Below are 57,671 nucleotides of genomic sequence, written 5' to 3'. Positions count from 1 at the left end.
AAAATTATTATCGTGGATGAACCCACTGCCGGTTTAGATCCTGAAGAACGTAACCGTTTCAATACTTTACTAAACGACATCAGCCAGGACGTCATCGTTATCCTGTCGACCCACCTGGTAGAAGATGTCAGAAATCTCTGCTCAGAAATGGCTGTGATGAACCATGGACAGATCCTGCGAAAAGGAAATCCCGGAAAATTAATGGCAGCACTGGAAAACAGAATCTGGTCAAAACCCATTGATAAAAATGATCTTGAAACTTATGATTCCAGCTATGAGATCATCAGCAGGCAACTGATAGAAAGAGAGCTTCAGATCACTGTTTTTTCTGAAGAGTCACCTGAAGATTTCAGCCCCGTAACTCCCTTACTTGAGCATGTTTACTTTCATACGCTAACCCAAAAACCTTAGTCATGAACAGCCTTTTTTTATTTGAAGCCAAGCGCAATATCAAGCACTGGCTTACCTACCTTATTGCCTTACTTTTGGTTTTTACTGGTATTTTCTGTGGTAATCAGTTTAATCTTTCGGTAGGAGAAGGAATATATCTCAATTCGCCTTATACAATTGGATTCATGTCCGGAATGCTCAGTCTTTCTATTATTTTCTTTGCTACTGTTTATGCATTACAGCTGATTTTTAAAGATTGGGATACCCAATTCGACCTTCTCCTCTTTTCTTTTCCTATATCAAAATCCACCTATCTTAAGGGTAAATTTCTGACTTACTTTTTACAGACTTTTTTAAGTTTCTGCTTCTTGATGGCCGGTTTCCTTGCAGGCCAGATGATGCGTACGGGAAGTGAAATGCACAACGAGTTCAATATAGGTTACTATCTATATCCATTATTTATCTTCGGATTTATCAACAGTCTTCTGGTTTGCAGTTTTCTGTTTTTGATATCTCTTACCCTCCGGAAAAAATTGATCGTTGTCATTGGCGGACTGTTTCTCTACGTATTTTATATGATTGTTTTGCTGTTTTCCAATTCACCATTTATGGCCGGAAGCATTCCTCAGTCTTTGGAAGCGCAGCAAATTTCTGCATGGCTGGATCCGTTTGGGCTCTCCTCTTACTTTCTGGAAGCCCGGACCTTTACTGTTCATCAGAAAAATACGCAGGTAGTATCTTTTAAAGGATATTTACTCGTCAACAGGCTTTTATTTCTTATCATATCCATCGGTTTTCTATTTCTTAGCCTCAGGGTATTTTCTTTTTCAAAAATTTCTAAGCACAAGACAAAGAAGGCGGCCAAAGAAGTGGATTCTTCCCATAAGACATTAGCCTTACAATATTCTGCCATTCTGCCCACTTTTGGGAAAACAGCTTCTATTAAAGCTACCCTCTCCTTTGCCCGGATTGATCTTATTTATCTGTTCAAAAGTATCACCGTTCCGGCTGTATCCATCCTTTTATTATTTTTTGTCGGGATGGAAATGTATGCCGAAATAGAGAAAGGGATCCGTCTTCCCCAAAAATATGCCGGTTCCGGGCTTATGGCCACTACCATTTCAGAAAACTTTCCGCTGTTCGGGTTGCTTATTTCTGCCTATTTTATTAATGATCTTTACTGGAGAAGCCGCTCCTCATGGTTCTTTTTGATTGAAAACAATACTTTTTACTCCAAAAATAAGCTGCTGGGGCATTTTCTCTCCATTAGTTTACTGTTAGTTTTCTTTACAGGAATTTTGATCATTCAGGGAATCATTTTCCAGGCTGCCTATCAGTATTTCCATATCGACTGGAATGCTTATCTGCCGGTCTTTCTTTTCAATACGGTTCCGCTGATTATTTTTTCCGTTCTTATCCTGTTGATCAATGACAGCATCAGGAATAGATTTATAGCGCTGGGAGTATCTGTTCTTGCGGTTTTTATATTGGCAGGTCCTGTTTCCGGAAAAATACTGTCTTACCCTCTTTTCAGAATATTTTCAGACTTTAAAGGTACTTACAGTGATTTCAATGGCTATGGAATTTATCAATTAGCTTTTGCACAAAGGCTTTTATTCGGAATGGGTGTGATGGCTACAGTGTGGATGCTCAATCAGTGGATTACATTGAAAAAAATAACACTCAGCCAGGCAGTTTTCACTTCTATTGTACTGTTCTCGGGAATATATGCCGGGACTTATTTTACGAAGGGTTATCTTCCCAAAGAGGACGAGAAAGAAATTTCAAACTCGGTACAGTATGAAAAAAGTTTCAGGAAATACGAAAATCTCCCACAACCTGACATTACGGATATTACTACGGAAATCCAGCTCTATCCTTCAGAAAATTCATATCAGATCATTGGGAAGTATAAGCTTAAAAACCAAACTGACCAGCCTGTCAGCAAAGTTTTGATTAATTTTAATCATGATTTAAAACTGGAAAATGCAGTTTTAAAATCAGGCTCTGAAGCCATGAAGATCACTGAAAACACTACGGAAATACAATTAAGACAGCCCATGCAGCCTGATGAAACGGCGGTTCTTGATTTTAAATTATCTTACCATTGGGTTCCAGTCAACGGTCACCAGTCCTTTAATGCTATCATAGAAAACGGTTCATTTATGAGGGTCAGCAGGTATTTCCCGTCGGTGGGCTATCAGAAAGATAAAGAAATTGAAGATCCGAAAATACGGCAGGATAACCAGCTTGGAAAACTGGCCACACTGAAAAATCCTGAAGTTCCCGGAGTCTCCAAAAAAGATTTTATCAATCTTGACATGACTGTTTCTACTGATAAACATCAAATCGCTATAGGAACCGGTGATCTGGTAAAGAAATGGACAAAATCAGGCCGTCATTATTTTCAGTATAAAGCAGAAAATATACCTTTCAGATTTGCTGTTTCTTCTGCAGAATACAAGGTGAAAAGTATTCATTGCAAAGGAATTACAATCAATATTTTTTATCATCCGAAGCATGTTGAAAATGTAGATCACCTGCTGGAAAATACTAAAATCACTTTGGATTACTGTCAGCAGAATTTTGGAAAATATCCTTTTAAAACTATCAATTTTGCGGAAATTTCTTCTTTTACCAGAGGTTTTGCTGCTACAGCCTATCCATCTGTTGTTTTTATGCCTGAAGATATGGTTTTTCACGCCAATATTCATGCTGATCAGAATCAGGATGTCATCAATGAACTTGCAGGACACGAGCTTTCCCATTTATGGTGGGGAAACAGCCAGATTAATCCTGATGACAGAAAAGGCGCTGTAATGCTCACTGAAACCCTTGCCATGTACACCGAAATGATGCTCTACAAAAAAATGCATGGCAAAGCAGAGATGATGAAAAGAATAGAGGTCCATCAGCAGATCTATGATAATGAAAAAGGACTGTCTGAGAATATCCCCATCTATAAAGCCACCGGAGATGCAACTCATGTTTCCTATTCTAAAGGAGCTGTTGCCATGGTAAAACTAAGTGATCTGATAGGTGAAGAAAAAGTAAATACAGCCTTGCGAAACTTTTTAAAAAATAACAGTTATCCTAAAAAGCCTACTTCACTGGATCTTATCAATGAGTTTTATAAAGTTGCCCCTAATGAACATTCTAAAAAACAGATTGATACATTATTTAAAGCTATATAAAAGAAAAACAGTACGCTAAATTTTCTTTCATAATATATTTTACCCGTCCCTGGTGATGCTCTGAAACAAAGAACAGGAATCTAATGGTTGGGTTGGGATACGCAAAGACGCAAGAGTAGAGGATAATAGACTGTTTTAAGGCGCAAGGATTTTATCTTCGATAAAATTGAATACCGTTACAAATTATTTATTTGTGCATTCAATACAGCATATTTGCTGTAAATCCTGATGTTCTTCCAACTTAAAAATTTGCAGCATACATTATTTGCATAATTTCAGTAAACATAACAAGTATAACAATGCTTATACAAAACAAAAGATCCCTCAAATTGAGGAATCTTTTTATATCTAAGAATAATATCTTAAGCTTCTGTTGAAGGAGCCTGGTTTTCTGCAGGTGCATCACCTTGTGGTCTTCCTTGTCCTTCTGGTCTTGGTCTTCCTTCCGGTCTTCCTTGCCCCTCAGGTCTACCTTGTCCTTCCGGTCTTGGTTTACCCTCTGGTCTTGGAGGTCTTGGTAAAAGAACTTTACGGGAAAGTTTCATTTTCTTACGGTCATCATAACCCATAAATTTCACTTCCACTTCATCTCCTTCTGCATATGGAACTTTATCTAAACGAGCCCATTCGATTTCAGAAATGTGAAGAAGACCTTCTGTACCTTTAGCAATAGCCACGAAAGCACCGAAGTCCATTACTTTTACTACTTTACCGTTGTATACTTCACCTACAACCGGTACGAAAGTAATTTCGTTGATCTTAGCCACAGCAGCATTGATTTTCTCTCTGTCTGTTCCTGCAATCTCGATACGTCCGATTTCTCCTACTTCTTCAATAGCGATAACAGTATCGGTATCTTTCTGCATCTGCTGAATAATTTTTCCTCCAGGCCCGATTACAGCACCAATGAAGTCTTTAGAGATCTCCATTACCACCATTTTCGGAGCGTGAGGTTTCACATCTGCTCTTGGCTCAGAAATAGTTTCAGTGATTTTATTTAAGATATGTAATCTTCCGTCTTTAGCCTGCATCAAAGCTTTTTCCATGATATCCATAGAAAGACCCTGAATTTTGATATCCATCTGACAAGCAGTGATACCGTCTGCAGTACCTGTTACTTTGAAGTCCATATCTCCCAGGTGATCTTCATCTCCTAAGATATCAGAAAGTACAGTAAATTTACCTGATTTTGCATCTGTGATCAATCCCATTGCGATACCGGAAACAGGTTTTGTAATCTTTACCCCTGCATCCATTAGTGCCAATGTTCCTGCACAAACTGTTGCCATTGAAGACGAACCGTTTGATTCTAAGATATCAGAAACAATTCTGATGGTATATGGATTTTCTTCAGGAATAACTGCCTGTAATGCTCTTTGAGCAAGGTTACCGTGTCCTACCTCTCTTCTTGAAGTTCCTCTTAAAGGTCTTGCTTCACCTGTAGAGAATGGAGGGAAGTTATAATGTAAAAAGAATTTTTCGTCGTGTTGCGAGATTACGCTGTCTACCATGTTTGCATCTTTTACAGAACCTAACGTTACTGCTGTTAAAGACTGAGTTTCACCTCTTGTAAACACTGCAGAACCGTGAGCCCCCGGAAGGTAGTCAATTTCTGACCATATCGGACGGATCGTCTGAGGATCACGACCGTCAAGACGGATATTGTCTTCAAGGATCATCTGACGCATTGCTTCTTTCTCTACGTCATGATAATATACCTTTACGAAAGGAGTTACTCTTTCTAATTCTTCTGCATCCTCTGCATATTGAGCCAGGAATTCTTCACGAACCGCTTTGAATTTTTCTCCTCTCTCTTCTTTTCCAGATGGCGTTCTAGCCACCTCATATACTTTATCATAAGTTTCTTTCCAAACTTTTTCACGAATTTCTTCATCGTGATTTTCGTGAGAATATTCTCTTTTTGGAAAAGCTTTTCCTACTTTTTCTGCTAATCTTTCCTGAGCTTCAATTTGCTTTTTAATTTCAGCATGACCAAAATTAATAGCTTCTAACATTTCCTGCTCAGAAATTTCCTTCATCTCCCCTTCTACCATTACGATTGAGTCTTTAGTAGCTCCAACCATGATATCCAGCTCAGAACTCTTCAGTTCTTCATAACTTGGGTTGATAGAAAGTTTTCCGTCGAATCTTACCACTCTTACTTCAGACATAGGCCCGTTGAAAGGAATATCAGTAATAGCAATAGCTGCAGAAGCTGCTAAACCAGCTAAATCATCAGGAATAGTTTTTCCATCATAAGAAATTAAGGAAATCATTACCTGAACTTCAGCATGGAAATCTTCAGGAAAAAGCGGACGTAGCACTCTGTCTACCAAACGCATTGTTAAAATTTCCTGATCTGAAGGTCTTGCTTCTCTACGGAAGAAATTTCCAGGAATTCTTCCACCTGCATAGAATTTTTCTCTATAATCTACTGTTAATGGTAAAAAATCTACACCAGGATTTGCTTCTTTATTAGCTACAACAGTTGCTAAAAGCATTGTTCCGCCCATTTTTACTACCACAGATCCATCAGCCTGCTTAGCCAGTTTCCCTGTTTCAATAGTGATTTCTCTGCCGTCAGCAAGAGTAATCAGCTCTGTAAACGCTTGAGGTATACTCATAAATTTGTCTTCTTAATACTCCGTATTGAGTATGAATTAATATTTAAACTCTTTAAATTTTCGTCTGCAAAGGTACTATATAATAATGAAATATTAAATTTTCAAATGAATAAATAACACGTCAAGTCTTGACGTTGTGACTCATTACATTTGCTTCAGACTTAAAATTCCTTCGGGAATCTTGGTCTATTTATATTAACTTTAAAAACAAAATTATGATTTTTACTGATGAATTTTTCTCGGCAAGTGATTCTAATACTGCCAACTTAGTAAGGTTAGTGGACAGCCATACCAATGAAGATGTTAATTTCAAACGCATCACCTCATGGATAGATGGGACTGCAATGGATGACACCAAAGTAGACCATATCATCTATAGAAAGAAAATGGATAGTGGAGGAAGTCCTTTTTATTATGTAAGAACCGATGTAACAGCAGGAGATCTGGATGTAAGAATATTTGGAGTTAAAGCTGATGATATCAATGATGACACCTCTGCATTACAGGCAGCCTTCAATACGGCATGCAAATTGGGACTTAATATTCTACTTCCTGCCGGAATCATGAAAACAACACAGGGGCTTCTTTTAGATTTTTCATGGCAGGGAACAGTTAAGAACCGCATCCAGATCATTGGGAAAGGATTAGGCAATTCGGTTATTAAAAATTACGGACCTACCTCTGTTGCATTATTCATTAAAGGGCCTGCAGATCCTTCTAGGCCGCCTTATTTTTCTGTCAGCGACCTTACCATCACTAAACCAACAGGAGAAACCAGATATGGAGTTGGGTTACTAATTCATGATTTCATTGGGGCAGAGGTTAACAATATTGAGATTTCAAATTATGATATTGGTTTCCAATTAGTTAATGTCTGCAATGCCCAGATTTCTTTTTTGGTTTCTAAATCCTGTAATTATGGTATGTACAATGAGAGAACGATAAATCCTTTAGGATTTACCTATCCTAATCTGCTTAATTTCCGTAATTGCTCTTTTTTAGGCAATGTTAAGTTTGGAGCTGTCATTATTGCTGGGCACGCTGTGAAATTTGATTCCTGTGGTTTTGAAGGTAATTTCGGAGTAGGTCTCCAATTTACATTTGCTGGTTATAATGGCCGGGAAGCCCTAAGTTTAATTAATAATTACTTTGAAGGCAACGCCAACCACGATATCTATTTTGAGACTTCTTCAATGACTGCTTTATCATTAATTTCCAATACGTTTACTAAAAATATTGCAGGCAGAGCCAGTGATGTGGTCGTAAATAACTTATCTAATGATCAGGTATATATGAGTTCGTTAAGTAATGCTTTTGGCTATTATGTCAACTCTAACCCAGAAATTCCTTCCTATGTTCCATCTGCATCTTCCAAAAACATTTTATATATGGGAGATCCGTCAAAGTTCCATTTACTGAATAATGATATGCATCAGTCAAGTTTAGAAAGCTAATTGATCCTTTATCAATCATAGTAAACAGCCTCTTTTGGGGCTGTTTTTTTATTTTATTTAGTATTTTTTAATTTTTTATTGTCCCAAAAAAAGAAAATAGTATTTTTATCGTTCCAAAAGTATACATCTGATTATAAAAAATAGTAAAATCATTGCAGAAACATAGGCTGATCCCTATATTTGCCCTACTTCACAAAAATTAAAATGCTGTAGGCAAAAACAAGGAGCAATCCTTTCCGAAATGACAGAGCTTCAAAGCTCTTTCTATATTAAATAAATGTTTATGAATAATAAAGAAGTACAACTACAAAGCAGGAATTATACGGTTCCGTTGGTTACCATCACCCTGCTGTTTTTTATGTGGGGATTCATTACCTGTATGAATGACATCCTGATCCCCTATCTGAAACAACTTTTCAAACTTACCTTTTTCGAATCCATGCTGGTACAGTTCTGTTTCTTCGGAGCTTACTTTATCGGATCTCTGATTTATTTTCTGATTTCTATCTACAAAGGAGATCCCATTAATAAAGCAGGATATAAAAAAGGAATTCTATTCGGTATTTTCCTTGCAGCTTTCGGGTGTATATTATTTTATCCGGCGGCTACTTTTTCTTATTATCCTTTGTTTTTGGGGGCTTTATTCATCCTGGGATTAGGATTTACGGTATTACAGATCACGGCCAATGCGTATGTTTCTTTACTGGGTAGTGAAGAGTCGGCATCCAGCCGTCTGAATATGACCCAGGCATTCAATGCCTTCGGGACAACAATTGCTCCGGTTTTGGGAGGACACCTGATATTTGAATTTTTCTCTGCAGCGGATGGTTCGTTCAGTGCAGTGGCAACCAGAATTCCTTATCTGATCTTTGCAGGTATTCTTTTACTTGTTGCTTTACTTATTTCTAGAGTGAAATTACCTTCTTTCCAGACCCAGGAGGAAGAGATTGAAAAAGGACTGGGGGCTCTTCAGTTTAACCATTTGAAATTTGGAGTTTTTGCCATGTTCTGCTATGTAGGAGGTGAAGTGGCTGTAGGAAGTTTTATCATCAGCTTTTTGGAGCAGCCTCAGATTATGGGCTTTAATGAGATCATCAGTAAAAATTATCTCTCTCTTTATTGGGGAGGTGCCATGATTGGCCGTTTTCTTGGAGCTATTTCTTTAAACCAATCCTTAAGCCAGGGGAAAAAAGCAATTTATATGCTAGGGGCAGCAGGAGCTGTTTTCCTTGTTATTTTCAGTATTGTAGATCTTAGTTTTTCTCAGATCAGTTTTTTCCTTGTATTTATCGTACTTAATTTTATAGCTTTCTTTATTGGTAAATCAGCTCCGGCAAGAACACTGTCTATTTTTGCGGCCATCAACGTAATATTGCTTATTTCCGCCATGGTAAATCATGGTGAAATGGCTATGTACAGTATCTTAGGAATTGGTATTTTCAACTCAATTATGTTCTCCAATATCTATACACTGGCTATTTCCGGATTAGGAAAATATACCAGTCAGGGTTCATCTCTTGTTGTAATGGCCATCTTAGGAGGTGCTATTGTTCCTATTTTCCAGGGATATCTTGCAGATCAGTTTGGGGTGCAGCATTCATTTATTATTCCTGTATTCTGTTATCTGGTAATCCTCATTTTTGGTGCTTATTGTACTAAATTTTTAGGACATGTAGAAACAGCTGAAGCTAAATCCGGTCATTAAGAAATAATTGTTTTCAACTATAAAAGCGAAATATCTCAGGGTATTTCGCTTTATTTTTGGCTCAATTTCAACATATAACGTTCTCCAGAAAAAGGACACCTACCTTATATATTTTATTTCCATGAAAATACAGTTAAAGCTATATCCTTAAATGAACTAAGAAAAACTGTGGAGATTTCTGCAGAATAACAAACAGGCTGTTGAATAACTATTTAAATTAAGTTTTTGAGTGTAGTTTTAACCATCCCATCAAAAATTCTTTGATTTTTTGCCACCCCTCCATATCATGTTCTCATTGTATTATTCCTCATAATATCCATTAAAATCGCAGATTTTGAAAAACTTAAGTGTACTCCTGTACATAAAGCTTGTCACTTAAAATAAACTAAAGTGTTCAAAAAAATTTTGTGTCTTTTGTGGTTAAAAGTTTAGCAAAATAATAATTTAACGTTTGTCATTTCGGAGGAATCTAAATAACGCTAAAAAAAATAAGTTGTGAAGATTCCTCCGGAATGACAAACAGACTGCTGAACCGCTTTAGGATATTTACTACAAAAATAAAGGATTTTCAAAATTTTAAGTGTACTTAACAACAGTTTTCATTATAACTTAAACTAAGTGTTCAAAAAAATTTTGTGTCTTTTGTGGTAATTCGGAGATAAAAACAACAAAAAAGCAACCCCTTTCGAGATTGCTTTTATTTGTAAATCTTTACAGATTACTTTCTTAAACCTAGTTCAGCAATGATAGCTCTGTATCTTGTAATATCTTTTTTCTTAAGATAATCCAATAAGCTTTTTCTTTTACCTACCAATTTCACCAAAGATCTTTCCGTATTGAAGTCATGACGATTAGCCTTCAAATGCTGAGATAAGTGGTTAATTCTGAATGTAAAAAGAGCTACCTGTCCTTCAGCGCTTCCTGTGTCTTGTGCAGATTTTCCATGTTTTGCGAAAATTTCTGCTTTTTTTTCTGTTGTTAAGTACATTCCAATATTGTTTAATGATTATTATGTAACGGGTGCAAAATTACGACTATTTTTTGATTCTGCAAACATTATTGATTTCATAAATCAAATTTGATAGAAAAAAATGTTAAAAATTTCTTAATAAATTATATGGAATCCAACGAAAAGGCAGTAATTTTGCATTCGAATTACAAATGAGAAAAATTATATTTTTTACAACGGTTGCTACTTTCTTGTTAATCGGCATTACTTCAGTACAGGCACAGAAAAATGCTGATGATAAAATAAAGAAAGTTCTTTACTTCAATCCCGAGGTAGAGCCTGATATTGATGAAATAAAAGAGCCTACCAATAATGCCTTCTTCGATGTTGTTTCTGACAGTTTCAGCGGAAGAAGAAATAAAATGCTCAGAGCAGAGGTTCAGGTTCCTTTTGATAGTATCGATAAACAGACGATCATGGATTATTGCGTGAATAATGACGCAGATTTTGCCATTGTTTCTAAGGTAAGGTATTTCAAAGTGGGTATTGGAAAATATGTTTTCTCTAATCAGGTTGTGGTAAGCATGAAACTTTTTGCATCTGATGGAAATCTGGTGACGGAGAGTGATTATGATACCTACCGGAAAAACATGCGTCTGTTGGGATCTAGTGTAAATTCTGTAAAAATAGGAACGGAAGGTGCTATAAGAGATATTCTTAAGAAACTGAGAAAGCTGAAACCGAATGAAACAGAGCTTTAATATAGCAGTAGAAATAAAATTCCTGTAAGCACATCATTGATTGCCTATTTCATACTGCTTACTTATCAAAATTTTTCCATTCTCCGATCTTTTCCCAGCATCAGGAGCAAATTTCAACAATATATGCAGACCCCTAATTTCAAGAGGGTCTTTTTTACGCATAAATTAAAAAAATCCAACAACACACTGGTTACCAGTAAAATATTTTCACCATTAGATGAATAATTTAAAAATTTTTACTATTTTAGTCTGACATAAAATCTAAATCATATGAAAAATTTAAAAAAACTTAGTAGAGAAGCCGCTAAGCAGATTAACGGCGGAGCTATCAGAAGATGTAGCAATACGGTACCTTGTACTGTGGGATGGTGTTGTGACGGTGTTTGTACTCCCATTATGTGTCCTATCGAATAGTATTCAGCACATTAAAATCTAACCTGCATGAAAAATCTAAAAAAAATTAGCAGAGAAGCCGCCAAGAAGATTAACGGCGGATCCATTGAAAGATGCAGCGAACACAACCCATGTTCTGTAGGATCATGTTGTAACGGTATCTGCTCACCACACATCTGTATAGAGTTTTAAAAACATCATTTGAATCCCCATTCAATGAAACTGTTTTTTGGCACCTGTTTACGGGTGCCTTTTTATTTATAAATGTAAAATATAAAACAAAATGCTGATTTTCAGCAAAATATTTTCACTAAACAATGAATAATTAGAAAAAAAATATTATTTTAGTTACACAATTAAACTAAATCATATGAAAAATTTAAAGAAACTCAGTAGAGAAGCTACAAAGCAAATCAAAGGTGGAGGTCTAAAAAAATGTACAGAACACTCACAATGCATTTTTGGGATGTGTTGCAAAGGAGTTTGTATGGAACATATATGTTTTGAAGATTAAAAGTATCTTTCACTTTAATTATTAAATCAATAACCATGAAAACTTCAAATTTCAAAAAACTGAACAGACAGGAACAAAAAGAGATCAGTGGCAGTGGAATCATCAAAAAATGCAGCGAGAGCTCACAATGTGATCCGTTTCAATGTTGTATGGGTGGCGTTTGCCTGTTTTCGCCTACTCCGGAATGTGAACCAATTTGATTCAACAATATTGAAATTTAAAATTTAATTTTTTGAACATCTGCCCCGGCAGGTGTTTTTTTATGAAGCTCTATTTTAACAAGGTTCCCAACACCTCTGTTTTAAATAAAAATCTTGATAATAATTATTTCAGGAACAGTTATAATAATAAACGAGATACGAAAAAACTATTGTAAAAGGATATCTCCTGTCATGTTCTTTTTGTTCTCATCTCATAGCTAAATTTTAATAAATCCTTAATTTTCCCAGTTTATGGCTCAGTCTTAAAAATTTGAATTATTTTTGCATATCCAAAAAAATTCACGTTTTGAACTCTAGATACCAACTTATTTTCAATCCCGCCGATATAGCCGAAACTCTCAGCGAACTTCCAGCTGACGAGAGGTTACTCGCGTTTTTGAAGGTTCCAAAGGAGTACAAAGCAGAGGTTTTCTCCCATCTAGACCCTAATTTTCAAGAGGAAACCATCAGAAGTATTGGAAGTGATGAAGTTTCTGAAATCCTGAATGCGATGACTCCCGATGACAGGACTGCCCTTTTTGAGGACTTTCCGGATGAGCTTATCAAGTATTCTATCAATCACCTTAATCCGCAGGAAAGGAGAATTGCATTGAAGCTTCTGGGTTATAATTCTGATTCTATCGCCCGTCTGATGACCCCTTACTACATTCAAATCCGTAAGGAATGGACCGTAAAGCGATGTCTTCAGCAGATCAAAAAAGTGGGAAAAAAGGTAGAAACCATGAACTACCTGTATGTAGTGGATGAAAGAAACCGCCTGATAGATGACCTTGCTATCGGAACCCTCCTTCTTGCAGAAGAAGATACATTGGTTTCTGATATTACAGATAATCATTTTGTAGCCATTATGACAACTATTTCGAAGGAAGACGCAGTCACTTACTTCGAGAAGTATGACCGTGACGCTCTTCCCATCATTACGGAAGCCGGCGTATTGGTTGGCATTGTAACGATTGATGATATTCTTGACCAAATTGAGCAGCAAAATACCGAGGATATCCAGAAATTTGGAGGATTGGATGCATTAGATCTTCCCTACATCCAGACTTCATGGACAGAAATGATCAAAAAAAGAGCTACATGGCTGATTATTCTTTTCGTTTCAGAAATGTTAACAGCTTCAGCAATGGGATATTTTGATAAAGAAATTGAAAAAGCTGTTGTTCTTGCCTTATTTGTTCCGTTGATTATCTCCAGTGGTGGAAACTCCGGATCTCAGGCTGCTACCCTGATTATCCGTGCTATGGCACTTCAGGAAATCGGATTGAAAGACTGGTGGTATGTCATGAAAAAGGAAATTATTTCCGGGATTTGCCTGGGGCTTATTCTGGGGGTTATCGGTTTTGTAAGGATTATGCTTTGGCAGAAACTTGGACTTTTCAACTATGGTGAGTATTGGGCTTATGTAGGATTAAGTGTATCTGTTTCTCTAATCGCCATTGTATTATGGGGAACTTTATCCGGTTCTATGATTCCATTTGTCTTAAAAAAGTTAAACCTGGACCCTGCGACTTCCTCCGCTCCTTTTGTAGCAACATTGGTAGATGTTACGGGGCTTATCATTTATTTTACTGTAGCAGGACTTTTCTTAACCGGAAAACTTTTGTAATTTTAGGCATCATCTAACATGCCCATATGAAAATTGTTTCTCTCGTACCCTCTATTACGGAGGCTTTATTTGACTTAGGACTCACTGAAAATGAAATTATCGGAAGGACAAAATTCTGCATTCATCCTCAGGATAAAGTAAAAAACGTATCGATAATTGGTGGCACCAAAAACATCAATATTGATAAAATAAAAGCTTTGCAGCCGGATCTTATCCTTGCCAACAAAGAGGAAAACATCAAAGAACAGGTGGAAGCTTTAATGGTTGATTTCAAAGTAATCGTAACCAATGTTGAAACTATTGAAGACAATTACTACCTCCTGAAAAATCTTGGAAAAATCCTGCATAAAGAAGAAAGAGCGCAGCTTTTTAATCTTAAGATCTACGACATCCTCAATCAGTCAAAGCTTGAAAATACTGTAAAAGCAGCTTATCTCATCTGGAAAAATCCATATATGACCGTTGGTTCCGATACTTTTATTCATAAAATTCTATCAGAAATAGGTTTTGAAAATATTTTCAAAGATAAAACCCGGTACCCTGAGATTACAGCCGAAGATCTTGCTGAAGCTGATGTCATTATGCTTTCTTCCGAGCCATTTCCGTTTAAAGAAAAGCATATTGAGGAATTAAAAATAATTTATCCGGATAAAAAGATAATGATTGTCGATGGTGAAGCATTTTCATGGTATGGGACTCATATTGCAAAGTGCGAAAATTACTTTAAAGAGCTTCTGGCAGAGATACACCTGATGCAAATCTGATTTTTTTTACCACAAAAGCTTTTAAATACTTAAGCTATAAGCTTTACGTATAAGAAAGTATACTTAAGTTTTTCAAAATCTGCGATTTTAATATCAGAAATTACAGTATCAATACCTACTTTTTATCTTAAAGTTATTCAACAGTTTGTTTGTCATTCCGTAAGAATCTCTACATCGTATTTTTCTTTACATCATTTAGATTCCTGCGGAATGGCAAAGATTACGCTTTAGCCACAAATTAAAGATTTGATGTCACCAAAAGACACAATTTTTTTTAACATTTAAGTTTATTTTAAGTGACAAAATTTGCGTAGAGAAAAGTATACTCAATTATTTGTAAATATCTGATTTCAATATTATAATGGTAAACAATACAATGAGGGACGTAATATTTCCCCTCCTCCGGAGGGGTGGCGAAAATTCAAAGAATTTTTGACGGGATGGTTAAAACTACACTCTTTTATCCTAAAGTTATTCAACAGCCTGTTTGCAATGATCAGGCTTACGAAATACTGTAGCTTCCAGCATTTTGACCACAAAAAAACTCCAACTATAAAAAGCTGGAGTCTGTATTTTAGTATGAATTGATTTTCAATTACAAAATCTTGGAAACTTCATGACAAAGCCACTCTAATAATTCGCGGTCTTCAGCAGTGAAAGGATCAATTGTATGGGAATCAATATCAATCTGACCAACGTTTTTTCTGTCTTTAAATATAGGAACGACAATTTCTGCTTTGGTATCGATTGAACAGCTTAAATAATTGCTTTCTTCCTGAACATCAGGAACTACAAATGTTTCATTGGAAAGTGCTACCTGACCGCAAATTCCTTTTCCGTAAGGAATAATGGTATGATCTGTAGGAGCTCCCACATAAGGGCCTAAAATCAGCTCGTCTTTATCTCCATTTTTAAAATAGAACCCTGTCCAGTTAAAATAAGAGATTTCCTGATCCAACAGGTGACAAACTTTCTGAAGCTTTTCTTCTGTATTATGTTTAGGACTTTCAAGAATTGAGGAAAGTCTTTTCTTTAGTTCTGACATTTTATTTATTTTTAAGAGAATTGTTTTAAGGAAAGTTCTTCTTTATAACCAAACATTCCACGTTCTTTAATCATTTCTGCTACGCCTTCCGGAACCTGAGTTTCCCAACCTTTAACACAGCATGCTATTTTTCTTAATATTTCTCTCGAATAGATTTCCAAAAACTCAGGATTATAGTTGGTAATATCTACAATACGGTTGTTATGTTTGAAATATTTATAGAGTTCTTTAAGATTTTCTTCAACTTTAAGGTTGGAAGAATCCAGCAGCTGATGGGTTTCAGGGTCTTTATATGGATACAGGTACACTCTCATTCCGTTTCGGAAGAACTTCCCGAACGCTTCAAGAATTCCTCCTGAAAGATTTTTATAGTATTTCTCATCAAACACCATTAATAAGTTATTTACTCCCATTGCTACACCAATATCTCCACTCGTATAGGATGCAAAATAATCAATCAGTCTGTAATATTCAGAGAAATTTGAGATGATAACAGTATATCCTAATTTACCAAGAATATCTACTCTATCCAGGAAATCCCTTTCATCAATATCTCCGTCTGCCCTAAGGTTTGAAATGGTAATCTCGATAAGTACTTCGGTTTCTTCATGGGTACAGATGGCGTCTTTGAAAAACATATCCATCCCATTCTGAAGCATATCTATATTCACTTTGGTAACCGGTCTGAAACTTCCTCTTACTGCAAAAATATTTTTCTTGTATAATACATCTGCCGGAAGCATATTGTTTCCCTGAGAATTGAAGATTACAGCATCAGTCATTCCGTTTTTCACTAACTGTAATGACATAAGCCTATTGTCTACATAGGCAAAAGCCGGCCCACTGAAGTCAATCATATCGATTTCCAGGTTATCTTTTGCTACATCGTCGTATAGAGACTCTACCAATGTTCTTGGATTGTCAAAGTAATTAAAAGCCCCGAAAATAAGGTTTACCCCAAGATTCCCTAAAGTTTCCTGCTGTAAGGTAGCATCATTTTCGTTAAATTTTACGTGAATAACAATTTCATTATAATCCTCATTTTCTTTGGTTTGAAAACGAATTCCGACCCAGCCATGGCCTTTTACTGTTTTGTCAAAATTAATGGTGGTTACGGTATTCGCGTAAGAGAAAAATTTTCTATCAGGATTATTATCACGTGAAATTCTTTCTTCAATTAATGCTACTTCATATCGAAGCATTTTTCGAAGTCTGTTTTGGGTAACGTACCTGTTTTTTACCTCTTTACCATAGATCGCATCACTAAATTCTTTGTCATAAGCGGACATTGCCTTAGCAATCGTACCGGAAGCTCCTCCTGCTCTAAAAAAGTGCCGAACAGTCTCCTGCCCTGCTCCAATTTCTGCGAAAGTACCATAAATAGTAGGATCTAGATTAATTGTTAATGCTTTTTGTTTAGGAGTTAGTTTCTGATACATTAGGACGTGAAATTTTTTGTAAATTTACCAAAATTAAACCAACCTCAAAACAAAATGAAGTTGAAATTTTTAGGAACCGGTACTTCCCAAGGTGTACCCGTTATAGGATGTACATGTGAAGTGTGTACTTCCAAAAATCCCAAAGACCAACGTTTTCGCTCTTCAGTAATGGTTACTACGGAGGAAAATAAAAAAATACTGATCGATTGCGGCCCGGATTTCAGGCAGCAAATGCTTATTAATCATGAGCATAACGTAGATATAGCACTGATTACCCATGAACATAATGATCATGTCATCGGGCTTGATGATATGCGTCCGTTGATTTTTAAAAGTGGAAAAGATGTTCCCCTTTATTGCTATCAGAGGGTGGCTCATGAAATAAGAAACCGTTTTCCTTATGCCTTCAGTGATGTAAGGTATCCGGGTGCTCCTGCTTTTGAGCTTCATGAGATTGAAAATAAGCCATTCCGGGTGCTGGATACGGAAATTACGCCTGTTGAGGTCATTCATTATAAAATTACGGTGTTTGGGTATAAGTTCAAAAACCTTGCGTACATTACGGATGCCGGTTTTATTTCAGACACGGAAAAGGAAAAACTGAAAAACTTAGATGTTTTGATTTTAAACTGTATCAGAAAATTTGATCCTCATCCTGCTCACTTTATCCTTCCGGATGTTATCAGGCTTTTTGAAGAGCTCAAACCTAAAAAATTATTTCTCACTCACATCAGCCATCATCTGGGACTGCATGATGTTGAAGATAAGCAGCTTCCACCCGGAATCCACCTTGCCTACGATGGTTTAGAGATTAATTTTTAAAAAAATATTCCAAAAAGCTTTTGAACATTAAAAAAAGTTTTTATATTTGCACACCGATTTAAAACAAGCCCAGTTGGCGGAATTGGTAGACGCGCTAGACTCAAACTCTAGTATCGAAAGATGTACCAGTTCGATTCTGGTACTGGGTACAAAACCCTGCAAAACAGTATTTATACTACGTTTGCAGGGTTTTTTCGTTTTTATTCTTTTATAAGACCCAACTATTACCGTGTAAGGAAACGTGTAAAAATCAAAGTATCAGAAATAAGAATGGCGACAATATCAGTATTGTTGCCATTCTTTATTTTATTATTTTACTTCGGTCTGTCCGGCTTTGTGGGATCAATTGTTGGATCTTCTCCAACCGGCCCCGTCGTATCTTGTGGATTCAAAGAATTGTCATTTGAATTAACTGTACTTTGAATAGCTGCTGTATTATCCGGATTATTTATTTTTAAGGCCTGAGAGCTCGCTTTAACCGATTCTATTGCTTTTTTCCTCGCTTCCTCATCTCTATCGTTGTTACATGATAACACGACTGTAGTGATTGCCGCTGTTAAAATAATTAGTTTTTTATTCATAAGTCATTTTTTAATCCAAAACAAAAATAACCATTTATAAACCAGTTATACAATTTTTATGTCACATTCTCATGAATTGTGATGCGTTTTTGTGCCAGAAGGATTACACCTGTCCTCTCTTTTCTATTTTGATGATATGATGTTGGAAATATTGCCAGAGGTAAGCATCAGTTCTTTGAAATGAAATTTTTTATAGGAAATCTGCTTAATTTCATATCGGGTTTCTTTTCCCAATCCTACCTGAAGTGAAGTTACTTTTTCGTCGTATCTATGATTATTGACGTCCATTCGAATGTCAGTATCAGTAATCAATCTGCTCTCCGAATTGGTATGTTTTGTATATTTAAAAATTCCTTTATTAGAAGAAATCAGTTTTTTTTCTATTTCCCGATCTCCTTCTACAGATTCTTTTAAAACATAGCTTGGTACTCCTGCATTACAATACGAGAACTTTACATTCCATTTATCCAGATAATCACTTGCCTGGGTTCTGAAAGATTCCATATAAGCTTTTGTTATTTTGAAATCCTTATGCTTGTATTTTTCATATGATGAAATATATTTTAAATCTTTCAGCCCATACCCTGCTAAAAAATCTTCCAGGAAGTCAATCAGATCGGGGATGTTTAAATTATCGCCAACACTTTTCTGTACATATTTATAGTAAGAATCATTCAAGTAAAAGACATCCTTATCTCCGATTAAAACTGTCTTTTCATTATTATTGAATGTAATCTTAAGTTTTGTACTGTAGCTTCCATTTTTATAAGTCAACAAAAGACTATTCTGATTTTTTGCCAAAGCACATATATTGGGTACTTTCTTTTCTGATACCGAAGAATCATTAAAATCATAGAAAGCAATACTATCATTTTTAGGGCTGGAGATATAAATAAGGTTATCAGTACTTATTTTATCCTTTTTGTCAATTCTTTTATCATCAACGTATTCTCCTTTATCAATAGTTTTATTAACAATATGAGTAACGGTATAGGATTTTGGTGTCTGCGCAAAAGCGGTTACATGAAACGTCACCAGAATAAGTAATGTATGTATTAAATTTTTCATCATTTCGTTCTGTCCAGTACATACCTTGGAACTTTCTTCAAATCCTTCTTTTGAGACTTCATTAAAGAAAGATATGTTTTATAATTTTCTACGGCTTTTTCTTTTTGTCCGGTATTCCAATAGCTATTTGCAATATTGAGATAAGCTACTACCTGATCAGGATATTTTTGAATTATTTTCTGAAGCACATTAATCGATACTGTCGGGTTAATATTTTCGAGTTTAAAAGCTAAATCATTTATTTTAGTAATATTATTGGAGGAAATACTGAGATAATCCAACCAGCTTTTGTTTGCTACCCAGTCATAATAATTAAACTTCATCTTGGGAAGATCACTTGTATCTAACAAAACTGATGCATTATCATCAGATTCTGTAGCAAAGTAGCTTTCTCTGTATTGATAAAGAATAAAATTATTGTTTGAAAACTGTAATGTAAAGTCTACAACAGAATACTTATCAGAAGCTAGAGGTGCGATAGATGTTGTGTAAGAAAGCAGATTGTTTTCAAACTTTAGATCATCAATACTAGCATCAGATTTACCATTGCATTCTTTGCAAGGGAAAATGTTGTCATTTTCATAGGTTAAAAGCTCTTTATTATTTTTATTCTTGAAAACGATGATAAGCTTTCTTTTAGTAAGGTCTTCTATCTGTTTTTTATTATCTGTTGTTATAATATATAAATCATCACGTGTTCCATCATTATTAAAATCATTATGCAGCTGAGCTACAATTTCATTCGATTTTAACAATGCTTCCACTTGAGAAGTTTGAGAATGACAGCTCAAACCTAAAAATAAAAATAGTAAAGGAATTTTATTGATCACCTTTAAATATTTTAACGGTTCTATCAAAAGCTTCTCTTCTGTTACTATATGATTTTGTTGCATAATTTACTTTTGCTGTTATTGAATTCACAACTTCATGAGTTGCTCCTTTTTTAGCTAATATATGAGCCTTCTTTAATCCAATATTTAAAGTATCCATATTAATGAATGTTTTTAATGATAAAATATCATAACTAATTATAATATAGGAAATTATTAATTTACATCATTCAAAATTCTTCTCTGTTTTTTGTTCAAATTCTTTAAGGGCTTTAAATAATATTTATCATTATTTTTCTTAAAATAAAGTTTGTCTCCAACAATATTATTCCCTAAAAAAGTTCGTTTAATAATCAATAAATTTTTCTTACAACAACCAGCGGTAATCTCTATTTTAGCATTATTCCAATAATAACAGTTTTTATATTTACACTTCTATTCAGCCATTTATTTTCTTTTTTATCTATTGATAAACAAACACTATCGTCACTTACTTTCTGTTGAAGTATGATATTGGCATTTAAAACTTTATTCCAAATCTTTATTTCCTGAGCTTGGGCTATAAAACCCATTAGTATAAGAATCATTGGATAGGTTATCTTAATTTTTTTAATAAACATTACGTTTTAATATTGTGTCAATCGCCTTCTATACTGTGGTGCTATAAATTTTTCAATTTCTTTCCATGTAAAATAAACAGAGTGTTCCGGATAACCACTATTTGTTCTACTTTTCTCATCATAAAAAATGAGATTTATACCTATCATTTTCCCCTCTATACTTGTATCTATTTTGTATTGATTGAGATTCTTTATTGGAACGAATACGTTGTTATCTGTCTTTAATTTTTTACTACATATCTGTAGGAGCATTTTTTTGTTCGTGAATAATTTTTCTCCAACTTCTGTATCATTCATTTCATCAAAGAAATAATAGATCGTATACTCCCATGGAGAGCCATAAGACTGAATATGTACAGATACATTTAGTAAGCCGTTCTTATTGAGAAATATTTTATATTTTTCAAATCCAAATTGGTTGTCACGTAAAGAATTTGTTGAAATTAAGTTTTTTAAAGTATCTTTTTTTGCATTCAATCTCTTTTCTGGGTTATCAAAAAAAACACCATTAAAAAGATCATAGCTTTTTTGAATTTTCTTGTAAATGACTGTATTCTTAGTTTCTATTTTTAATTCCTGTAACTCAAAACATTCATTGGAAATACATACCGAATCTTTTAAAACAGAAACATTTTGAGCATATGAAAATATGCTAAACAAAAAAACAAATAATATCTTGGGCGGGTATTTTATCATTTTTTCTCTTTTTTTATAGATTCATAATGTTCTTTAATTTCAAAAGCAATTTTTGCTCTTTCATAATTTTTCGCCCTTTTAGGGAGTGCTTTTGTATCGTATCTATTAATAGCTTTTGAAACAGAATCAACATCATCGTTGTCAGCATGCTGCTTTGCTGTTTTTTTATTATATTTCGTTCCTTCATTCCAAAACCATAATGCAGATTGAGTTGCATACATTGGATCTTCGGATAATTTTAAATACTTTCCTTTTAAAGGAACTCCTTGCTTTTCTTCTGCAAAATCTATGGATCCCGTTGTATCATCAGTAAAAGGATTTTTATTCCTATATTTTGAAAAACTTCCATAATTTGCCCTACCTGTCACCTGCTTTAAACCTCTCCCTTTAAATTTCCACCCATCTCTCGTTAGCTCATCTCCATTTCCTAGTCCTCTTGTATCACCTGGATAAGGGGCATAAGCTCTAGACATTAAAGGAATCCCAAAATAAGTATGAGGTTGCAATACTATTTTATAATCTAATGACTTATCTGATTTTAAAACCTCTTTAAGTACTTTTCCTATTCTTTTTTTAGGATTTTTCGGATCTTTCCCTCCTATATATTTCCCATATAATTCCCCGTCTATAATAGATGGTTTATCATTCAATAATATTGTTTTAAGTTCATCATTTGTTTTTGAAATTTTGTTTCCTTTAGCATCAATTATTGTAAAAATTGATGTTAGATGGTCTTTCAAAGATTCAACAATAGTTGTATTGATTGGAATTACAGAAGAACTAAAAACTCCTAAACTTATACTGGAAGAATATTCTTCTCCTTCTTCAAATGTTGTAAACGAAGCTGACTCAAGAGCAATTTGTGCAACAAAGTGAGCTTTTCTTAAGCATGTATCTAAACCAAAATCTTTTCTATATTTATTTAAGTAAGGTAATATTGAATTTATAATTTGTTGTTGTTTTTCACTTAAGCTTTTTACACCGATTGTTTCTCTTATTAACTCAGCGGTTATTTCTTTTGAACAATTTGGACACTTACCATCTTTATTTTCCGGCACCGGTACCCCTTTTGCATCAATACTTTCCGGAACATTTACTTGTCCGGAGGTTACAAATTCTACTTTCCCTGTTTCAGGGGGAACACTTCCCGGCATTTTTCCTGTTCCCGGTAAAGTGGACTTTTTTAGCAGCACATAATTCTCCTGAACTTTCACAGTTCCAAAATCCTGCCACTCTGTGAGAGAAATCATCTGAAACCCATCATCAAAGATAAAGTTTGGAATCTGTTTTTCAACGATGGTTCCGGTAAGCTTATCTTGTGTGGTGGGTACATCATTCAACACTTTAAATGTTCCCAAATGAGCATTGAATTTTATTTTTGCTCCGTCTATAGCCAGCAATAAATCTTCTTGTTTTTTATCTTGCTCCTCATTTTCGGCACGCTTTCCTGCCATTTTCTGGCTGTTGTCAGTTTTCATCTGATCGGGAGTCTGTTCTGGAGCCTGATTTTGAGTTTCCGGGACGGCATTTTTGCCATCGTTATTTAACCTATCCATAATAATGAATGTTTTAATTGTATTCTATCATTATTCCATCTATTTTTGATTGTTCTAGTTGCCACACAACCTGTCTATTCAGTAACCATTTTTTCTTTTGACAATGTCAACAATAATACATGAGGCACTATAGAGCAATCCTTTTTTATCTTTTATTTTATGTTACCTTTTTCAGAATCTGGATTTACAAGATTAATTTTCTGTATTTCTTTTGGAAATTTAGAGTAATTTATTTTTTGTACTCTTTTCAATTCTGATGGAAACCATATGGCAATTCGATTTAAATTATAATTATTAAAGTGATAATCTTCTGGTTGTTTGCTTTCTCTTTTGTATAAATTATTCTCCTTAAAATACCCCCCTAATAATTTAATATCAGCATCTGATAAAAGAGTATAGTCAATTACCTTTTTTTGATTTTCATCTATATAATAATAAAATTTTGAGGCTTTCCACAGTGGAATATAGTCCAGATCACTCATTTTTCCGGTTTCAATATAGAGAAAAGATATAGGCTCTTTTTCTTTATATACATAGCTATTATTGAAAGCTCTATAAATAACTTTATCCTTATGCACCTCTAAAGTGCAGTATGCATATTTAGAATTCATTTCAGTTATATTATCATTGTGATAATATTCATAATATTTTACAGAACTACATGATATTATTGTTAATAATGAAAATATAAAGATTAGTTTCTTCATCTCTTTTATTTTATTTCAATTAAATATTTTCTTGTTTTCCCAAGGTTAATCATATTTTTCCACTGCCATTGATAAAAAGATTTGTATTGAAAATTACTATTGAAAGTACCATCTGTTTTTTGTCTGTAGTCCAGATAATTCTCAAGAGTCTCACTATTAGCTTTAGAGTTGGGAAATTCTTCATAAGACTTTGCTTTTTTACGTTCTTTTTTCAATCTCTCTAATTCTTCTTTCTTCATTTTTAAGTTTTCTTTTTCCTGTAATAGATTTACAGCATTAGAACTTATTTGAGAAAGTGCTTTTCCCTCTAAACCGATCACATCATTTTTTACAAAATCTACAAAATTTGCCTCAAAATTTGTAAAAGAATATTTGTCCGCAACCAGACCTTCTAAAGATTTATATCTTTCATTAAGCAGAGCCAAGCCTTGTAAATCACTTATTGGAATATTATCTCTTTTAGAGATACCCTCTAATTTTTCTAAATTATCAATATTCGAATTTATTACGCTATCTATCTCAACTGTTAAATTTTTGATTTCATCTTCATAATCTTGTTTATATTTTTGTCCATTTTCTTTTATCTGATACCTCCCCATCACTTCTGCCTCAAAAGGATGTCTTAATCCGAAAGCATGCCCTAATTCATGTATTATTAAAGAAGCTGCATCTTTATCAGTAAGAGCAGAATTGAAAATTTGTGCAGTCCCAGAATTTATTAATGAGAAAGCCTGTATTTCTTTTTCAGGAGACCCTGCACCATGTATATCTTCAGTATAAAAGAAATAGATCTTTCCATTCTGGTCTAGCTTAAATGAATTTGTGTATAATTGATTATATTCGGCTTTTTCCTTTACAAAATCATCATACAAAGCTTTTATTTTTTGATCATTCCATATATTAGTTACTTTATGCTCTTCATGCATCTTTTTAGCTTTTTTCAAGTCATCACTTTTATAACCATACATTTTATCAATTTCCTTCAGTAGATTTTCAATCTTTTTATTGAGTAATTCTTCTCTTCTTTGCTGATCAGCCTTACCAGAATTATTTGCTTCAAATCGACGTCCCATTAATTCATCATATTTAAATGCTTTCTGCTTATTTGAGGCAGAATATTCTAAATATCGTTTTCCGTCAATATCATTGAAAAAACTTTTAAATTCGCTTTCCAAAAAAGTGACATGCTTTGTAGTAGCAGCTAATTCTCCAAAAATATAGGCTTGGTTAAAGGAGTTTTCATTAAATAATTTCACTATATCCTTCATTAAATTTACATGAGGAATATCTTTGGATTCGGTACTTGCTGTAGTTCCAAAAGTCACTTTTACTGGCTGTATAATGGTTTTATAAATAGTATTAGCTTTTACAATAAGTTTTCCTAATTCCTGAGGTTGCTCTTTTGCTTTTGCAATAATGGTAACATCCTTACGAAATGCTCCTGTACATTCAATACTAATTTTTTGAGCAGCACCTTTTATACTTAATCTTACAATATTAGGAGATATTTTGATTTTATCATCTGAACTTATTAATTCAATATCAGCTTCATTTATTTCACTTTTCACAAAGGCCTCATTGGCCCTTACATATATAAAAATTTTACTTTTTTTATTATCGGTATTATTTTCAGTATTTGGTCCCCAAACACTTAAGTATGGACATAGATATTCTTTTTTACCAGCATAGGTTTTCTCTTTAGTAATAATATTGGATAATTTTTCATATTTAGAAGCTAATCCTTCAGCACAAACTTTTTTATCAAATCGGTCAAAGCCAAATTCTCCATTGTATTGAGTATCTTCTCTCCCAAATTTTCCATCTGCATTTAATTGCGAACGATAGAAATCTATACAGGCTACAAAGGTTTGTTCCACAATAGTATTTCGCAGAACCGGTGCACCCTTTGGATCAATGCTTTCAGGTATATTCACCTGTCCGGAATCTACAAATTCAACTTTCCCCGTTTCCGGAGGTGTTCCGGGTACAGCTCCTACTCCGGGTAAAAACGATTTCTTCAACAGCACTTCATTGTCCTGTACTTTAGCATTTCCAAAATTTTGCCACTCTATAGATTTCGTCAAAATGAAACCATCATCAAAGATAAAATTGGGTGTCTGTTTGTCCACGATGGTTCCGGTAAGCTTATCTTGTGTGGTGGGTACATCATTCAACACTTTAAATGTTCCCAAATGAGCATTGAATTTTATTTTTGCTCCGTCTATAGCCAGCAATAAATCTTCTTGCTTTTTATCTTTTTTCTCATTTTCGGCACGCTTTCCTGTCATTTTCTGACTGTTGGCAGCTTTCATCTGATCGGGAGTCTGTTCTGGAGCCTGATTTTGAGTTTCCGGGACGGCATTTTTGCCATCGGTATTTAACCTATCCATAATAATGAATGTTTTAAATGGGCATTGTGTTTTTTAACTTCTGTAAAACCTTCCTCATAAAGATCGCCCTTGAAAACAAAGAGACCTCTGAAATAGCTGGTTTCAGTTTTTTCTAAGTTTTCAGAAGAAATGGTCAGCATCATTTTTTCACCATCTATTACAGGAGTCATAATTTCTGTATATCCTTCAGAAGATATTCTTTTTCTTTTGCTATCAAATGACTGCAATAAGCCATTAAAAAGCAGCCCAAACATATGGTAACTTCCTAAAAATTCAATCAGTTCATTTTCATTTTCCAGCAAGTGGCTCACCCGGCTGAAATAGCTGTCTACCGCTCCTCCTTTATGGGTCTTTGATAATTCAGTTTGAATTTTCACCCACCTCATCTGGAGAAAAAACAGATTATCTACCGCTGTAATATTTCCCTCTTCATCTACCCTGCATTCTATCTCATCAAACAGATAGCTGACCTTTTTAAAAAATTGCCCCATTGCATCATCATCATCTGAGAAGTCAAAATCAACGACTAGAATCTGGAACTGATGTTCTTCTTTCTCTTTTCCAAGGTAACAGACCTCCACCTGTCTGGCATATCGTTTTTCTGTGGAATAAAATTCGTTTTTCTGCTCTGTAACAATCGTTTCCAGGCGGTATATTTTCTGATGAAGGTTTTGCAGTATATTACTCATTATTCCGGATATATTCTTCTTTGATAATCGTTATTGGGATCCATTCCCATCCAGTCCCTGTTCGCTGACCAATGAAGGTATTTATTGCGTATAATTCTTAATAAGGCCTGCGGATGATAGGCAGTAACAGTCACCCCTTCCAAGGTCTTGGTTTTAATTTTATTCCCGTTTTCATCTACCATCTCAGCAGGTGATTGTTCCTGTACCGGTTCCGGGTCTAACAGCCTTTGCAATGCTCTTTCCTGTTTTTCCTTTTCAACCTGTTCATCCGTTTTGAAATTCCACTTTCCACCATTTTCAAATACATAACCATGTAAAAGATCCTTTGCATGAGGCAGATACTGATCATGTTCTATAGAATAGGAAGTTTCAGTTTTCATCACCAATTGATGGTCGTACAGGTTTTTACCGTGCTCTTCCATAAAATGTAGCGGAATATAGCTGTATTCTTTTCTCAGAAAACGGGTTCCGGTTATTTTACGGTATACACTTCCCGCTGTAATAAAATTCAGAAAGCTATTATTGATTTCAATCTGTTCTTCATCATACCAATGTTCATCAATCAGTTGCTGTCTGCGCTTATTTAAGAACCATACGGGTTTATGGTTAGAAGTTTCTATTTCATCCACTTTTTCCATTCCGTTTTCATAAGCACCGCCTATATCACAATGAACTCCCGGAAATTCTTTTTCGATACTACCCGGAAATCTGGTTAATGAAAAGTTTTCCCGATGCTCATTGCCTGCCGTAAAATGAACGGCTTTGAAATAAGATCCTGGATTCAATAACTGCAGCTGTTCTACATCATCTCCGAAATTGTATGCAGATCCTAGCGTAGAATGCTTCATCCCTTCCCATCCGACACGTCTCATGCCACCCATATCACCAAACTCCTCATAAGAAGAAACAGTATCATAGGCCCCGATAAAACGAACATCCAGTTCTAAATCTTCCAATTCTTCTTTGGTCACTACATCTTTACTTAAAAGATAATATCCCAGAAATCCAAATTTCGGAAGCTTTCCATCAACAAGATAATTAGGATCTACCTCTATTTTATCCTTATCTATCCACATATCTCCATATTGGGGAATCGTAATTGGCCCTTCGGAAGAATCCATTTGAGTATATCCTACTATCTTTCGGGATTTTTTTATCTCAACATCTGCTGTTCTTTTTTTACCATTGATTTCGTAAGCAAAATTCCTTGCGGCTGCAGCCCCACGGCTGAATCCGAAAGTATCTATATATATTTTTGTAAATTGTTTATCTGCATTTAAACTATCTCTGATTATTACTTTAATTCTATCCGCCAGTTTTTCACATCCTTTTCTCACTTTCCCTCTTACCCCTGTAATACCAGATCCATATTGGAAGCCATCATCTACATCTCTGCGGTTATCCAGCGTCCCAATACCTTCTATATAAATAGCATAATTAGTCTGTTCACAACACTTATACAATCTGGCAACATTGGTAAAATCGTTGCTAAAACTATTATCAACCCCCATTTTATCTAAGCGGCTCCTGTGAATCGCTTTAAGATACTGGTCATATTCGGAACCGGCATCTGGCTTTTTTTTATCATCTAAATCATCATATTCATCTTCCTGTTTTTCAGTCGTATCTTCTATCGCTTTTTCTTTTCGTAAAATTTCTTCTTCAGAATCCGTGCTTTCAATTTTGTTTTTGCCATCCTTATATTTTTGGCGGAGCTCAGTATTTTTAAGATTATTCAAAGTTCCGTCAAAGAAAACACCTACCTCCAAATGCAGTTCGTCAACAGGAGGTGCATAATTTCCAGTATTGTACACAAATGTTTTTCCCATAATCCTAAATTTGAGGCTTCTTTTAATTTTTCTTTTTCGACTTAAATATTTCTAATTTATCTGTCTTAATAAAAGCTTCTTTCCCATTTTCCCCTTTTAGCTTTACTGTAAAAAAGCTAAACGCCTCATTCACTTTTATGACTAATTCTGCTTTGGTACTTTTGGGATTATCTCCAAAAACACTATTAAAAGCGTCAAAGCTGGATTTTTCGTCCAAATTACATGCTGCTCCGTATCTATTATTATCTTTATCTAATACTGACATTGAAATTGAACTAGGAATTGTTCTAAAATCATAATCTGATAAAGGATTTTTTGCAGCATCAAATTGTTCTTTTTCACCATTTATCATATCAACCCCAACATCTCTTAGCGGATTTAATTTTGCATTTTCCGGGAGTTCAAAAACAGCTTTCCAAGTAAACCTTGTTCTATAAACATCCCATAAACCAAATGGTATAGGCTTTTCTTTGTTTTCTTCCTGTATTTTCTTTGGAATAATCTGTTCTCTTGTATGTACCATTTCCAAATAATCTTTGCGCCAAAATCGGTTTTCATGACTGTCGAGCTTAGCAATTTCTGATTCTGGAATGGTTACTTTTTTACCCTGATATCTCCCTATTTCTTTTTGCCAGCCAATTCCTGCCACCCAAACAACGACCACACCTCCAGGTGCCATACCTACAGAAATAACATCGTAGTTTAAATGTTGTGCTTTTCCACTCGCTCCTTTTATTTCAAACCCCTGGCTAAAATATTTTCTTACCATTTCGGTATCAATTGCCGTATCTATCTGGTAAAACTGATTTTCGATATAAGACATCCAGATAAAATCCAAACGCGAGGGAAGACTTTTAAAGCCATTCCCCATCCCATGATTAATCGATCCCCAGGAATGGCTCCCGGGAACGATACCAAAGCTTAATCCTACCCATTCTCCCCCTTCGCATTCCATTCCTCCTTTGTATACTTCCATCGGATATCCTAAAGGGGCAGAGGTTCCTTCAGTCCATTCATATTTTGTCATAGTTTCAGTTTTTTTATGGTCTTTTTTTTCCTGACACGAGATCTGGGTAAAAAATAAAAAGCTTAATAGATATTTTATTACTTTATTCATTATTAACACCTTACATTTTTTTTTAATAATTTACTCTTAATTGTTGTTACTTAATGATTCTTATGACATCAACGGAAGGATAATCACTAAAATTAACGATATCACAAGAAAACATATACAAAAAGAGTAAAAACAAAATAAAAGAAAATCATTTATTTCGTTTTGTTTACGTTTAGAAGCCATTACAAACGGCAGAGCAAATAATACCGGAAAAAAAGCGAAGATCAACCAAAGGGCGACCCATCCATAATCTCCATGGCTATACTGTGTTGTCAAATCCATAAAACCTAATTCAATAATGACAAGAGCCACTACCGATAAGACCGATGAAAAGAAGGAGATCAGTACTTTTTTCAACATTTTCTATCCTTTATTCACCTTAGCATCTATTTTACCCAGCATTTTCGCCACTCCTGAGCTCTGTAACAAAATATCGCCATTTTTTGCTTTATGGGTGGTGGTAGATGTTGTTTCTTTTAAATCACCCGTTACATTAATGGTTTTATTTTCGTTCACCGTCTGTTTATAGTTTTTTGAGGTGAATCTGTGATCATTAGTAATAGTAGTAGTATGATCATTTCCAACACTGGTCTTCATATCTTTTCCTACATTAATATTAAGATTTTCCCCTGCATTGAATGTCATATTTTTAGGAGCAGTTACCACAATATTACCTTTTCCATCCATAAAATAATTATTCCCGCTAGGATCGATAATATTGACACTTCCTTCTGCATCATTCATCAAAATTCTAATACCGCTTCTGGTTTGTATAGATTTTAAATGATTATTAACACCGCCACCCATAGCTGTTCCCCCATGAAACATTCCTCCCATCACGAAAGGACGGTCAGGGTGATTATGTACAAAACCAACCATCACCTGATCTCCTACTTCAGGTACAGCCACATAGCCTCTGTTTTGGGTGATCTGATCTGTTCCTCCTGCATCAGGAGCCATCATCCGGATAAAATTGGTCGTATCATGGAGCTGCCAGTCAAATCTTACAGTTACCCTTCCTTGTTCCAGCGGGTCTGTATTGGATATTACAGTAGCAATCTGAGGCTGCGCAATAGGTACAATAAAATCCGGTTTCGGAATAAATCCTGTATCTGAGGCTATCGCTTCAAATCTTCCTGTATAGCGGCCCAAAGCATCCACCTCATGAATCACCTCCGTCATCATCAGCTTTGTAAAATATGAGGTTTGATTAGTATCTGTTTTTCGCATATTGATATCGGCAACACATCCCGGATATAAAAAGGGAATAGTTGTCCCACCGGAAACCGTAAATACTTCTACCGCTTTACTTCCGGCTGTACTGGTTTGGGAAATAACAACATCCATATCGGTTGCCGCTTTTATGGGAGCTACCTGTAATGCCGGAGTTTTGAATATACCGTCATTATTTTGGTAAGCTGTTTTTGCCAAATTTCCTACATGTTTTATAGGGGTTTCTCCCGAAGAGAGCTTAGCATTTGAGCTGCTGTTATATCCATAGAAACTGGGTTTGATGTGCACTGCTTTCAATTCAACATTCACATCAGAAACATTGCTTCCATATACCAGTTCCAATGCTTTATTCTGAGGCGGCATATTTCCGAAGTGCAGCACTTCACCATCATAGTAGAACTGTTCACCATAGGCTTCAGCCATTCTGCAGAGATAATTATAATGGGTTTCGTTATATTGGGCGCTGTAGAGGATCTGGGACGAAGCTTTGGCATTTACTTTTACATCAAACTTGGTACTTTCTATCCCTTGTTTGATAACATCCTCTGCAATGATTCCCATATTAACAGGCTGATCTCCACCAAAACTTTGGGTGTGGGGAGCAGCATCCAACAGAATGGTAGGGCTATGCCCTTTCAAAACAATATTTCCAAGGTTATGATTTTCCTGGCTGAAGCCCACTCTTGTGATCACTCCTACAAAGGTTCTTTCCGGACTTCCTTCTACATCTTTGTATTTAAAAACCACTGTTAAACGTTTTCCTAAAAACTGTTGAGCTTCTTCCAGATCATGGTTTTGTCTTCCGTCCAGGGTATCATGAGCCAATGTCAGTTCAAAATCATGATGTTTTTTTACACTTTGCTGCAAACGAAAATGCTTAAAGTGCTTGATGATTTTGCCTTCTATCACAATATCCAGTTTAACCACACGGTTGATTCCGGGAATATGATTCTCGGAAATCTTATCTGAATTCGAGGTATTTTTATTCATATTATGTAAAGTGTTTTCGGGGAATTTATTTAATAAAAAAATTAAAAAACAAATGACCTTTTCATAAAGTTATGAATTTTTTACAATATAAAATTCACATTATCAGCTTTATGTTTAAAATTATAGAATTTTTAAAAAGATAAAGCTGCTTGTCCATTTATGATGTCCCGATGGAAATAATTACAGACAAAAAAACAGAACAGCATCTTTGTAGCACCATTCTGTTTTATGTTGAGTTAAATTGTAAGAGATCGGATTCTTATGCTGTAGGCCAAGCCCCATTATAAGCTGAATTACCTAGATCAATTTGTTCTGCACTTACAACAAAACTGATGTACATACTGTTTTCATCTACGGCATCGAAATCTACTTCGTGCTGGATGACATACCCGTTAGTCCATTTTAATGTTGTTAATGTTCCTTCTTCGTGAGATTTGTTGAAAGTTACTTCACCTACTGTAGGTTTGTATTTTCCATTAAGTAGGCTTTCCAGGATGTCAGATTTCTCTGTAGCTTCTACTGTAATTTTAATAAGAGCATTGGAAGGATCAGATGCTACTCTACCGGACACGTCTGTAGCACGGGCTACCGTATAATTCAGTTTTAATAACTTTTGTCCTTCACCGTTGTTGAATTTTAGAATTCCTCTTGAATTTCTTTCTGCCATGATCGTAAATTTTAATCGTTAATATTTTGTGATTTGTGGTTGGTTATATCACCAAAATTAGAAGTATTTACCAGACTGAAAGAATATTTAAGCTTAAATCTGAAAAAGTGTAGTATTTCTACGACTAACACTTGTTAGGTTTTTTATTGTTTGTAAATCAAAAGATTACCTTTCAAAAAGTATTAAAACACAACTTCCAAAGTACAAAGTACTATGCTACACTTACTCCGAAAAAACGTCCTACCAAAGCTGTAATTCCCATTGCTACCGTCCCCCAGAAACAGATTCTGAGCATGGCAATTTTAATATCGGAACCACCTGTTTTGGCTGAAATTGCTCCTAGCAGCATGAGGAATATGATGGAGAAACCATATTGAAAATAGATCATCTGCTTAATAGGAGCTAGTAAAGAGACCATAAAAGGTAATAAAGCGCCTAATGCAAAGGATCCAAATGAAGCAATAGCTGCCTGCAGAGGTTTTGCCTGTGTGATTTCATTGATTCCCAATTCATCCCGGGCATGGGCTCCCAATGCATCATGTGCTGTGAGCTCAGTAGCAACCTGCATTGCTGTTTCTTTAGTACATCCTCTTCTTTCATAGACTTTAGCTAATTCTCTAAGTTCTATTTCAGGCATTTCTTCAAGCTCACGTTTTTCACGGATTAAATCTGCTTTTTCTGTATCCTCCTGTGAGCTTACAGACACATATTCACCGGCAGCCATAGACATTGCCCCCGCAATCATTCCCGCTAAAGCAGCCAGAATGATGATATGACGGTCGGGTTCTGCTGCGGCAACCCCAATAACAATACTCGTGGTGGACAGCAACCCGTCGTTAGCTCCCAAAACAGCTGCCCGAAGCCAGCCTACCCTGTTTACATAATGTTTTTCTAGCTGATGCTGCATAATACAATATTTCAGTGTTGATCCTTCCATTAAAGGTATAAAATGTTTCTTCAAGAATCATTTTAAATTAATATGCAGTTTGTTGGTTCAGCTCAAAACAGAGACAGGGTGTTCACTTTTAAATCTGTTAAAATCCTCAAGGGTATATTCAGGGCATGCTCCTTCCTGTGATGTAATAAAAGCTCCTAGTGAAACGGCCTGTAGCATTGTTTCATGTACAGAACTTCCTTTTTCCAGCTTTTTTGATAAAAACCCTGCTAAAAAAGAGTCACCACTTCCAACGGTGTCTTTTATGGTAACCGGGATGGTAGGATAGAGATAGAAATCATCCTTATAAGCATACAGAGCTCCTTTACTTCCTTTGGAAACAATAATTTCCGGGAGGTCAAATTGATCCTGTAAATAATGTATGCTGTCTTCTTCATTGGTATATGTTTTTCCTAAAAAGTCCAGCATCATACGTAATTCTGCTTTGTTAAATTTTGCAAGATGTGCTTTGTGTAACAGGTCCTTAATCATGCTAACCTCATAATATGGTTCTCTAAGGTTAATATCAAAAACATTGTAAGAACCGATCTCCAGTAACTGGAATAATGTGTTTTTGGATTTCTCACTTCGGGCTGCCAGTGTTCCAAACACTAAAGCATCTGCTTCATTAAGGATTTCCTGATCTGCTTGGGTCATATCAATAAAATCCCAGGCTACATTTTCTACGATATCATAATGCGCATCATTATTCTCATCCATTGAAGCAACAACAGTACTGGTAGGATATTCTGTGCTTATCTGAATGTGCTCAGTCGGAATTTTCCAGTTTTTCATTTTCTGTAACAGATCGTGCCCAAGCTGGTCATCTCCAACACTACTGATCATATTGACACCAACACCCATCCTTGAAAGATGATATGCTACATTAAAAGGGGCTCCCCCCATTCTTTTCTGTTCTCCCGGAAAAATATCCCACAGAACTTCTCCAAAGCAGACTGCTTTATTTTTTTTATCTTCCATTATTTTAAAATAATAAATATATTTTTAATAGACTTCTCAAATTCATCTCTGTTTTTCAGAATGAATAGGCCTGTACGGAAAACTGCAGAAATGCATTATTGTTTACAGGATTCCACATTCCCCATATTCCGATGGGTATTTTATATCCTTCAATGGTAAAGTTTTTTGAAATAATAAGACTCACCTCATTAAATCCTGCTTCTTTAGCAAAAAAGTTATTCTTTTCGCCGTTGCTGTTGTTTAGTGCAAAGCCATATCCCAGTCTTCCTCTTACTTCCAGATTTTCTTTCTTATAGACAGGATATTCTCCCGATACAAATGATGAATATTTGTTCTTTGTATTATCACTGTTCCTGTCTCTCCCGAAAACCACAGTGTTCCAACTGAGAACTAACGGAAACTTTTCACTTATGGTATAATAAGATCTCAGGTCCCAAAAGCGCCCGGTTTCCCTTGCTGAATAATTAAAAAATTCTTTGTTATTATACGAGGCATCCGGTGAAAAATTATAAATATCCCATAATTCTAAAGTAAGATGTTTATTTCTGTATCCTACATAATTATTAAATTCTTTATAGGAGCCATTCACATTACCACCAGCCCAAAATCCTGCATAGAAGTTCTTATAATCCAAATGTACATCTCCTGTAGAAACCAAGCCTGTAGAAACTTCAATACCACGCCATAAATGACTATTTCGAAGTTGTAAAGCAGAATGTACCTCCTGTGCATTCAAAAATACACTTCCTATAACCGCGGAAAAAAACAATATAATACATTTTAACATGACATAAGTATTTTTAATATAAACACTAAGTATCCTCTATCCGGTAGTTATTTACAGGATAATAAAATAGCTCTAAGAAAATATATGATAGTGAACTAATGAATAAGATCTTTTTCTCTTATCCTCGATCCGAACAAAGCATAGGTCAGCATCAGCAATTCGCAGATTACGGTAAGCCACCATGTCCATCTCCACGAGCCTAAAACATCTGCCAAACCGCCTTGGATAAGGGTAAACACAGCCCCGCCAAATACTGCAGAAATAAAAATACCTGATGCTTTTGAGGTATACTTATTCAATCCTTTTATAGAAAGGGTGTAGATGCAGCTCCACATAGACGAATGCAGAAGACCGATTGCCACCAGAAACCAAAGGTTTTGTGTAATCATAGATGTTAGGGCAAGAATCGTCGCAAGAACTGTTGTGATTATTAATTGTGTTCTTGCAGAAATTTTACTCAAGAAACTTGATACTGCTCTCCCTACAAGAAATCCACCCCAATATAATGTAGACAGTAATGCATGAATGCCTAAATCTATCCCACCGACAATAATATCTGTTTTTCCGAAAAAGGTGATTGGATGTCCCGAATCCATCAATTCAAAGGCATACAGATTAATATTGGCTCCGATAGCAACCTCAGTTCCAACATAAAAAAAGATAGCCAGAACCCCCAATACAAAATGCCTGAATGACCAGATGCTTCTTTCCAGCTTTTCTTCTCCTACTATTCTCGTATGGGCAATATCAGGAAGGTGAAGCTTTTTGGTAATCACCATTACCATTAATATGCATATGATAAGTGCTAACAGAGGGAGCAGCAACTGCCTGATTTCTATATTTTCTATGGAAATCCCACTGAACATGACCACGGTAACAAAAAATGGTGCAGAAGTAGTCCCTATTGAATTAATGGCTGTCAGAATATTCAACCGCTGTACCGGCTGGGTTCCTTTCAATTCATATGATGCGGCATAAGGATTTACAACCACCTGAATGATGGCGGCAGAAGTACCCATTAAATAAGATCCTATAACGAAAATGGTAAATCCGAAAGGAATAACCGCATCCTTAATACTGAACTGTAAATCCGGATACTGATCACCAAACCAGGATGAGCATAAATACATAAAAAGACCTGAAATCATAAAAAAAAGACCACGCAGGATTGTATTTTTATATCCAAATGCATTTACCCATTTACTTCCCAGTGTTCCGTTCAAAAGATAGCCAAGAAAGAAGAAAAAGGAAATTAAAGTGGTAAATGTATTTTTCAAACTGCCGGCATGGCTTAGAAAAGTGAATTTCAGAGGCGCCTGCAGCTGCTCATTCACGGTTGTCAGAAAACCTACAATAAAATAAATAAAGGTGATAATGGCAAATGGCAGTATGGCATTGTTTGTCTTATTTTCTGAAGGGCTTATATTTGAATTTATTTGCATGACCTTTTATTTTATAATTGATTTTAAAACCCAATCGGTTCCCGAGTCTTTAATATCTTGTACAAACCGGGTATACAGATTTGTGAACTGTCCAGAATCTTTCAGATGAACTCCTTTAAAAGCTGATAATTCTAAAAAATCAAGTGGGTTTTCACTATCAATAAGTAAGTCGTCACTGGTAGTCAGCCAGGGTTCAGACACTTCAAAAGTATCTCCATGGTCATCTGTTTTGTATTTCAGATAATGTCTATAGGAAGCAATAAGAAAAGCAAGTCTTGTAAGGTCTTTCCCCTCTTTTTTCATTTTATCAAGATTAGGAATAATATATACCGGAAATTTTGAAACCCCGTCAGAGCACAAACGGCTTACCTGATCACTGACACTATGATTGGCAAATCTTTCAATAAGTGTGTCTTTGTAATTTTCTAAATCTGTATTTTTAGGGACAGGAACTAATGGTGTAATATCAATATCCATAAAGTTTCGGATAAATTGTACCAGATCTTTATTTTCCATCGCCTGGTCTACTTTTCGATACCCCATCAGGAAAGACGGATAAGATAACAGTGTGTGTGAAGCATTCAACAGGCTCAGTTTCATATTTTCAAATAAACTGACATCATCTGTGAATTCTACTCCTACTTTTTCCCAGGCAGGTCTTCCAGCCATAAAGTAATCTTCTATTACCCATTGTGCAAAATCTTCACAGTAAACAGGAGCTTTGTCATTCGTACCATTCAGCTTGTTCAGTCTTTCAATATCTTCAGGAGTGGTGGCAGGAGTAATACGGTCTACCATACTATTGGGGAAAGCCACATTGTCTTTTACCCATGCTGCAAGGTCTTTATCCTGTGCTTCTATAAATGCTGTAAAAGCTCTTTTCGCTGTATCACCGTTATGCTGAAGATTATCACACGAAAGTATTGTAATCCCTCCCGCATTTTTTACTTTTCTACTGCGTAATCCTTCTGCAACAAAGCCAAAAACGGTAGTAGGACTGGCAGGGTTTTCCAGATCATACTTTATTTTTTCATCATTCAGAATAAATTCTCCGGTTTCCTTATCCAGATTATATCCTCCTTCTGTAATGGTTAAAGTGATTATTTTAATTGAGGAGTCGGCAATTTTTCTGACCACTGCATCCGGATCTTCAATTCCCCAGATCAATTCACATAATGAATATATTTTATACACTTCATTTGTTCCGTTTCTTCCGCAAACTGTTAGTGAGTACTTAAGATCCTGAGCCCGTAAATTGTTTACGATCTTCTCATCTGAAGGCAATAAACAAACTCCACAAATCCCCCAGCTCTGCTGATCTTTATCATGTAACAGCATATTGGTATAAAATTGCTGATGAGCCCTGTGGAAATTTCCTACACCAATATGTAAAATCCCGGCACGAACCTCAAGCAAATCATAATTACAATAAATCTTATCCATAAGTAATAAATTATTAACAGATTAATCAATCCGCTAAAACTATATTAACAAATAGTTAATTCATTAGTTTTTTTTAAAAATTTAAATTGGGAACGTTCCCAAATTTTAGGGAACGTTCCCAATTGTCTATTTTTTTGTTATTTTTGACGAAAAGCATGGTATAATGAAGCGTATTACGATTAAAGATCTGTCTAAATTTTTGTCATTATCCACCTCTACCATCTCCAGAGCACTCCTTCATGATAAAAATGTAAATGATGAAACAAGAAAACGGGTATTGGATGCAGCAAATAAAATGGGCTATAAACCCAACCTTACTGCTTTAAGTCTGCAATCCGGACAATCCAAGACCATAGGGTTTGTTGTACCTGAAATGATCACTCCTTTTTCAGCAAAAGTTCTTAAAGGAATTCAGAATATAATGTACCCGCTTGGATACCGGATTATCATCACCCAGTCTGATGAAGATCCTCTTATAGAAAGAAAAAATCTACAGCTACTCGAAGAGTTTAATGTAGATGCTATTATTATCAACCTTTGTCATGAAACCTACAATAACGATATATATCAGCACATTATGAGGCAGGGAACTCCTTTAATATTCTTTGACAGGCTCCCTCATGAGTCCTTAGATGTTTCCAAAGTAATTGTTAATGATTATATTAAAGCATCATTAATGGTAGAATATTTAATTAAAACAGGGAGAAAAAGAATTGTCTATATCATGGGGCCTACAACTATCCGGAATGTTACGGAAAGAATGAATGGCTATAAACGTATTCTTATGAAATACAACATCTTTGATGAAAACCTTATTATAAAGGCCAATGGGATGACTGTTCAGCATGGAAGAGATATCATCCAGGAACTGTTAAATAAGAATATAGAATTTGACAGTATTTTTGCATTTAGTGATACCTTGGCAATGGGTGTCATGAATTATCTTCTTGAACAAAAGATAAGAATACCTGAAGATGTATCCGTGGCAAGCTTTTCCGGAACCGAATTATCATCAATGGTATATCCCCAATTAACCAGTGTACAACAACCTCTGGAGGAAATGGGTGAAAAGGCGGCAGAACTGGCACTGGAAAAAATCAAAGATCATTCATCCCCAAGCCGGTCAGTTTTAATGGATGCAGAATTGGTATACCGAGCTTCTACTTAATAAAATCATAAGCAAAAAAAAAGTACTGATGAGCTTAAAGATGGGACAAAATTAATGTCTTAATTCTCCCAGTTGCTTTTTAAAATAAATAACAAAACCACTGAAAATAAGTTCAGTGGTTTTGTTATTGTAAGATTTCTTAGATTATCTTGTGGTATATCCTCCGTTAGCAAAAATAGTCTGCCCGGTAATCCACCAACCTTCTGTTACTAAAAACTCTACCAGCGGAGCGATGTCCTTGATATCGGTAAGCCCTCCTAAAGCAGCAGCCGATTTATGATAAGCTACCGCATCATCTGTTTCCTGCCCATAGAAGAAAGGGGTATCCATAGGACCTGGAGCTACAGCAGTTACAGAGATTCCTCTTCCACCGAATTCTTTAGAAGCCGCTCTTGTAAAATGTTCTACCGGTGCTTTTGCCCCTGCATATGTAGAATACAATCCTGTATAGGCAGCAAGTAATGAAGTGACAATAGTACAGATTTTCCCGTTGTCATTCAGCTTTTTTCCTGCTTCCTGAAGGAAGAAATAAGCAGACTTTGAATTCACGTTGAACATTTTATCATATTCTTCTTCCGTAGTTTCTGCAAATGGTTTTTTCAGTACCATCCCTACCGTATTGATTGCAATATCAATACCCCCGAATTTTGAAATCGTTTCGTCAAAAAATTTAGTTACATTTTCCACTTTAGTAAGATCAGCCTGAAACAAAAATGCTTCAGCTCCTAAAGCTTGAACTTCAGCAAGTGTTTTTTCGCTCTCGGCCTTAGAACTTTCACTATTGTAGTGTATTGCTAATTTCGCTCCTTTGGCGGCAAAACCTTTGCTTAATAATCCACCAAGGTTTTTTCCTCCTCCGGCAATTAAAACTACTTTTCCTTTTACATCTTGTGCTGACATTATTCTTAATTATTTAAATGTTAATAAAACAAAGGTGAAAAATAAAATTCATCTCAGTATGGTGAATTTTTCGGTATTTATGTTTCATCCTATCAATTGCACATAGCTGCTGATGTTGAGCTGAAAAAAAAATTAATGATGTCAAAAAAAATATTTTCACGAATACATTATTATTTCTCAGACAGATACAAATACATTTTCCGTTTTTAACCTCATCAAACGCTGTAGATCTCCTTCAACATTGAGTTTTAGGCATAGCATTTGATATTCAACCATCCATATTATCACCACTTCATTTCTATAATAGAGTTTCACAATCCTCAGCTTGCTGGGGATTTATTATTACGTTCCGTGAAAAGCTTGAAAGATGTCTTTTCCACCATGTTCATTGCTGTTTCTGTAGAATCTATTTCTGATAATCAATTATTTAAAACCGTATTATTCATTTTATTATTGTATATTTGCATATTAATAGCTAGATTACTACTTGTTTTTTACCACGGCTGAATATCATTTTATTAAGCCTTTGCTTGCAAAGCAGCCATATTTTTAACTTTAATTCTTCTACTAAGAACAACTTATCGGAATTTTAAAGCTCTATATGATAGGGGAAATCCAAGACAGGAAGCATCAGTGGGCTCTATAAAATATAAAGCTGATACACTGAATCATTAACAATATATTAGAAACTAAATACTAAAAATAATTTATGGCAGATTCTTTTTCTAAAAAGGAAAATTTCAAGAAAAAAATTCAAAAGCAAAAAGAAAAAGCGTTAAGACGCGAAGAGCGTAAAACGAACAACAACAAAGGAAAGGATATGGAGGATGTATTCATGTATGTAGATGAATTCGGAAGATTAACATCCACTCCACCTGAAGAAAGACAGGAGGTAAACCTTGAAGAAATTCAGTTAGGTGCAGCTCCAATTATTGAAGAAGATATCCGTAAAACAGGAATCATCACATTCCACAGTGAAAAAGGATATGGCTTCATTACTGAGGACAATTCAAAAGAAAATATTTTCTTCCACAACAACAACTGTACAGAACTTGTAAAGAAAGGAAACAAGGTATCTTTTGAGAAAGAAAAATCACCAAAAGGTTTTTCTGCAGTCAATATCCAAGTGATCAAATAATTACAAACGATCTTATAAAAATAAAAGCCACCTCAAAAGGGTGGCTTTCTTCATCGTAAAAAATAAAAATGGGCTAGTTTTTCAGACCGGCAAAAATTGTTTTTGTTTTAAAAACACTAAAAAACAGAAGCTGCTAAAAAATTAAAATCTTAAAAAGATATTGTCAGTTAAAACAGCTTATAGCTTCTTAATGGTTATATTAAAGCTAGTCTAACTTTCCGCCCAATGCTTTGAACAGCAAGACATTATTCCTGGTATTCTGATGCTGAAACTGCAGCAGATCGAGCTCTGCCGTCAGTTTGCTCTTCTGAGAATTAATCAGTTCAAAATAGTTGGCATATCCTGTTAAATACAGATCATTGGAAACTTCTACCCCTCGGTCCAGAAATCCGACTTCTTCTGATTTCAGCTTCAAAACCCTTTCGTAGATCTTTGTTTGCTTTAAAATAGACTGAAGTTCGTTAAATGCAGTAGTAATACTCTTCTGATAGTTAAGAAAGGCTATTTCCTGCTCTGTATTTGCTATTTTAAACTCATATTTCAGCTGGCCTTTATTAAAAACAGGAACCATTAATCCTCCCAACAATTGCCCGGCTAATGAACTGGGTTTAAATAAGGTTTCTACAGAAAAAGAGTTCAGTCCAAAACCTGCCCCGAGATCAATTTTAGGATAAAAAGCAGCTCTTGCCGCCTTGGCATCTGCCTGGGAAGCCTCCAGTACATAATAATTGGCAGCAACATCCGGTCTGGAATGCACCACTCCTTCCACATTAATGGTTTTATTTAAAATATCCATATTGGTAGGCATCAGTATTTTTCCCCGCTTAACATCTCCACCATAGCTCCCTGTCAGCGTGGTAATTGCCTGTTCAACAGTTACAATCTCGACTTTTATATGTTCTATTTCTGCCAGCCAGTTATTATTCTGGGCTTTAAATTGCTGTACTGCAAGTTCCGTAGCCTTCCCCACTTCCCTTTGTGCCAAAACAATTTCAAAGGCCCTTTGCTGAAGCTTATAGTTCTTCTGATAGATAGCCAGACGATTGTCTAAAGCCACCAGCTGATAATACAGATTGGCAATATCTGTAAAAAGCTCTACCTGCAGCAGCCTAAGCCCTTCCGTAGAAGCCAGATATTTCTTTTGGGCGGCAATTTTCCTGTTTTTCAGCTTTCCCCAGGCATCAATTTCCCAGCTGCTCCTTGCCCCCAACCAATAATTAGGAGTAAAATTTCTATTAATTTTCTGTTCTTCAGTAACATTAGGAGATAGATTGGTATCGTAATTTCCTACTCCTTCCATTGTATATTTTCCATAGCGGTTCCCGGAAGCTTCAACACCTACATCAAGAGAAGGTAAAAGATCCATTTTGGACCGCTGTAGAAAACTGTTCGCAATTTCTACCCTTTGCTGGGCAATCTGAAAATCCGGATTAGCCTGGACCACTTTATCAAAAAGTTCCAGCAACAGAGGATCTGAAAAGTAAGCTTTCAGGTTAATCTGCTGAAATTCATCCGAATTTTCTTTTTTCTCAGTCTTAATCACTTCTTCAGGCAGTGTCTGTGGCTTCTTCAGCATGGTGACTTTCGGAACAGCACATGAAGCCATACTCAATACAGCAATTCCGTAAAATATATTTCTATGGTTTAATCTTTTCATCTTTCTTCTTATTTTCAAGTTTTGCAAAGAATATATACAGTCCCGGAATGATCACCAATCCGAAAACTGTTCCTATCAGCATTCCTCCTGCTGCAGCTGTACCAATGGAACGATTTCCTATTGCCCCTGCTCCGGAAGCAATACAAAGCGGAATAAGCCCTGCTACAAACGCGAAGGAAGTCATCAGGATAGGTCTCAAACGCTGTCTTGCTCCTTCAATAGCAGCCGGGATAATATCAAAGCCCTGTTTATTTCTGGCCACAGCAAATTCTACGATAAGAATTGCATTTTTAGCTAAAAGTCCGATCAGCATGACCAAGGCTACCTGTGCATAAATATTACTATCCAGCCCAGTCAGCACCAATGCGAAATAGGATCCAAAAATCCCTGTAGGCAGGCTTAACAGCACCGGCATCGGAAGAAGGAAACTTTCATATTGCGCAGCTAACAAAAGATACACGAACAACAGACAGATCAGGAATATATACACGGTTTGGTTTCCCGACAGAATTTCTTCTCTTGTCATCCCCGACCATTCTATATCAAACCCTCTTGGAAGGCTTTCTTTAGCTACCCGTTCTACTGCTGCAATGGCATCTCCTGAGCTATATCCATCTGCGGGCTCTCCGTTAATCATTGCAGACATATACATATTATACCTTGTCAGCACTTCAGGACCATATACTTTTTCCATGGTAATAAATGTTGAAAAAGGAACCATTTCGCCCTTGTCATTCTTCAGATAGAGATTCAAAATACTTTCAGGAGTATCCCTATGTTCCGGGCTTGCCTGAACCATCACTTTATACATCTGACTAAAGCGAATAAAGTTGGTGGCATAATAAGAGCCAAGCATCGTCTGTAAAGTGGACATGGCATTATCTACGGAAATTCCCTTTTTAGCGGCCATATCGTAATCTACATTAATCATATATTGCGGGAAAGTAGCATCAAAGCTGGTAAAGCTATTTTGTAGTTCCGGAGCAGTATTCAGCTTTTTGACAAAATCTTTAGTGATTTTATCTGTATTCTCGATAGTTCCGCCGGTTCTGTCCAGTAATCGCAATTCAAAACCACTTGTATTTCCAAATCCGGGCACCGTAGGCGGCGCGAAAATTTCAATCTGTGCGTCTGCAATAGACTTTGTTTTTTCAGAAAGCTCCGTGATCAGATCATTCACTGAAATATCTCTTTCTTTCCAGTCTTTAAGGTTAATCATCGCCATTCCGTAGGATGAACCTGCAATCTCTGTTACAATACTGTATCCGGCAAGCGTTGTTACGTTTTCTACGCCTTTTATCTTCTTTGCAATAACCGTTACTTCATCCAGTACTTTTTCCGTTCTCTCCACAGTTGCACCCTGTGGTGTGGTAACGCTTACATATACCATCCCCTGATCTTCCATAGGGATAAATCCGGTGGGAAGAAACTTGCTGGTCAGGAAGGTAAGCCCGATGAACAGGAACAGCAATCCAAAAGTTACTGTAGTTCTTGTTGCAAATTTTGATAAAATACTTACATAACCGTTTGTCAACCGGTCAAAACCTGTATTAAAACTTTGGAAAAACCTGTCCATCACAGTTTTTTTCTTATTATGGTCATGCGGTTTCAAAATAATAGCACAAAGTGCCGGAGTAAGTGTCAATGCATTCACCCCTGAAATAACAATACTGATGGCCAGTGTTAATGAAAACTGACGATAGAATACGCCAACCGGGCCATCGAGAAATGCAACAGGAATAAATACAGCAGACATCACAATTGTAATGGCTACTACTGCTCCTGCAATTTCCTTTGTAGCACTTACGGTAGCATCCATCGCATTCATGCCTTCCTCCATTTTAACATGGACAGCTTCTACGACGACAATTGCGTTATCCACCACAATACCAATCGCAAGAACCAAAGCAAATAAAGTCAATAGGTTTACCGAGAAGTCCAGCATATTCATGAAAGCAAAAGTTCCTACAAGTGCCACAGGAACAGCTAATACCGGAATCAGGGTTGAACGCCAGTCCTGAAGGAAAATAAATACAACAATTCCTACCAAAATAAAAGCTTCAATAAGGGTTGTCAATACCGCACTAATGGAAGCATCCAGGAATCTGGAAACATCATATGCCATGTTATATTCCATTCCGGGAGGGAAAGAAGAAACTTTCAATTCTTCCATTTTGGTTTTTACGCTCTCAATGACTTCAGAGGCATTGGAACCGGGACGCTGCTTCATCATAATAGAAGCGGAAGGTCTGCCATCCGTTTTGGAAACCATTCCGTAATTCATGGCCCCAAATTCTACTTTAGCAATATCTTTAAGCTTTAAAATAGTTCCGTCTACGTCAGATCTGATGGGAACTTCTTCGTATTGCTTGGGTTCAAAAAACTTACCTTTATATTTAATTACATACTGAAGCTGGCTGGAGGTTTTTCCTGACGTTTCCCCCACTTTTCCGGGAGCTGCCGAAATATTCTGCTTCTGTAATGAATGAATCACTTCATCTGCCGAAATACTGTAGGCTGCCATCTTTTGTGGGTCCAGCCATACTCTCATCGAGTATTCTTTCTGTCCCATGATCTCTGCACGTCCTACTCCATCAATACGTTTCAACTCCTGAAGAACATTGATATCTGTAAAGTTGTAGATAAACTGTTCGTCCTGACTTGGATCTGTACTTGTAATGTTGAGGTACATCAGCATACTGTTCACTTCTTTTTCAGTCGTTACACCAGCTCTGATCACTTCTTCAGGAAGCTCATCGAGTATTGTCGTTACCCTGTTCTGAACATTAACTGCAGCAACATCGGGATCTGTTCCCACTTCAAAGAACACCTGAATCAGGGTAAGGCCGTCATTGGATGTCACTGTAGACATATACGTCATTCCCGGAACTCCGTTGATGGCACGTTCCAGGGGAAGAGCTACAGCATTGGCAGACACCTCTGCATTAGCTCCTGTATATTTCGCCGTTACAGTAACAGAGGGCGGTACAATATCCGGAAACTGGGTAATAGGCATTTTCATCAGGGCCATAATCCCCAGGAGGACAAATAATATGGAAATAACTAACGAAAGAACCTTTCGTCTTATAAACATTTCTACCATTGTTAGTTGATTTAAAAATTACGAAAGGTTAATATTTCTTTTTAATTTTGATTATATCACCGTCTTTTAAAGACTGTGTACCCTCATAAATAATTAAATCACCCTTTTTAAGACCACTTTCTATCAAATAAGAATCTCTCAGGGTAGTTCCAATCTTAATATTGGTCATCTTTACTTTATTTTGTTTATCCACCACAAAAACATACATCTTATCCTGAATGGAGAATGTTGATTTTTGGGGAATCAGAATGGCATTTCCCTGATGTTCGGAAATAATCAGCTTTCCGGAAGTACCATGTTTGATCAGATGGTCAGGGTTAGGAAATAACACTTTATACCGGATAGAACCTGTCGTTCTGTCTATTTCTCCTTCAGCTGTTTTTAGAGCTCCGTTAAACTGGTAATTAACACCATTGGGCAGTGTCAGTTCAATTTTCTGATGGCTTCCTATCTTATCATTGGCTAAAAGCTCAAAGTAAAGGTTCTCTGGGATTGAGAAGTAAGCATAGACTTCATTAAGCTGGGATAAAGTGGTCAATAAAGTTCCGTTTTCTACCAGACTTCCATCTTTAAGAGGAATAACATCAATTACTCCGTCAAAAGGTGCTGTAATTTTTGTAAAGCTTATTTTTTGCAGAACAGCTCTTTTTTCAGCGTCAGCAAAGGCATGCTTGGCTTTAGCAGAAGATAGTTTTGCTTTTACCATCTCCAATTCGTTGCTGGCCACAAATTTCTTGGCATAAAGACTCTGGATCTGTTTCAGCTCCACTTCGGCAATACGAACATCGGCTTCAGTCTGTTTTAAGGTTGCATTCGCCTTTAAAAGCTCCATCTGAAGTTCCGCATCATTGATTTTAAATAAAGCCTGCCCCTGATGCACAAACTGCCCTTCATTGACATAAATATGCTGTATGATCCCTCCAATCCTAGAACGCATTTCTACATTCTTCTTAGCCTGGATATCGGTCACAAACTGATTGTTTACCAAAGTATCTTTTTCTTTGATTTCAAGAACAGGAACTTCTTTTTCGTTTTGGTTGTTTTTTTTCTTGTCTTTACTGCATGACACAGCGAATAATGTTGCAAAAGTGCAAATTATTACGTTTTTAAAATACATTTTAAAATGTTTTAGTTATAAAAATTTTCGATAAAATAGACTGAATTCAATAACGTAAACTAGTACAACTGAAGGAGATGAAGAAAAGACTTAACCCCGCAGATAATTGAAACTGCAATGTTAGGAAGTGTAATTTTCGGGCTTACTTTCAGGATCGCTGAAAAGTCCCCTGCTGCGCAGTCATTTTTAGGTGCTGAATGTTTTATAACTTTCGAGGCAGCAGCTAATGCATGGGTATTCATATCAGCATCCTCAAAAACATCCAGCAGATGGATATTACTTACATTTACATGAGGAATATTTTCCAATGAATTTTCCACCCAATTCGAATTGAAAAGGGTAAAAACCAGCATAATATAAAAAATGAAAAATGACTTCAAACCTACCATGTCAAGGAAAAAGCTTTGTTTTTTAGTAAAAACGATAGTGGTGCAAAAGTACGAATTTTAGATGGAGTTCAGGCTGTTTAAATGTTAAAAAAACTTAAACTATTAAGAAAAAATAGGAGTTTTAGCTGCAAAAATTTTAAAGTAAAAAGCGAGGACAAAATGATTCAGATCTAAGATTTTTTAACTGCTATGTTGGGATCCCTTCGGATGAAATACTGTTACTCTAATTGAATAAGATAACACCTGCAAAATTGTCATTCCGTAAGAATCCAGATACTTAAAATTAGCTTTACAAAACGTAAATAATAGCTATGCTTAGATTCCTTCGGATGACAAAGAGTATGTATAAATCCCGGACATTTCTACTTGTCATCATTCCGAAGGAATCTTAATTACTGTTATAAAATCATAACAGTATTAAGATTTTGAAGTAACAACTCAATGTGAAGTACATTTAAATTTTTTGAAAATCTCCGATTTTTTGTGAATATTAGAATTGAAGACACAAAACCACTTTCGGATACCCAACCAAGATCATACGGATGTTTTTAAAACATCCTGCTCAGTACCCGAAAGCGGTAATCGAAAATATATTCCAACTTCTTTCTGACAAAAAGATTGTGAGCTATTTCGCCAAGAAATCCCATTGGGAGTTCATAATCTATAGTATCCTTCATTAAAACACCCTCATCATTCGGGATAAACTCATGATGGTGATTCCATAATTTATAAGGTCCTTTTTTCTGAAAATCAATGAAGCTTTTCTGAAAATCGACATGGGTAATCTCTGTCTGCCATTTCATTTTAACCCCAAATAATGGAGAAACATAGTAATCTATGAGCATCCCTTCATAAATTTCATCATTTTCCAGTTCTGACAGGACAATAAATCCCATATCTTTTGGAGTGATTTCGGAAAGGTTATTGGCGGAGGAAAAAAATTTCCAGGCCGTTTCTATATCACAGCTTAATTGTTGTTCTCGGAAAAGTCTATACTTCATCTTACTTCTTTTAATTATAAATCCACATCAGAACAGGTTTCTCAGAGTTCTGAATCATGGGATCAATTTTTCTCATGGCATTATTTGAAATAGTGGGACAGCCCCATCCTTCCGGTGATCCTTTGGGAAAGACTTCGTCATCACTCATCAGATTCCAGGAATGAAAAACAATAAACCTCTTCAATGCATTAGTATTGGTATCCTCGAGGCCGTGCATCAGATATTTTATATTAATTCCCCACTCACTGTATCCTCTTCCCTCTAATTTGTATTTTCCTAAAGATGAAAGATGGCTTCCGTCTTCATTACTGAATTCCGGATGGTCTTTGGAATCATCTTTACTCCAAGAATTTGTGCCACAACCATGCCCTACCAGATATTTCTCTGAAATAGTTTCGTTTTTAAAATCCCAGACAAAGAAACGTTTAATTCCTGAATGAATACTCATATCTATAAGGATACAAAAATCTGTACTGAGATTTCCTGAGACACAAAACTGTAAAGCTTCTTCAGCTTTTGTTTTTATTTTAGAAAGATCAGCTTCTGGTCTTTTTTCATTTGTTACCACAGCATTTTCTGCCATATAAGAGCTTACTTTCTTCTCTTTGACACAGGAAGAAAGCAGAAATAATAAAAAGAAAAGATAAAGCGCTTTCACTATTATTTATAATGCTGAAAAATTCCAAAATCAGAAGGAGTCCAAAGGGCCGCTTTTTGTCCTGCAACCTTTAAAGCATCATTAGTCCACGTATTGCAGGTATACAGGAAGCTGTATGTACCTTTGGCATCATAGAAAGCATCATTATCTCCATAAACAGCATTAGTGGGAATCAAGATAAAGTTTCCGTTCTGATCCCTGTCGAATTTATCTTCTACAAATCTCACCAACTTTTCATATTGACTTCTGCTGATCATGATCATTTTACAGTCGTCCCCTTCTTTCATTGTGGTATAATAAGTACAGTGCATTGCTGAATCGCTTAACCAGAATGCTGCTTTCACAGCGGTAGAAAACTTCAGGTCAGCCCAGGTAGGTGTATCCAGGTAAAACCCTTTATCGCCCCATCCTATTCCGATATAATTATAGTCTGTTTTCTTGGATTTCAGATTGGCAAAAGGAATTTTCAGACTCCAATCCTGAAGATCGTTTTTTACGGGCATTACAATATCTGTATGCACTCCGTTGGTATAAATATAAATTGAAATATCTTTCTTTTCACCATCATCTTTTGCTGAAACCGGGATGAATGGTATCAATAATCCTAAAAGAACATAGATGATCACGATTCCCAAAATTATTCCCAACACTTTTAAGAGATATAATAATACAATTTTCACAGTCATGTTTTAATAAAATTTAATCTGTAATTTTTGGTAAAAGTATTTGTTTTAATCGGAAAAATGACTATATTTAGTTACGAAATATTCACAAATATGCGTAAAAATACCAAGTCACAGAAAAGATTTAAAGTAAGAGTAAAAACAGCTCCAAAAAGAGTACAAAAAAAGCGTTGATTTTCGGTGAGATTTAATCTCCTGAGAGTCAATTTTTCTTTTTAGGAAAGGTTTTTAAGAAACTTATTCTACTACATCTTAACCTCCTTAAAGCATAAATTTTAAGGAATGGTCGACTATCAGCTTTAGTTTGGACTTCAAAAAATTCCAAATAAGGAATTGTCACCAAAAGTTTCGGCTAAAATGGTTCTGAAGACTTCTCCAAAAACTCAATATTTCTCTTTAATCCTGCAAATTTAGTTCTTTTCACAGGTGATTTTTTAAAGATCTCAGAGAAAATTTCCTGGGTCAGTTCTTTCCATTCCCCTTTTTTAAAATTTTTCAGGGCTTCATTAGGGGTAAATCTACTTTGTTTATTGGGTGCTGAGAACCGGTTCCAAGGACATACATCCTGGCAGATATCACAACCGAACATCCAGTTTTCCATTTTATCCTGAAAGTAATCCGGAATTTCATTTTTCAGCTCTATGGTAGCATAGGAAATACAGCGGCTTCCGTCAATGATCTTTTCGGAAACAATAGCATCTGTAGGACATGCATCAATACATTTCCGACAGGTTCCGCAATGATCAGTTGTTTCATGGTCGGAAATAAGCTCCAGGTCGCAGATAATTTCTGCAAGAAAATAGAAAGAGCCGTTTTGCCTGGTGATCAGATTAGCATTTTTACCTACCCAGCCTATTCCCGATTTCCTTGCCCAGCTTCTTTCCATAACCGGCGCTGAATCTACAAAGACCCTGAATCCGAATTCACCGATCTCTTCCTGCAATTCTGCCACCATCTCACGAAGAATTTCTTTTATGACTTCATGATAATCTTCTGCATAAGCATATTTTGAAATCTTATAATTCTCCAGTACCGAAATTTTTTCTTCAGGAAAATAATTGTACGAAAGTGAAATTACAGATTTAGAGCCTTCCACTAAAAGTCTCGGGTCTAATCTCTTGTCAAAATGATTTTCCATATACTTCATTTCGCCATTGAAGTTATTCTTAAGCCATTTCTCAAGATGTACTGCATCTTCCTCCAAAAAATCGGTTTTAGAAATACCACAACTCTGAAACCCAAAACTTTTGGCCTTAGTTTTTATCAGTTGGGAATATTTTTCTGCTGCTGTATTCATATTATCACTTTGCAAAATTAAGATTATTTTATAGATTTGCTGTCTTTAAAAATATCGATCTTAATAAACCTAAAATTTAGAAAACAACTAATAAAATAACTATGAAAAAAATAAATCTTTTAGCATGTCTTCTGTCTACAGCTATATATTACGCACAAATCAAATTTGAAAAGGGCTACTTTATTGATAATCTTGGAAATAAAAAGGAAGTCTTGATCAGAAATGTAGATTGGAAAGAAAACCCTGTAGATTTTGAATACAAATCAGATATTTCTTCAGATACTAAGAAAGAAAACATTAATAATGTTCAGGAATTTAGTATTGATGGAAGTGGAAAATACATACGAGCCACTGTAATGCTTGACCTTTCTTCTGGAAACCTGGATTTAATGTCTGACAAAAAAGCACCTAATTTTAAAGAAAAAACAATATTTCTTAAATATATTATAGAAGGAAAAGCTACACTTCTCTATTATGAAGAAGACAATATAAGAAGATTCTTTTATTCATCAGAAAAATCAAACCCGCAGCAGCTTATTTATAAGCCTTATTATATAAATGATGATAGTATAGCATATAATGAAGATTATAAAAAACAAATTGCTGAATATCTGAAATGTGGTATTGAAAATGAACAATTGCGAAATATCAATTATACAAAGAAAGATCTTGCCAACATATTTACCCAATATAATGAATGTTCTGGAGCTCATGTAGTGGATTATGGAAAGCTTGACGTAAAGAAGGGTCTTTTCCATCTAAGCATTAGACCTGGAATTAATTTTTCCAGTCTTAAATCTCAATATGTTTATGAAGACGTAAAAGCAGATTTTGGAAGTCAGACTTCTTTTAGAATTGGATTGGAATTTGAATATGTTCTCCCTTTCAATAAAAACAAATGGGCTTTTTTTGTTGAACCTACTTATCAGTATTATAAAAAAAATGTAGAGTCTATTGGCTATGAGGGATATTATTATGAATATAAGTATAATGCTACTGTTGATTATAAGTCCATAGAAATTCCAATCGGGGTAAGGCACTATTTCTTTTTAAATGATCGATCAAAAATATTTGTGAATGCAGCTTATGTAGCAGATATCAATATGAAATCTTCGATGAAATTATTATTTTCAGAAATAGAAATAGGATCCGGAAGCAATTTTGTAATTGGAGCCGGATATAAGTATAACAACAGATTCAGTGCGGAATTCAGGGTGGGAACGTCAAGAAATCTGCTTCGTGATTATCAAAATTTAGATTCAGATTATAAAACTGCTTCTTTAATTTTGGGGTATACTCTGTTTTAAAAGTAATCCCGGAAGTGAGTATTTTCAAAAAAAAATTACGTATTTTCGTTTATAATTTAATGTTTAAAACAAACAACTATGTCTTTAATAGAAGTAATACAATCTGGAAATTATGAATTAATAGACGTTCGCGAGCCTATGGAGCTTGAAATGGACGGAAATATAGAAGGTGCTAAAAATATTCCCCTGGGTGAAGTAGAAGATAGACAGGATGAGATTTTATCTATCGAAAAGCCGGTGATTATATTCTGCAGAAGTGGAAACAGAAGTGGAAAAGCACTAGAATATCTTAACACTCAAGGATTAAAGGATGGCTATAACGGCGGAGGCTGGGCTGAACTTAAAGCTGCTCTTGAAGCAAATCAGGGAACTTTTTAAAAGTTCCTTTTTTTATACCTTTTATTGATCATGATTCTGCAAGACCGATTTCTAGAGCTTTGCCTTCTTTTTACCAATAATCAGGCTTTAATCCAAAGCCTATGGAAAGAAATTGAAAAAAAGCATTCTGAAAAAGGCAGATATTATCACAACCTTTCTCATCTTGAAAATATGTTTCAGGAACTTGAAAGGGTTAAAAGCAATATCTCTGACTTTAGTGCAGTTTCTTTTTCTGTCTTCTATCACGATTTTATTTATGAGCCAACCTCCAAATCCAATGAGGAAAAAAGCGCTGCTGCAGCTGGAAAAAGGCTTAAAGAAATCGGTTTACCTTATGATACAATTCTGACCATTTCAAAGCAGGTCCTGGCAACGAAATCCCACCAAAGATCTGAAGATGAAGACACCAATTATCTTTTGGATGCTGATCTTTCTATCCTTGGAAAAGATCTTGAAGCCTATCTGGCATATACCAACATGATCCGAAAAGAATATTCTATCTATCCGGACTTCCTTTATAAGCCCGGGCGAAAAAAGGTTCTTCAACATTTCCTGGAACTTGAAAGCATCTTTAAAACGGAGTATTTTAAAGACCGATACGAAATACAAGCCAAAAATAATATTGCTGCAGAAATTCAGCTATTGTAGTTTAACAATTAAAAAAGCTTACTGATAAATTCAACAGATTTTTCAAAAACCAGCTCAGGAGATTCTTTATGTGGAGTATGCCCAATACCGGGAATAATGTATTTTTCACTACTGCCACTTACCTGAGAAACTGTTTTTTCTACCTGATTCAGTGTACCATATTCATCGGATTCTCCCTGGATAAATAATAGTGGACAAATTATATCTTTTAAGAAATATTCAATATTCCAGCTTCTGTAATCATCACGGGTCCAGGTTTCTGTCCATGCTTTAAAAAGCATTTCTACTTTATCGCCATGGTATTTCTTCAAACGTTCCGGAAGATTTGTTGTTTTATAGGCTTCCCAGGCATCATAGACCCCTTTTAAGGTTACCTCTTCTACAAAAATATGTCCTGCTTCACAAATTACCGCTTCTACTCTTTCGCGATATTTTGCAGCAGTAATTAAAGCAATTGTTCCACCATCACTATGTCCGAACAGAATCACTTTGTCAATATTGAGCTGCGTCAACAGAGCATTAAGCAGGTCTGCTTCCTGTTCCATATAATTAACCGCTCTTTCATGGGTAGTCATAGGATATGATTTTCCGTAGCCAAGACGGTCATACACCAGGACATTAGATTGAGTAGCTTCAGATAATTTAGCGGGTAAATCTCGCCAAAGCTCTACTGATCCCAATGAGTCATGTAAAAAAACAATGGTTGGTCTTTTTTTGTTTGAATTATGGTATTCGGTATATAATTTTTGTCCTTTTACATCAATTATCCTTCTTTCCATTCTTAAAAGACCGGCATTTTTGTTTCTTCAAACTCTTTTAAAAGATGGTTGAAAACAGTTTCTACCGGCAGTATATCATCTATTAATGCAGAAACCTGCCCTATTTCTAATTCTCCATCTTCCATATCTCCTTCAAACATTCCTTTTTTTGCCCTGGCTCTTCCTAATGAAGCAATTAAAGCTTCTTTATCTCTTCCGCTTTGGTAAATAGTTTCCAGTTCACCGAAGAATTTATTTTTAACCATTCTTACGGGGGCCAGTTCTTTTAAAGTAAGATGTGTATCTCCTTCCTGCAACTCAGTAATTTTCTTTTTCCAGTTTTCATGCGCGCTGGCTTCAGTAGTAGCAGCAAAACGGGATCCTATCTGTACTCCGTCTGCTCCCAAAATCATTGCCGCTTTCATTTGTGATCCTAAAGCGATTCCTCCGGCAGCAATTAATGGCTTAGAGATATGCTTCTTCACATTAGGAATCAGACAGAACGTTGTCGTTTCATCTCTTCCGTTATGTCCTCCAGCTTCAAAACCTTCCGCAACAACAGCGTCTACTCCAGCCTCTTCACATTTTACGGCAAATTTGGTAGAAGAAACTACATGAGCGACCTTTAATCCTTCTTTCTGAAGTGTTTCCGTATACGTTTTTGGATTTCCTGCCGATGTAAAAACAATTTTCACCCCTTCTTCAAGGATAATCTGAATGATCTCTTCAATATTAGGATATAGCATAGGAACATTCACCCCGAAAGGCCTGTCGGTTGCCTCTTTACATTTCCTGATATTTTCTCTTAAAATATCAGGATACATACTTCCTGCCCCTATTAATCCCAATCCTCCACAATTGGAAACGGCAGAAGCCAGTCTCCATCCCGAATGCCAGATCATGCCAGCCTGAATAATTGGATATTTTATATTAAAAAGCTCTGTAATTCTATTTTGGTTAGCCTGCATTTCATGAATTTTTTTTGCAGAATTGAAATCTATAAAATTGCTCATGCGTAAAAATACAAAAACAAAGGTTTACAAAAAATACCTCTCCATTTTTTAGCATAAAAAAACCTTCAGAAATTCTGAAGGTCTTTGTTTTATTTTTTAACTGTTCCTTTTTTCCAGTTGGATTTAAAATTACAGTTATCGTAACGTCCGTTGATGGAGATAAAGATGTTTGGTAATTTCGAACTAACAAACTTCTCAACCATTTCATTCTTCTTCTTATTCAGCGCCATTTGTTTTATCCTGCTAAAGTCTGTTTCCAGTGTAATCTGGTGTGCAGGTATAGCATCTTCCAATTTAATGATCTTAACCGCTTTTCTTTTATTTTCTTCATCTTCAAAAGCAGTAGTAATATCACCTTTGTTTAATCCTGCCAACTCATAGCTGATTGTTCCCGGGATACTTTCTCTTTCAATTTTATCAGAACCGTCTCCTCCCGGAATGATTCCAGCATTAAATTTGGTTCTTTTATCATCGGAAAATTTAAATGCAGCATCTTTAAACGTCATCTTACCTTCTATAATAAGACCTCTGATACTGTCTAGTTTTGCTTTTGCCGTTTTTAATTCTTCATCTGTAGGAGTAGCTTTTAAAAGAATATGTCTTGCATCATATACTTTTCCGGATTTTTTTATCAACTGAATAATGTGGTATCCAAATTCGGACTCAATAGGATCTGAGATTTCATTTTCCTGAAGGTTTAATGCTGTAGCTTCAAACTGCTTTACCATCTGACCTTTATTGATATTCTTGTATAATCCTCCGTTGGAAGCAGATCCTTCATCTTCAGAATAAATTCTGGCCTGGCTTTCAAAAGTTTCTCCACCTAAGATATCCTGCTTAACTTTTTTCAGTCTGTTGATCAGATCCTGTTTGTGAGCTTCCGTCAACGCCGGATAAATCATAATCTGAGCTAAAGTTACTTCATCTTTTATCTGTGGCAGCTGCATCTTGTACAGGTTATAAAAATCGGTAACCTCATTAGGTGTTACATCGGCTTTTTCGGTAACTCTCTGGTATTTTGCCTGCCCATAATACTGGTCTGTATCAATTTTTTCGATAGCATTCTTCATCTCATAAGCATTTCTGAACTTATAAGCAGCAAGCATCGTTTTTTCATCTGGAAATTGAGAAAGCAACTGACGGTATTTTCCATTAGCCTGCTCCTTGATCGCTGCAGAACGGTTTTCAATCAATGTATCTTTTTTTGCCTCGTATACAAGAAGCTTATTGCTGATAAGGTTTTCCAGGAACTCACATTTATCTGTATTAGAAGCTCCCTGCTGCTTTCCATAATTCATTTGCTCAGCTACATCAGATTCCAAAACAATCTCATCACCGATAACAGCAGCAATACCATCCACTAAATCTCCTTGTTTTAGCTGGGCATTCATCATATTTGAAGAGAATATCATTATGAAAATCCCAAGGAGAAAAGTGATTTTTAGTCTATTTGTCATTTTACTATTTTAAACAAGTTGCAAATTTAGAATTCTTAACGAATTTCACTCAATTTTTTATTATAAATATTTCTTAAAAAGACTTATTTACTGCAGTTCAACATCAAATGTCGTTAATTCTTTAAATTGTCTCAATCTCTCGAACATATCAGCTTCTCCAACTTCCTGAATTCTTTCTGTTCCGAATTTTTCTACGGTAAATGAAGCCATTGCAGAGCCTACAATTAAAGCAGACTTCATTGTTTCGAAATCAAGCTTCCCTTTTTTAGCAAGATAAGCTGCAAAACCTCCTGCAAAAGTATCTCCTGCCCCTGTTGGGTCGAAAACATCCTCTAACGGAAGTGCAGGAATAGCAAATACTTTATTATCGTGGAAAAGTAAAGCTCCGTGCTCTCCTTTTTTGATGATTACATATTCAGGGCCCATTGTATGAATTTTCTTAGCTGCTTTTACTAAAGAATATTCTCCTGAAAGCTGTCTTGCTTCTTCATCATTGATCGTGATTACATCTGTTTTAGCAATCATATCCATTAGAATATCCCAAGCACTGTCCAT

Annotated in this window: 50 protein-coding genes and 1 tRNA gene (2 of these 51 cut by a window edge); 16 read left to right on the top strand and 35 right to left on the bottom strand. The window is 35.6% G+C overall.

Features of this window, described 5'->3' with window-relative positions; translation table 11 throughout:
- Positions 1-411 carry the 3' end of an ABC transporter ATP-binding protein gene (locus MP477_RS10850; protein ID WP_257190433.1) on the top strand. Its footprint begins 462 nt before the window's first position, so only the last 411 of its 873 coding nucleotides appear in the window; its start codon lies beyond the left edge, outside the window; the stop codon is at positions 409-411.
- A gap of 2 nt (positions 412-413) precedes the next feature.
- Positions 414-3,584, top strand: a complete 3,171-nt coding sequence (locus tag MP477_RS10845; protein ID WP_257190432.1) for a M1 family aminopeptidase — start codon at positions 414-416, stop codon at positions 3,582-3,584.
- A gap of 362 nt (positions 3,585-3,946) precedes the next feature.
- On the opposite strand, the gene MP477_RS10840 is transcribed toward MP477_RS10845, so the two are convergent.
- The gene (locus MP477_RS10840; RefSeq protein ID WP_230037745.1) at positions 3,947-6,208 is read right to left on the bottom strand and encodes a polyribonucleotide nucleotidyltransferase; all 2,262 of its coding nucleotides are present in this window, start codon (positions 6,206-6,208) and stop codon (positions 3,947-3,949) included.
- A 215-nt stretch (positions 6,209-6,423) separates the two neighbouring features.
- On the opposite strand from MP477_RS10840, the gene MP477_RS10835 reads away from it, so the two are divergent.
- Positions 6,424-7,662 carry a right-handed parallel beta-helix repeat-containing protein gene (locus MP477_RS10835; protein WP_257190431.1) on the top strand — a complete coding sequence of 413 codons (1,239 nt, stop codon included), beginning with the start codon at positions 6,424-6,426 and terminating at the stop codon, positions 7,660-7,662.
- Positions 7,663-7,945: 283 nt separating this feature from the next.
- Complete coding sequence (locus tag MP477_RS10830) at positions 7,946-9,367, top strand: sugar MFS transporter (RefSeq protein WP_230037749.1); 1,422 nt, start codon at positions 7,946-7,948, stop codon at positions 9,365-9,367.
- Between the two features lie 718 nt (positions 9,368-10,085).
- On the opposite strand, the gene rpsO is transcribed toward MP477_RS10830, so the two are convergent.
- Positions 10,086-10,355, bottom strand: a complete 270-nt coding sequence (rpsO, locus tag MP477_RS10825) for a 30S ribosomal protein S15 (protein WP_034704056.1) — start codon at positions 10,353-10,355, stop codon at positions 10,086-10,088.
- Between the two features lie 173 nt (positions 10,356-10,528).
- Between rpsO and MP477_RS10820 the strand changes: the two genes are divergently transcribed.
- The 5 genes from MP477_RS10820 (at position 10,529) to MP477_RS10800 (ending at position 14,578) form a co-directional block, all read left to right on the top strand.
- Complete coding sequence (locus tag MP477_RS10820) at positions 10,529-11,077, top strand: pyruvate decarboxylase (RefSeq protein WP_257190430.1); 549 nt, start codon at positions 10,529-10,531, stop codon at positions 11,075-11,077.
- A 270-nt stretch (positions 11,078-11,347) separates the two neighbouring features.
- Positions 11,348-11,491, top strand: a complete 144-nt coding sequence (locus tag MP477_RS10815) for a hypothetical protein (protein ID WP_230037753.1) — start codon at positions 11,348-11,350, stop codon at positions 11,489-11,491.
- Positions 11,492-12,019: 528 nt separating this feature from the next.
- On the top strand, positions 12,020-12,184 hold the full coding sequence (locus tag MP477_RS10810; RefSeq protein ID WP_257190429.1) for a hypothetical protein: 165 nt from the start codon (positions 12,020-12,022) through the stop codon (positions 12,182-12,184).
- Positions 12,185-12,491: 307 nt separating this feature from the next.
- Positions 12,492-13,814, top strand: a complete 1,323-nt coding sequence (mgtE, locus tag MP477_RS10805; RefSeq protein WP_257190428.1) for a magnesium transporter — start codon at positions 12,492-12,494, stop codon at positions 13,812-13,814.
- A 26-nt stretch (positions 13,815-13,840) separates the two neighbouring features.
- Positions 13,841-14,578 carry an ABC transporter substrate-binding protein gene (locus MP477_RS10800; protein WP_257190427.1) on the top strand — a complete coding sequence of 246 codons (738 nt, stop codon included), beginning with the start codon at positions 13,841-13,843 and terminating at the stop codon, positions 14,576-14,578.
- A gap of 595 nt (positions 14,579-15,173) precedes the next feature.
- On the opposite strand, the gene MP477_RS10795 is transcribed toward MP477_RS10800, so the two are convergent.
- Both MP477_RS10795 and MP477_RS10790 read right to left on the bottom strand, forming a co-directional pair.
- On the bottom strand, positions 15,174-15,623 hold the full coding sequence (locus tag MP477_RS10795) for a GAF domain-containing protein (RefSeq protein WP_257190426.1): 450 nt from the start codon (positions 15,621-15,623) through the stop codon (positions 15,174-15,176).
- Positions 15,624-15,634: 11 nt separating this feature from the next.
- Positions 15,635-17,062, bottom strand: coding sequence for a TonB-dependent receptor (locus tag MP477_RS10790; RefSeq protein ID WP_230037765.1), 1,428 nt, complete (start codon positions 17,060-17,062; stop codon positions 15,635-15,637).
- 54 nt (positions 17,063-17,116) lie between these two features.
- Here MP477_RS10790 and MP477_RS10785 point away from each other — a divergent pair, with 54 nt between their 5' ends.
- Entirely contained in the window at positions 17,117-17,884 is a 768-nt protein-coding gene (locus MP477_RS10785; protein WP_230037768.1) for an MBL fold metallo-hydrolase, read from the top strand.
- Positions 17,885-17,951: 67 nt separating this feature from the next.
- Positions 17,952-18,033 (top strand) — tRNA-Leu (locus MP477_RS10780).
- Positions 18,034-18,198: 165 nt separating this feature from the next.
- On the opposite strand, the gene MP477_RS10775 is transcribed toward MP477_RS10780, so the two are convergent.
- The 18 genes from MP477_RS10775 to MP477_RS10690 form a co-directional block, all read right to left on the bottom strand.
- Positions 18,199-18,465, bottom strand: a complete 267-nt coding sequence (locus MP477_RS10775) for a hypothetical protein (protein ID WP_257190425.1) — start codon at positions 18,463-18,465, stop codon at positions 18,199-18,201.
- Between the two features lie 123 nt (positions 18,466-18,588).
- Positions 18,589-19,533 (bottom strand): hypothetical protein, encoded by a 945-nt coding sequence (locus MP477_RS10770; protein ID WP_257190424.1) that lies wholly within the window; start codon positions 19,531-19,533, stop codon positions 18,589-18,591.
- Positions 19,533-20,297 (bottom strand): M48 family metallopeptidase, encoded by a 765-nt coding sequence (locus MP477_RS10765; RefSeq protein WP_257190423.1) that lies wholly within the window; start codon positions 20,295-20,297, stop codon positions 19,533-19,535. Before MP477_RS10765 ends, MP477_RS10770 begins: the two co-directional genes overlap by 1 nt.
- A 55-nt stretch (positions 20,298-20,352) precedes the next feature.
- A complete protein-coding gene (locus MP477_RS10760; RefSeq protein ID WP_257190422.1) occupies positions 20,353-20,523 on the bottom strand; it encodes a hypothetical protein in 171 nt (56 codons plus the stop codon).
- A 466-nt stretch (positions 20,524-20,989) separates the two neighbouring features.
- On the bottom strand, positions 20,990-21,679 hold the full coding sequence (locus MP477_RS10755) for a hypothetical protein (protein ID WP_257190421.1): 690 nt from the start codon (positions 21,677-21,679) through the stop codon (positions 20,990-20,992).
- Entirely contained in the window at positions 21,676-23,235 is a 1,560-nt protein-coding gene (locus MP477_RS10750; RefSeq protein ID WP_257190420.1) for a hypothetical protein, read from the bottom strand. The genes MP477_RS10755 and MP477_RS10750 overlap by 4 nt, the downstream gene beginning before the upstream one ends.
- A 152-nt stretch (positions 23,236-23,387) precedes the next feature.
- Positions 23,388-23,942 (bottom strand): hypothetical protein, encoded by a 555-nt coding sequence (locus MP477_RS10745; protein WP_257190419.1) that lies wholly within the window; start codon positions 23,940-23,942, stop codon positions 23,388-23,390.
- Between the two features lie 5 nt (positions 23,943-23,947).
- Positions 23,948-26,332 carry a hypothetical protein gene (locus MP477_RS10740; protein WP_257190418.1) on the bottom strand — a complete coding sequence of 795 codons (2,385 nt, stop codon included), beginning with the start codon at positions 26,330-26,332 and terminating at the stop codon, positions 23,948-23,950.
- Positions 26,320-27,021 (bottom strand): hypothetical protein, encoded by a 702-nt coding sequence (locus MP477_RS10735; RefSeq protein ID WP_257190417.1) that lies wholly within the window; start codon positions 27,019-27,021, stop codon positions 26,320-26,322. Before MP477_RS10735 ends, MP477_RS10740 begins: the two co-directional genes overlap by 13 nt.
- On the bottom strand, positions 27,021-28,850 hold the full coding sequence (locus MP477_RS10730; RefSeq protein WP_257190416.1) for a DUF2235 domain-containing protein: 1,830 nt from the start codon (positions 28,848-28,850) through the stop codon (positions 27,021-27,023). The genes MP477_RS10735 and MP477_RS10730 overlap by 1 nt, the downstream gene beginning before the upstream one ends.
- A gap of 22 nt (positions 28,851-28,872) precedes the next feature.
- Entirely contained in the window at positions 28,873-29,967 is a 1,095-nt protein-coding gene (locus MP477_RS10725) for a DUF2931 family protein (protein WP_257190415.1), read from the bottom strand.
- A gap of 363 nt (positions 29,968-30,330) precedes the next feature.
- A complete protein-coding gene (locus tag MP477_RS10720) occupies positions 30,331-32,190 on the bottom strand; it encodes a type VI secretion system Vgr family protein (protein ID WP_230037796.1) in 1,860 nt (619 codons plus the stop codon).
- Positions 32,191-32,449: 259 nt separating this feature from the next.
- On the bottom strand, positions 32,450-32,857 hold the full coding sequence (gene tssD, locus MP477_RS10715; protein WP_047487665.1) for a type VI secretion system tube protein TssD: 408 nt from the start codon (positions 32,855-32,857) through the stop codon (positions 32,450-32,452).
- Between the two features lie 211 nt (positions 32,858-33,068).
- Positions 33,069-33,764 (bottom strand): VIT family protein, encoded by a 696-nt coding sequence (locus MP477_RS10710; RefSeq protein ID WP_257190414.1) that lies wholly within the window; start codon positions 33,762-33,764, stop codon positions 33,069-33,071.
- A gap of 87 nt (positions 33,765-33,851) precedes the next feature.
- The gene (locus tag MP477_RS10705; protein WP_230037800.1) at positions 33,852-34,772 is read right to left on the bottom strand and encodes a carbohydrate kinase; all 921 of its coding nucleotides are present in this window, start codon (positions 34,770-34,772) and stop codon (positions 33,852-33,854) included.
- A gap of 55 nt (positions 34,773-34,827) precedes the next feature.
- Positions 34,828-35,559, bottom strand: a complete 732-nt coding sequence (locus MP477_RS10700; protein WP_257190413.1) for a hypothetical protein — start codon at positions 35,557-35,559, stop codon at positions 34,828-34,830.
- Between the two features lie 95 nt (positions 35,560-35,654).
- A complete protein-coding gene (locus MP477_RS10695; protein WP_257190412.1) occupies positions 35,655-37,001 on the bottom strand; it encodes an MFS transporter in 1,347 nt (448 codons plus the stop codon).
- A 6-nt stretch (positions 37,002-37,007) separates the two neighbouring features.
- Positions 37,008-38,444, bottom strand: a complete 1,437-nt coding sequence (locus MP477_RS10690) for a mannitol dehydrogenase family protein (protein WP_257190411.1) — start codon at positions 38,442-38,444, stop codon at positions 37,008-37,010.
- 163 nt (positions 38,445-38,607) lie between these two features.
- Between MP477_RS10690 and MP477_RS10685 the strand changes: the two genes are divergently transcribed.
- Positions 38,608-39,612 (top strand): LacI family DNA-binding transcriptional regulator, encoded by a 1,005-nt coding sequence (locus tag MP477_RS10685; RefSeq protein ID WP_257190410.1) that lies wholly within the window; start codon positions 38,608-38,610, stop codon positions 39,610-39,612.
- 144 nt (positions 39,613-39,756) lie between these two features.
- Here MP477_RS10685 and MP477_RS10680 read toward each other — a convergent pair whose 3' ends face one another.
- Positions 39,757-40,512 (bottom strand): SDR family oxidoreductase, encoded by a 756-nt coding sequence (locus MP477_RS10680; RefSeq protein WP_209803423.1) that lies wholly within the window; start codon positions 40,510-40,512, stop codon positions 39,757-39,759.
- Positions 40,513-41,221: 709 nt separating this feature from the next.
- Between MP477_RS10680 and MP477_RS10675 the strand changes: the two genes are divergently transcribed.
- Positions 41,222-41,650: a cold shock domain-containing protein gene (locus MP477_RS10675; RefSeq protein ID WP_047487645.1), complete on the top strand. Its 429-nt coding sequence runs from the start codon at positions 41,222-41,224 to the stop codon at positions 41,648-41,650.
- A 205-nt stretch (positions 41,651-41,855) separates the two neighbouring features.
- Here the strand turns inward: MP477_RS10675 and MP477_RS10670 are convergent, their stop codons facing one another.
- The 8 genes from MP477_RS10670 to queG form a co-directional block, all read right to left on the bottom strand.
- On the bottom strand, positions 41,856-43,307 hold the full coding sequence (locus tag MP477_RS10670; RefSeq protein ID WP_257190409.1) for a TolC family protein: 1,452 nt from the start codon (positions 43,305-43,307) through the stop codon (positions 41,856-41,858).
- Positions 43,288-46,410 carry an efflux RND transporter permease subunit gene (locus tag MP477_RS10665; RefSeq protein WP_257190408.1) on the bottom strand — a complete coding sequence of 1,041 codons (3,123 nt, stop codon included), beginning with the start codon at positions 46,408-46,410 and terminating at the stop codon, positions 43,288-43,290. Before MP477_RS10665 ends, MP477_RS10670 begins: the two co-directional genes overlap by 20 nt.
- A 28-nt stretch (positions 46,411-46,438) precedes the next feature.
- The gene (locus MP477_RS10660; protein WP_257190407.1) at positions 46,439-47,527 is read right to left on the bottom strand and encodes an efflux RND transporter periplasmic adaptor subunit; all 1,089 of its coding nucleotides are present in this window, start codon (positions 47,525-47,527) and stop codon (positions 46,439-46,441) included.
- A gap of 59 nt (positions 47,528-47,586) precedes the next feature.
- The gene (locus tag MP477_RS10655) at positions 47,587-47,847 is read right to left on the bottom strand and encodes a hypothetical protein (protein WP_257190406.1); all 261 of its coding nucleotides are present in this window, start codon (positions 47,845-47,847) and stop codon (positions 47,587-47,589) included.
- Between the two features lie 617 nt (positions 47,848-48,464).
- The gene (locus tag MP477_RS10650) at positions 48,465-48,917 is read right to left on the bottom strand and encodes an SRPBCC family protein (RefSeq protein ID WP_257190405.1); all 453 of its coding nucleotides are present in this window, start codon (positions 48,915-48,917) and stop codon (positions 48,465-48,467) included.
- Between the two features lie 10 nt (positions 48,918-48,927).
- Positions 48,928-49,575 carry a murein L,D-transpeptidase catalytic domain family protein gene (locus MP477_RS10645; RefSeq protein ID WP_257190404.1) on the bottom strand — a complete coding sequence of 216 codons (648 nt, stop codon included), beginning with the start codon at positions 49,573-49,575 and terminating at the stop codon, positions 48,928-48,930.
- A gap of 2 nt (positions 49,576-49,577) precedes the next feature.
- Positions 49,578-50,261, bottom strand: coding sequence for a TIGR02117 family protein (locus MP477_RS10640; RefSeq protein ID WP_257190403.1), 684 nt, complete (start codon positions 50,259-50,261; stop codon positions 49,578-49,580).
- 349 nt (positions 50,262-50,610) lie between these two features.
- On the bottom strand, positions 50,611-51,555 hold the full coding sequence (gene queG, locus MP477_RS10635; RefSeq protein WP_257190402.1) for a tRNA epoxyqueuosine(34) reductase QueG: 945 nt from the start codon (positions 51,553-51,555) through the stop codon (positions 50,611-50,613).
- 101 nt (positions 51,556-51,656) lie between these two features.
- Here queG and MP477_RS10630 point away from each other — a divergent pair, with 101 nt between their 5' ends.
- From MP477_RS10630 to MP477_RS10620, 3 genes are all read left to right on the top strand, one after another.
- A complete protein-coding gene (locus tag MP477_RS10630) occupies positions 51,657-52,862 on the top strand; it encodes a PorT family protein (protein ID WP_257190401.1) in 1,206 nt (401 codons plus the stop codon).
- A gap of 78 nt (positions 52,863-52,940) precedes the next feature.
- A complete protein-coding gene (locus MP477_RS10625) occupies positions 52,941-53,240 on the top strand; it encodes a rhodanese-like domain-containing protein (protein WP_257190400.1) in 300 nt (99 codons plus the stop codon).
- 30 nt (positions 53,241-53,270) lie between these two features.
- Positions 53,271-53,888 (top strand): hypothetical protein, encoded by a 618-nt coding sequence (locus MP477_RS10620; protein ID WP_257190399.1) that lies wholly within the window; start codon positions 53,271-53,273, stop codon positions 53,886-53,888.
- 8 nt (positions 53,889-53,896) lie between these two features.
- Here MP477_RS10620 and MP477_RS10615 read toward each other — a convergent pair whose 3' ends face one another.
- From MP477_RS10615 to MP477_RS10600, 4 genes are all read right to left on the bottom strand, one after another.
- The gene (locus MP477_RS10615; protein WP_257190398.1) at positions 53,897-54,667 is read right to left on the bottom strand and encodes an alpha/beta fold hydrolase; all 771 of its coding nucleotides are present in this window, start codon (positions 54,665-54,667) and stop codon (positions 53,897-53,899) included.
- Between the two features lie 2 nt (positions 54,668-54,669).
- Positions 54,670-55,659 (bottom strand): nitronate monooxygenase family protein, encoded by a 990-nt coding sequence (locus tag MP477_RS10610; RefSeq protein ID WP_257190397.1) that lies wholly within the window; start codon positions 55,657-55,659, stop codon positions 54,670-54,672.
- A gap of 89 nt (positions 55,660-55,748) precedes the next feature.
- Positions 55,749-57,116, bottom strand: coding sequence for a peptidylprolyl isomerase (locus MP477_RS10605; protein WP_230037835.1), 1,368 nt, complete (start codon positions 57,114-57,116; stop codon positions 55,749-55,751).
- Between the two features lie 87 nt (positions 57,117-57,203).
- Positions 57,204-57,671, bottom strand: partial view of a PfkB family carbohydrate kinase gene (locus MP477_RS10600; protein WP_257190396.1) — the 3' portion only. It continues 456 nt past the right edge of the window; the window shows 468 of its 924 coding nt (coding positions 457-924); its start codon lies off the right edge, out of view — the gene reads right to left on this strand; the stop codon is at positions 57,204-57,206.

The organism is Chryseobacterium sp. WG23 (assembly GCF_024586575.1).
Lineage (GTDB): Bacteria > Bacteroidota > Bacteroidia > Flavobacteriales > Weeksellaceae > Chryseobacterium.
Note: the sequence above shows the minus strand (reverse complement) of the source record. Positions and strands in the feature narration are given on the sequence as shown.

Bases quoted from the DNA above. Each gene is read 5' to 3' on its own strand.
- MP477_RS10845 (WP_257190432.1), top strand. From the start codon at position 414: ATGAACAGCCTTTTTTTATTTGAAGCCAAGCGCAATATCAAGCACTGG.
- MP477_RS10840 (WP_230037745.1), bottom strand. From the start codon at position 6,208: ATGAGTATACCTCAAGCGTTTACAGAGCTGATTACTCTTGCTGACGGC.
- MP477_RS10835 (WP_257190431.1), top strand. From the start codon at position 6,424: ATGATTTTTACTGATGAATTTTTCTCGGCAAGTGATTCTAATACTGCC.
- MP477_RS10830 (WP_230037749.1), top strand. From the start codon at position 7,946: ATGAATAATAAAGAAGTACAACTACAAAGCAGGAATTATACGGTTCCG.
- rpsO (WP_034704056.1), bottom strand. From the start codon at position 10,355: ATGTACTTAACAACAGAAAAAAAAGCAGAAATTTTCGCAAAACATGGA.
- MP477_RS10820 (WP_257190430.1), top strand. From the start codon at position 10,529: ATGAGAAAAATTATATTTTTTACAACGGTTGCTACTTTCTTGTTAATC.
- MP477_RS10815 (WP_230037753.1), top strand. From the start codon at position 11,348: ATGAAAAATTTAAAAAAACTTAGTAGAGAAGCCGCTAAGCAGATTAAC.
- MP477_RS10810 (WP_257190429.1), top strand. From the start codon at position 12,020: ATGAAAACTTCAAATTTCAAAAAACTGAACAGACAGGAACAAAAAGAG.
- MP477_RS10800 (WP_257190427.1), top strand. From the start codon at position 13,841: ATGAAAATTGTTTCTCTCGTACCCTCTATTACGGAGGCTTTATTTGAC.
- MP477_RS10795 (WP_257190426.1), bottom strand. From the start codon at position 15,623: ATGTCAGAACTAAAGAAAAGACTTTCCTCAATTCTTGAAAGTCCTAAA.
- MP477_RS10790 (WP_230037765.1), bottom strand. From the start codon at position 17,062: ATGTATCAGAAACTAACTCCTAAACAAAAAGCATTAACAATTAATCTA.
- MP477_RS10785 (WP_230037768.1), top strand. From the start codon at position 17,117: ATGAAGTTGAAATTTTTAGGAACCGGTACTTCCCAAGGTGTACCCGTT.
- MP477_RS10775 (WP_257190425.1), bottom strand. From the start codon at position 18,465: ATGAATAAAAAACTAATTATTTTAACAGCGGCAATCACTACAGTCGTG.
- MP477_RS10770 (WP_257190424.1), bottom strand. From the start codon at position 19,533: ATGAAAAATTTAATACATACATTACTTATTCTGGTGACGTTTCATGTA.
- MP477_RS10760 (WP_257190422.1), bottom strand. From the start codon at position 20,523: ATGGATACTTTAAATATTGGATTAAAGAAGGCTCATATATTAGCTAAA.
- MP477_RS10755 (WP_257190421.1), bottom strand. From the start codon at position 21,679: ATGATAAAATACCCGCCCAAGATATTATTTGTTTTTTTGTTTAGCATA.
- MP477_RS10750 (WP_257190420.1), bottom strand. From the start codon at position 23,235: ATGGATAGGTTAAATAACGATGGCAAAAATGCCGTCCCGGAAACTCAA.
- MP477_RS10745 (WP_257190419.1), bottom strand. From the start codon at position 23,942: ATGAAGAAACTAATCTTTATATTTTCATTATTAACAATAATATCATGT.
- MP477_RS10740 (WP_257190418.1), bottom strand. From the start codon at position 26,332: ATGGATAGGTTAAATACCGATGGCAAAAATGCCGTCCCGGAAACTCAA.
- MP477_RS10735 (WP_257190417.1), bottom strand. From the start codon at position 27,021: ATGAGTAATATACTGCAAAACCTTCATCAGAAAATATACCGCCTGGAA.
- MP477_RS10730 (WP_257190416.1), bottom strand. From the start codon at position 28,850: ATGGGAAAAACATTTGTGTACAATACTGGAAATTATGCACCTCCTGTT.
- MP477_RS10725 (WP_257190415.1), bottom strand. From the start codon at position 29,967: ATGAATAAAGTAATAAAATATCTATTAAGCTTTTTATTTTTTACCCAG.
- MP477_RS10720 (WP_230037796.1), bottom strand. From the start codon at position 32,190: ATGAATAAAAATACCTCGAATTCAGATAAGATTTCCGAGAATCATATT.
- tssD (WP_047487665.1), bottom strand. From the start codon at position 32,857: ATGGCAGAAAGAAATTCAAGAGGAATTCTAAAATTCAACAACGGTGAA.
- MP477_RS10710 (WP_257190414.1), bottom strand. From the start codon at position 33,764: ATGCAGCATCAGCTAGAAAAACATTATGTAAACAGGGTAGGCTGGCTT.
- MP477_RS10705 (WP_230037800.1), bottom strand. From the start codon at position 34,772: ATGGAAGATAAAAAAAATAAAGCAGTCTGCTTTGGAGAAGTTCTGTGG.
- MP477_RS10700 (WP_257190413.1), bottom strand. From the start codon at position 35,559: ATGTTAAAATGTATTATATTGTTTTTTTCCGCGGTTATAGGAAGTGTA.
- MP477_RS10695 (WP_257190412.1), bottom strand. From the start codon at position 37,001: ATGCAAATAAATTCAAATATAAGCCCTTCAGAAAATAAGACAAACAAT.
- MP477_RS10690 (WP_257190411.1), bottom strand. From the start codon at position 38,444: ATGGATAAGATTTATTGTAATTATGATTTGCTTGAGGTTCGTGCCGGG.
- MP477_RS10685 (WP_257190410.1), top strand. From the start codon at position 38,608: ATGAAGCGTATTACGATTAAAGATCTGTCTAAATTTTTGTCATTATCC.
- MP477_RS10680 (WP_209803423.1), bottom strand. From the start codon at position 40,512: ATGTCAGCACAAGATGTAAAAGGAAAAGTAGTTTTAATTGCCGGAGGA.
- MP477_RS10675 (WP_047487645.1), top strand. From the start codon at position 41,222: ATGGCAGATTCTTTTTCTAAAAAGGAAAATTTCAAGAAAAAAATTCAA.
- MP477_RS10670 (WP_257190409.1), bottom strand. From the start codon at position 43,307: ATGAAAAGATTAAACCATAGAAATATATTTTACGGAATTGCTGTATTG.
- MP477_RS10665 (WP_257190408.1), bottom strand. From the start codon at position 46,410: ATGGTAGAAATGTTTATAAGACGAAAGGTTCTTTCGTTAGTTATTTCC.
- MP477_RS10660 (WP_257190407.1), bottom strand. From the start codon at position 47,527: ATGTATTTTAAAAACGTAATAATTTGCACTTTTGCAACATTATTCGCT.
- MP477_RS10650 (WP_257190405.1), bottom strand. From the start codon at position 48,917: ATGAAGTATAGACTTTTCCGAGAACAACAATTAAGCTGTGATATAGAA.
- MP477_RS10640 (WP_257190403.1), bottom strand. From the start codon at position 50,261: ATGACTGTGAAAATTGTATTATTATATCTCTTAAAAGTGTTGGGAATA.
- queG (WP_257190402.1), bottom strand. From the start codon at position 51,555: ATGAATACAGCAGCAGAAAAATATTCCCAACTGATAAAAACTAAGGCC.
- MP477_RS10630 (WP_257190401.1), top strand. From the start codon at position 51,657: ATGAAAAAAATAAATCTTTTAGCATGTCTTCTGTCTACAGCTATATAT.
- MP477_RS10625 (WP_257190400.1), top strand. From the start codon at position 52,941: ATGTCTTTAATAGAAGTAATACAATCTGGAAATTATGAATTAATAGAC.
- MP477_RS10620 (WP_257190399.1), top strand. From the start codon at position 53,271: ATGATTCTGCAAGACCGATTTCTAGAGCTTTGCCTTCTTTTTACCAAT.
- MP477_RS10615 (WP_257190398.1), bottom strand. From the start codon at position 54,667: ATGGAAAGAAGGATAATTGATGTAAAAGGACAAAAATTATATACCGAA.
- MP477_RS10610 (WP_257190397.1), bottom strand. From the start codon at position 55,659: ATGAGCAATTTTATAGATTTCAATTCTGCAAAAAAAATTCATGAAATG.
- MP477_RS10605 (WP_230037835.1), bottom strand. From the start codon at position 57,116: ATGACAAATAGACTAAAAATCACTTTTCTCCTTGGGATTTTCATAATG.